49 protein-coding genes (1 of these 49 running past the window's edge) are annotated in these 57503 nt (G+C 72.5%); 32 read left to right on the top strand and 17 right to left on the bottom strand.

Annotated features, from left to right (window positions below):
* From ACIO3P_RS28820 to ACIO3P_RS28780, 9 genes are all read left to right on the top strand, one after another.
* Positions 1-184, top strand: partial view of a riboflavin synthase gene (locus tag ACIO3P_RS28820; protein WP_329828399.1) — the 3' end only. 437 nt of this gene lie to the left of the window's left edge; only the last 184 of its 621 coding nucleotides appear in the window; the start codon falls outside the window, past its left edge; it ends in the stop codon at positions 182-184.
* Between the two features lie 65 nt (positions 185-249).
* The gene (locus ACIO3P_RS28815) at positions 250-831 is read left to right on the top strand and encodes a nicotinamide riboside transporter PnuC (RefSeq protein WP_401793392.1); all 582 of its coding nucleotides are present in this window, start codon (positions 250-252) and stop codon (positions 829-831) included.
* Positions 828-2171 carry a bifunctional 3,4-dihydroxy-2-butanone-4-phosphate synthase/GTP cyclohydrolase II gene (locus ACIO3P_RS28810; RefSeq protein ID WP_401793254.1) on the top strand — a complete coding sequence of 448 codons (1344 nt, stop codon included), beginning with the start codon at positions 828-830 and terminating at the stop codon, positions 2169-2171. The genes ACIO3P_RS28815 and ACIO3P_RS28810 overlap by 4 nt, the downstream gene beginning before the upstream one ends.
* 66 nt (positions 2172-2237) lie before the next feature.
* Positions 2238-2750 (top strand): 6,7-dimethyl-8-ribityllumazine synthase, encoded by a 513-nt coding sequence (ribH, locus tag ACIO3P_RS28805; protein WP_329828396.1) that lies wholly within the window; start codon positions 2238-2240, stop codon positions 2748-2750.
* A gap of 8 nt (positions 2751-2758) precedes the next feature.
* Positions 2759-3031 carry a phosphoribosyl-ATP diphosphatase gene (locus ACIO3P_RS28800; protein ID WP_329828395.1) on the top strand — a complete coding sequence of 91 codons (273 nt, stop codon included), beginning with the start codon at positions 2759-2761 and terminating at the stop codon, positions 3029-3031.
* Between the two features lie 88 nt (positions 3032-3119).
* On the top strand, positions 3120-3968 hold the full coding sequence (gene hisG, locus ACIO3P_RS28795) for an ATP phosphoribosyltransferase (RefSeq protein ID WP_329828394.1): 849 nt from the start codon (positions 3120-3122) through the stop codon (positions 3966-3968).
* A 94-nt stretch (positions 3969-4062) separates the two neighbouring features.
* Positions 4063-4521: a PH domain-containing protein gene (locus ACIO3P_RS28790; protein ID WP_329828393.1), complete on the top strand. Its 459-nt coding sequence runs from the start codon at positions 4063-4065 to the stop codon at positions 4519-4521.
* 257 nt (positions 4522-4778) lie between these two features.
* On the top strand, positions 4779-6197 hold the full coding sequence (locus ACIO3P_RS28785) for a hemolysin family protein (RefSeq protein WP_329828392.1): 1419 nt from the start codon (positions 4779-4781) through the stop codon (positions 6195-6197).
* Positions 6194-7297 carry a hemolysin family protein gene (locus ACIO3P_RS28780; RefSeq protein ID WP_329828391.1) on the top strand — a complete coding sequence of 368 codons (1104 nt, stop codon included), beginning with the start codon at positions 6194-6196 and terminating at the stop codon, positions 7295-7297. Before ACIO3P_RS28785 ends, ACIO3P_RS28780 begins: the two co-directional genes overlap by 4 nt.
* Positions 7298-7336: 39 nt before the next feature.
* On the opposite strand, the gene ACIO3P_RS28775 is transcribed toward ACIO3P_RS28780, so the two are convergent.
* The gene (locus ACIO3P_RS28775) at positions 7337-9271 is read right to left on the bottom strand and encodes an AAA family ATPase (RefSeq protein WP_329828390.1); all 1935 of its coding nucleotides are present in this window, start codon (positions 9269-9271) and stop codon (positions 7337-7339) included.
* 361 nt (positions 9272-9632) lie between these two features.
* Positions 9633-10262 carry a hypothetical protein gene (locus tag ACIO3P_RS28770; protein WP_401854441.1) on the bottom strand — a complete coding sequence of 210 codons (630 nt, stop codon included), beginning with the start codon at positions 10260-10262 and terminating at the stop codon, positions 9633-9635.
* Between the two features lie 263 nt (positions 10263-10525).
* Here ACIO3P_RS28770 and ACIO3P_RS28765 point away from each other — a divergent pair, with 263 nt between their 5' ends.
* A complete protein-coding gene (locus ACIO3P_RS28765; protein ID WP_329828388.1) occupies positions 10526-11884 on the top strand; it encodes a peptidase C39 family protein in 1359 nt (452 codons plus the stop codon).
* A 19-nt stretch (positions 11885-11903) separates the two neighbouring features.
* Here the strand turns inward: ACIO3P_RS28765 and ACIO3P_RS28760 are convergent, their stop codons facing one another.
* On the bottom strand, positions 11904-12893 hold the full coding sequence (locus ACIO3P_RS28760) for an alpha/beta hydrolase (protein WP_329828387.1): 990 nt from the start codon (positions 12891-12893) through the stop codon (positions 11904-11906).
* A 276-nt stretch (positions 12894-13169) separates the two neighbouring features.
* Between ACIO3P_RS28760 and ACIO3P_RS28755 the strand changes: the two genes are divergently transcribed.
* Both ACIO3P_RS28755 and ACIO3P_RS28750 read left to right on the top strand, forming a co-directional pair.
* The gene (locus ACIO3P_RS28755; protein WP_329828385.1) at positions 13170-13331 is read left to right on the top strand and encodes an SCO1431 family membrane protein; all 162 of its coding nucleotides are present in this window, start codon (positions 13170-13172) and stop codon (positions 13329-13331) included.
* A gap of 87 nt (positions 13332-13418) precedes the next feature.
* Positions 13419-14096 carry a TetR/AcrR family transcriptional regulator gene (locus tag ACIO3P_RS28750; RefSeq protein WP_401793275.1) on the top strand — a complete coding sequence of 226 codons (678 nt, stop codon included), beginning with the start codon at positions 13419-13421 and terminating at the stop codon, positions 14094-14096.
* A 138-nt stretch (positions 14097-14234) separates the two neighbouring features.
* Here the strand turns inward: ACIO3P_RS28750 and ACIO3P_RS28745 are convergent, their stop codons facing one another.
* Complete coding sequence (locus tag ACIO3P_RS28745) at positions 14235-15494, bottom strand: glycoside hydrolase family 18 protein (RefSeq protein WP_329828383.1); 1260 nt, start codon at positions 15492-15494, stop codon at positions 14235-14237.
* A 436-nt stretch (positions 15495-15930) separates the two neighbouring features.
* Here ACIO3P_RS28745 and ACIO3P_RS28740 point away from each other — a divergent pair, with 436 nt between their 5' ends.
* The gene (locus ACIO3P_RS28740) at positions 15931-17103 is read left to right on the top strand and encodes an acyl-CoA dehydrogenase family protein (RefSeq protein WP_401793281.1); all 1173 of its coding nucleotides are present in this window, start codon (positions 15931-15933) and stop codon (positions 17101-17103) included.
* A gap of 7 nt (positions 17104-17110) precedes the next feature.
* Here ACIO3P_RS28740 and ACIO3P_RS28735 read toward each other — a convergent pair whose 3' ends face one another.
* A complete protein-coding gene (locus ACIO3P_RS28735) occupies positions 17111-17509 on the bottom strand; it encodes a hypothetical protein (RefSeq protein WP_329828380.1) in 399 nt (132 codons plus the stop codon).
* A gap of 227 nt (positions 17510-17736) precedes the next feature.
* Between ACIO3P_RS28735 and ACIO3P_RS28730 the strand changes: the two genes are divergently transcribed.
* From ACIO3P_RS28730 to fxsA, 4 genes are all read left to right on the top strand, one after another.
* Positions 17737-18177: an Lrp/AsnC family transcriptional regulator gene (locus ACIO3P_RS28730; protein WP_329828379.1), complete on the top strand. Its 441-nt coding sequence runs from the start codon at positions 17737-17739 to the stop codon at positions 18175-18177.
* A gap of 401 nt (positions 18178-18578) precedes the next feature.
* Positions 18579-20198 carry an amidohydrolase gene (locus ACIO3P_RS28725; protein WP_401854445.1) on the top strand — a complete coding sequence of 540 codons (1620 nt, stop codon included), beginning with the start codon at positions 18579-18581 and terminating at the stop codon, positions 20196-20198.
* 576 nt (positions 20199-20774) lie between these two features.
* Positions 20775-21563, top strand: a complete 789-nt coding sequence (locus tag ACIO3P_RS28720; protein ID WP_329828377.1) for a polyprenol monophosphomannose synthase — start codon at positions 20775-20777, stop codon at positions 21561-21563.
* 82 nt (positions 21564-21645) lie between these two features.
* The gene (fxsA, locus tag ACIO3P_RS28715; RefSeq protein WP_329828375.1) at positions 21646-22227 is read left to right on the top strand and encodes an FxsA family membrane protein; all 582 of its coding nucleotides are present in this window, start codon (positions 21646-21648) and stop codon (positions 22225-22227) included.
* 106 nt (positions 22228-22333) lie between these two features.
* Here the strand turns inward: fxsA and ACIO3P_RS28710 are convergent, their stop codons facing one another.
* The 4 genes from ACIO3P_RS28710 to ACIO3P_RS28695 all read right to left on the bottom strand — a co-directional run bounded on the left by ACIO3P_RS28710 (position 22334) and on the right by ACIO3P_RS28695 (position 25860).
* Positions 22334-22708, bottom strand: coding sequence for an RNA polymerase-binding protein RbpA (locus ACIO3P_RS28710; protein ID WP_003959706.1), 375 nt, complete (start codon positions 22706-22708; stop codon positions 22334-22336).
* Between the two features lie 263 nt (positions 22709-22971).
* The gene (locus ACIO3P_RS28705; protein ID WP_329828372.1) at positions 22972-24318 is read right to left on the bottom strand and encodes an MFS transporter; all 1347 of its coding nucleotides are present in this window, start codon (positions 24316-24318) and stop codon (positions 22972-22974) included.
* Between the two features lie 61 nt (positions 24319-24379).
* Positions 24380-25159: a glycerophosphodiester phosphodiesterase gene (locus tag ACIO3P_RS28700; protein ID WP_401854449.1), complete on the bottom strand. Its 780-nt coding sequence runs from the start codon at positions 25157-25159 to the stop codon at positions 24380-24382.
* Positions 25156-25860, bottom strand: a complete 705-nt coding sequence (locus ACIO3P_RS28695) for a YitT family protein (protein ID WP_401854452.1) — start codon at positions 25858-25860, stop codon at positions 25156-25158. Before ACIO3P_RS28695 ends, ACIO3P_RS28700 begins: the two co-directional genes overlap by 4 nt.
* Positions 25861-25924: 64 nt before the next feature.
* On the opposite strand from ACIO3P_RS28695, the gene ACIO3P_RS28690 reads away from it, so the two are divergent.
* Positions 25925-27424: a PLP-dependent aminotransferase family protein gene (locus ACIO3P_RS28690; protein WP_329828370.1), complete on the top strand. Its 1500-nt coding sequence runs from the start codon at positions 25925-25927 to the stop codon at positions 27422-27424.
* 12 nt (positions 27425-27436) lie between these two features.
* On the opposite strand, the gene ACIO3P_RS28685 is transcribed toward ACIO3P_RS28690, so the two are convergent.
* Both ACIO3P_RS28685 and ACIO3P_RS28680 read right to left on the bottom strand, forming a co-directional pair.
* The gene (locus tag ACIO3P_RS28685; protein WP_401854454.1) at positions 27437-29029 is read right to left on the bottom strand and encodes a hypothetical protein; all 1593 of its coding nucleotides are present in this window, start codon (positions 29027-29029) and stop codon (positions 27437-27439) included.
* A 38-nt stretch (positions 29030-29067) separates the two neighbouring features.
* On the bottom strand, positions 29068-29262 hold the full coding sequence (locus tag ACIO3P_RS28680) for a hypothetical protein (protein ID WP_114627688.1): 195 nt from the start codon (positions 29260-29262) through the stop codon (positions 29068-29070).
* Between the two features lie 233 nt (positions 29263-29495).
* Between ACIO3P_RS28680 and ACIO3P_RS28675 the strand changes: the two genes are divergently transcribed.
* From ACIO3P_RS28675 to ACIO3P_RS28640, 8 genes are all read left to right on the top strand, one after another.
* Positions 29496-29888 carry an ankyrin repeat domain-containing protein gene (locus ACIO3P_RS28675; protein ID WP_329828368.1) on the top strand — a complete coding sequence of 131 codons (393 nt, stop codon included), beginning with the start codon at positions 29496-29498 and terminating at the stop codon, positions 29886-29888.
* A gap of 294 nt (positions 29889-30182) precedes the next feature.
* The gene (locus ACIO3P_RS28670) at positions 30183-31601 is read left to right on the top strand and encodes a HEAT repeat domain-containing protein (RefSeq protein ID WP_329828367.1); all 1419 of its coding nucleotides are present in this window, start codon (positions 30183-30185) and stop codon (positions 31599-31601) included.
* Between the two features lie 163 nt (positions 31602-31764).
* Positions 31765-32883 (top strand): glycosyltransferase family 1 protein, encoded by a 1119-nt coding sequence (locus ACIO3P_RS28665; protein WP_329828366.1) that lies wholly within the window; start codon positions 31765-31767, stop codon positions 32881-32883.
* A complete protein-coding gene (locus ACIO3P_RS28660; RefSeq protein WP_401854457.1) occupies positions 32880-34040 on the top strand; it encodes a glycosyltransferase in 1161 nt (386 codons plus the stop codon). Before ACIO3P_RS28665 ends, ACIO3P_RS28660 begins: the two co-directional genes overlap by 4 nt.
* Positions 34037-34954 (top strand): SGNH/GDSL hydrolase family protein, encoded by a 918-nt coding sequence (locus tag ACIO3P_RS28655; protein WP_401854459.1) that lies wholly within the window; start codon positions 34037-34039, stop codon positions 34952-34954. Before ACIO3P_RS28660 ends, ACIO3P_RS28655 begins: the two co-directional genes overlap by 4 nt.
* A gap of 66 nt (positions 34955-35020) precedes the next feature.
* Complete coding sequence (locus ACIO3P_RS28650) at positions 35021-36565, top strand: hypothetical protein (RefSeq protein ID WP_329828363.1); 1545 nt, start codon at positions 35021-35023, stop codon at positions 36563-36565.
* A 267-nt stretch (positions 36566-36832) separates the two neighbouring features.
* Positions 36833-37744, top strand: a complete 912-nt coding sequence (locus ACIO3P_RS28645) for a hypothetical protein (RefSeq protein ID WP_329828362.1) — start codon at positions 36833-36835, stop codon at positions 37742-37744.
* A 47-nt stretch (positions 37745-37791) separates the two neighbouring features.
* Positions 37792-42594: a hypothetical protein gene (locus ACIO3P_RS28640; RefSeq protein WP_401854461.1), complete on the top strand. Its 4803-nt coding sequence runs from the start codon at positions 37792-37794 to the stop codon at positions 42592-42594.
* A gap of 42 nt (positions 42595-42636) precedes the next feature.
* Here the strand turns inward: ACIO3P_RS28640 and ACIO3P_RS28635 are convergent, their stop codons facing one another.
* Positions 42637-43104 (bottom strand): hypothetical protein, encoded by a 468-nt coding sequence (locus tag ACIO3P_RS28635; protein ID WP_329828360.1) that lies wholly within the window; start codon positions 43102-43104, stop codon positions 42637-42639.
* A gap of 423 nt (positions 43105-43527) precedes the next feature.
* On the opposite strand from ACIO3P_RS28635, the gene ACIO3P_RS28630 reads away from it, so the two are divergent.
* Genes ACIO3P_RS28630 through ACIO3P_RS28615 form a run of 4 tightly spaced genes read left to right on the top strand, consistent with a single transcriptional unit; the run spans position 43528 to position 47869 of the window.
* Positions 43528-46437, top strand: a complete 2910-nt coding sequence (locus tag ACIO3P_RS28630) for a nitrate- and nitrite sensing domain-containing protein (protein ID WP_401854519.1) — start codon at positions 43528-43530, stop codon at positions 46435-46437.
* On the top strand, positions 46434-46874 hold the full coding sequence (locus ACIO3P_RS28625; protein WP_329828359.1) for a roadblock/LC7 domain-containing protein: 441 nt from the start codon (positions 46434-46436) through the stop codon (positions 46872-46874). Before ACIO3P_RS28630 ends, ACIO3P_RS28625 begins: the two co-directional genes overlap by 4 nt.
* 10 nt (positions 46875-46884) lie before the next feature.
* Positions 46885-47280 carry a DUF742 domain-containing protein gene (locus ACIO3P_RS28620; protein ID WP_329828358.1) on the top strand — a complete coding sequence of 132 codons (396 nt, stop codon included), beginning with the start codon at positions 46885-46887 and terminating at the stop codon, positions 47278-47280.
* Positions 47261-47869 (top strand): ATP/GTP-binding protein, encoded by a 609-nt coding sequence (locus ACIO3P_RS28615; RefSeq protein ID WP_329828357.1) that lies wholly within the window; start codon positions 47261-47263, stop codon positions 47867-47869. The genes ACIO3P_RS28620 and ACIO3P_RS28615 overlap by 20 nt, the downstream gene beginning before the upstream one ends.
* Positions 47870-48042: 173 nt before the next feature.
* On the opposite strand, the gene ACIO3P_RS28610 is transcribed toward ACIO3P_RS28615, so the two are convergent.
* Both ACIO3P_RS28610 and ACIO3P_RS28605 read right to left on the bottom strand, forming a co-directional pair.
* Positions 48043-48870 carry a M15 family metallopeptidase gene (locus ACIO3P_RS28610; RefSeq protein ID WP_401854464.1) on the bottom strand — a complete coding sequence of 276 codons (828 nt, stop codon included), beginning with the start codon at positions 48868-48870 and terminating at the stop codon, positions 48043-48045.
* Between the two features lie 144 nt (positions 48871-49014).
* Complete coding sequence (locus ACIO3P_RS28605; RefSeq protein WP_401854466.1) at positions 49015-51450, bottom strand: TIM-barrel domain-containing protein; 2436 nt, start codon at positions 51448-51450, stop codon at positions 49015-49017.
* Between the two features lie 172 nt (positions 51451-51622).
* Between ACIO3P_RS28605 and ACIO3P_RS28600 the strand changes: the two genes are divergently transcribed.
* Together ACIO3P_RS28600 and ACIO3P_RS28595 are read left to right on the top strand one after the other, a co-directional pair.
* Positions 51623-53623 carry an acetoacetate--CoA ligase gene (locus ACIO3P_RS28600; RefSeq protein WP_401854468.1) on the top strand — a complete coding sequence of 667 codons (2001 nt, stop codon included), beginning with the start codon at positions 51623-51625 and terminating at the stop codon, positions 53621-53623.
* 89 nt (positions 53624-53712) lie between these two features.
* The gene (locus tag ACIO3P_RS28595) at positions 53713-54729 is read left to right on the top strand and encodes a hypothetical protein (RefSeq protein ID WP_401854470.1); all 1017 of its coding nucleotides are present in this window, start codon (positions 53713-53715) and stop codon (positions 54727-54729) included.
* A gap of 82 nt (positions 54730-54811) precedes the next feature.
* Here ACIO3P_RS28595 and ptsP read toward each other — a convergent pair whose 3' ends face one another.
* From ptsP to ACIO3P_RS28580, 3 genes are all read right to left on the bottom strand, one after another.
* Entirely contained in the window at positions 54812-56482 is a 1671-nt protein-coding gene (ptsP, locus tag ACIO3P_RS28590; RefSeq protein ID WP_329828352.1) for a phosphoenolpyruvate--protein phosphotransferase, read from the bottom strand.
* 90 nt (positions 56483-56572) lie between these two features.
* Positions 56573-57022, bottom strand: a complete 450-nt coding sequence (locus tag ACIO3P_RS28585) for a PTS glucose transporter subunit IIA (protein WP_329828351.1) — start codon at positions 57020-57022, stop codon at positions 56573-56575.
* Between the two features lie 246 nt (positions 57023-57268).
* Positions 57269-57503, bottom strand: a 235-nt coding sequence (locus ACIO3P_RS28580) for a hypothetical protein (protein ID WP_401978233.1), incomplete at its 5' end; no start/stop codon positions are given.

The raw sequence follows: 57503 nt of genomic DNA, 5'->3' as shown, positions 1-57503 counted from the left end.
AGTGGTCGACGCCGCGACCGACCACTTCACCATCAGCCTCATCCCCACCACCCTCGCGCTGACCACCCTCGGCATCAAGGGACCGGGCGACCCGGTCAACCTGGAGGTCGACGTCATCGCGAAGTACGTCGAGCGCCTGCTGAGCCCCGCCCAGCGCGCACAGGCCGAGGAGTCCGCGCGGTGAACACCCTGTCCTGGCTGAACGGTGAGGCGTTCACGGCCTTCGGTCAGCACCTGCTGTGGTCCGACATGATCGGCAACACCATCGGTCTGGCCGCCCTCGCCCTCGGCTGGCGGCGCTCCATCTGGAGCTGGCCCGCCCAGCTCCTCTCCGGCGTCATCCTGGTCGGCGCGTACGCCTCCGCCCACCTCAGCGGCGGCGTCGGCAAGCAGCTCCTGGTCATCGGTGTCGCGGTGTGGGGGTGGCGGCAGTGGCAGCGCGGGAAGCAGCAGGCGCAGGACGGCTCCATCGCCGTACGGTTCGCCACCTGGCGCGAGCGCGGGCTGCTCCTCGGCGGTACCGCCCTGGGCACCCTCGCCGTCGGCGGGCTCTTCGTCGCCGTACCCGAACTGTCCTGGAACCCCTGGCCCGACGCGTACATCTTCACCGGCACCCTCGCCGCGATGATCGCCCAGGCACGCGGCCTCGTCGAGTTCTGGTTCGCCTGGCTCCTCGTCGACCTCGTCGGCGTCCCGCTCGCCTTCAGCAGCGGACTCGCCTTCTCCGGCTTCGTCTACGTCATCTATCTCGCCCTCGTCCTGTGGGGCATGCGCGACTGGTGGCAGCGCTCCCGCGCCGGCGCCATGACCCTGGAAGGAGCAGCAGCATGACAGCCCGTCCGTCACCCCTGACCGCCCTCGAAGAGGCGCCGTCCGCCGACGCCCCGCGCCCCACCTGGTACTCCCGCGACAATGTCGAGGACCTCTCCCTGGACCCGGTGGCCCAGGCCATACGCGACATCGCGGCCGGCCGGCCCGTCGTGGTCGTGGACGACGAGGACCGCGAGAACGAGGGCGATCTCGTCATCGCCGCGGAGAAGGCCACGCCCGAGATCATCGCCTTCATGATGAGCGAGTGCCGCGGCATGATCTGCGCCCCCATGGAGGGGCCGGAGCTGGACCGGCTCGAACTCCCGCAGATGGTCGGCAACAACACCGAGTCGATGCGGACGGCCTTCACCGTCACCGTCGACGCGGCGGCCGTCCACGGCGTCACCACCGGGATCTCCGCCGCCGACCGCGCCACCACGCTCCAGCTCCTCGCCTCGGGCGACGCGCGGCCCGGCGACTTCGTCCGCCCCGGCCACATCTTCCCGCTGCGCGCCCGGGCCGGCGGGGTGCTCGTACGCAACGGCCACACCGAGGCCGCCGTCGACCTCGCCCGGCTCGCCGGTCTGCGCCCCGCCGGCGCGATCGTGGAGATCGCGGGCGAGGACGGGGTGATGCTGCGGCTGCCCGAGCTGATCCCGTTCGCCCGCAAGCACGGCCTGACGATCATCTCCATCGAGGACCTGATCGCGTACCGCCGCACCTCGGAGCCCTCGGTCCGCCGCGAGGCCGAGGTCAGCCTGCCCACCGCCCACGGCGACTTCACCGCGTACGGCTACCGCTCCACCGTGGACGGCGTCGAGCACGTCGCCCTCGTCCACGGGGAGCTCGGCGACGGTGAGGACGTGCTCGTACGCGTCCACTCCGAGTGCCTGACCGGCGACATCTTCAGCTCCCAGCGGTGCGACTGCGGACCCCAGCTCCAGGCGTCCATGGAGCGCGTCACCGCGGAGGGCCGCGGAGTCGTCGTCTATCTGCGCGGCCACGAGGGGCGCGGCATCGGCCTGCTCTCCAAGCTCCGCGCGTACGAACTCCAGGAGCGGGGCCGCGACACCCTGGACGCCAACCTGGAGCTGGGGCTGCCCGCCGACGCCCGTGACTACGCGGCGGGCGCGCGGATCCTCGACGACCTCGGGGTACGCAGCCTGCGGCTGATGACCAACAACCCCGACAAGACCACGGCGCTCGTCCGGCACGGCCTGCGGGTCACCGGGCGCGAGGCGATGCCCGTCCAGGCCGGCGAGCACAACCTGCGCTATCTGCGGACCAAGCGCGACCGGATGGGCCACGACCTGCCGTGGCTCGACGCCGCCGCCACCGCGACCACCTGCGGCAACCAGTAGGACCGTACGAGACCGTACGGCCCGACGACCGACGACCGACGAGAAGCACAGCATGCGAGGAGAGACGTGAGCGGCAAGGGCGCACCCGAACTGAGTGTCAAGAACTGCGGAGACCTCCGGGTCGCCGTGATCGCGGCACAGTGGCACGAGAAGATCATGGACGGCCTGGTCGACGGAGCCCTGCGGGCCCTGCGCGACCTCGGCATCGACGAACCGACCCTGCTGCGCGTGCCCGGCAGCTTCGAGCTGCCCGTCGTCGCCAAGGTGCTGGCGGGCCGCGGTTACGACGCGGTCGTCGCGCTCGGCGTCGTCATCCGGGGCGGCACCCCGCACTTCGAGTATGTGTGCCAGGGCGTCACCCAGGGCCTCACCCAGGTCTCCGTGGACACCGGAGTCCCCATCGGCTTCGGCGTACTGACCTGCGACACCGAGGAACAGGCCCTGGACCGGGCCGGTCTCGAAGGCTCCCACGAGGACAAGGGGCACGAGGCGGTCACCGCCGCCGTCGCCACGGCCACCACCCTGCGTACCGTCGCCGAACCCTGGCGCCAGGAGCCCGCGAGCAGCCGCGTAAAGTGAGCGCCACCATGTCCAAGAAGACGTTCGAGGAGCTCTTCAGCGAGCTCCAGCAGAAGGCCGCCCAGGGCGACCCCACCACCTCCCGCACCGCCGAACTGATGGAAAAGGGCGTACACGCCATCGGCAAGAAGGTCGTCGAGGAGGCGGCCGAGGTGTGGATGGCCGCCGAGTACGAGGGCAAGGAAGCCGCCGCCGAGGAGATCTCCCAGCTCCTCTACCACGTCCAGGTGATGATGGTCGCGCGCGGAATCTCCCTTGACGACGTGTACGCCCATCTCTGAGCATCACCTCAGTACCACTTCGTACCGTTCCACCCCTTTCCTCCACGCTCACCCTCCGCACGAACTCCGCACGAAGGAAGACGACCTCATGCTGCGCATCGCCGTTCCCAACAAGGGTTCTCTCTCCGGGCCTGCGTCGGCGATGCTCCATGAGGCCGGATACCAGCAGCGCAAGGAGTCCAAGGAACTCGTCCTGGTCGACCCGGACAACGAGGTCGAGTTCTTCTACCTGCGCCCCCGCGACATCGCGATCTATGTGAGCTCGGGCCGCCTCGACATCGGCATCACCGGACGCGATCTGCTGCTGGACTCGGAGGCCGACGCCGAGGAGATCCTGCCCCTCGGCTTCGCGCGCTCCACCTTCCGCTACGCCACCAAGCCCGGCACCGCCACCGGGGTCGGCGAGTTCGGCGGCATGACCGTCGCCACCTCGTACGAGGGCATCGTGGCCCGGCACCTCGCGGACCACGGCGTCGACGCCTCCGTCGTCCACCTGGACGGCGCGGTCGAGACCGCCATCGAGCTGGGCGTCGCCCAGATCATCGCGGACGTCGTGGAGACCGGCACCTCGCTGCGGAACGCGGGCCTGGAAGTGATCGGCGAGCCGATCATGACCTCGGAGGCGGTGGTCATCCGCCGTACCGGCGCCGGCACCGAGGAGCCCAAGGTGCAGCAGTTCCTGCGCCGCCTCCAGGGCGTCCTGGTCGCCCGTACGTACGTGATGATGGACTACGACTGCCGCGCCGAGCACCTGGAGCGCGCCGTCGCCCTCACGCCGGGCCTCGAATCGCCGACGGTCTCCCCGCTGCACAACGAGGGATGGGTCGCCGTCCGCGCGATGGTCCCCTCGAAGGAGGCGCAGCGGATCATGGACGACCTCTACGAGCTGGGCGCCCGCGCCATCCTCACCACGGCCATCCACGCCTGCCGGCTCTGACCGGCTCCGGCCGGCCCGGCCCCTCGCGCCCTCCGAGCATCCTCCGATCTCCCTCCGAGCACCCTCGATGTCATCCCGGGAAGACCCAGAACCCATGTCCGTGCCCGCCCCCGTACCCGCCCTGCCGGTCACGTTCCGGCCGACCGTCACCCGTACGGTGCTGCTCTCCGTCGGCACGGTCATGTTCGTGGTCATCTCGGCCATCGGCCTGATGCTGGAGCAGCTCAGCGCGGGGGAGCGGCTGAGCTTCATCGTCACCGCGCTGCTGTTCTTCGGCGTACTGGCGCTGCTCAGCCGCCCCAAGGTCGTCGCCGACGACACGGGGGTGACGGTCGTCAATCTCACCCGCACCCGCCGGCTGGAGTGGGCCGAGATCCTGCGGGTCAACCTGCGGCCCGGCGACCCCTGGGTCTTCCTCGACCTCAGCGACGGCAGCAGCCTGCCCGTCCTCGGCATCCAGCCCGGCGTGGCCAGGGATCGCGCGATCCGCGACGCCCGCGCGCTGCGCGACCTGACCGAATCCCGTTCCGCGCGGGACGACGACGGGCGCTGACACCCCTTCGTACCAGGCGCCGGCACCCCGTCGTACCGGGTGCTGACAGGCTCCGGTACGGCGACGGGCCACCAGGTCCTGTCCGCCCCGCCCCTGTCTTGATTACTCTGGTGGCGGAGGCGCCGAGTGCGCCCCGCCCCGCATCAGACGGCCGCGACGGCCCGCGGGGCAATCCTGCGACCCGAGGAGTGACTCCCTCCAGCAATGGACGGATCGTCCGGTAGTACCTGCGCCGCCCCCTTCGACGAGGCGGCGGCATGACCATCCCCCTTCTGCTGCTCGCCGCAGCGTTCCTTCTCATCCTCGCCAACGGCTTCTTCGTGGCGGCCGAGTTCGGCCTCATCACGGTGGACCGCCCCGACGCCGAGCGGGCCGCCGCGGCGGGCGACCGCCGCGCCCGTACCGTCGTCAGAGCCCTGCGCGAACTCTCCTTCCAGCTCTCCGGCACCCAGCTCGGCATCACCATCACCTCGCTGGTCGTCGGCATGCTCGCCGAGCCCGCGCTCGCCGAACTGCTCGGCGGGCCGCTCGCCGCGACCGGACTGCCCGCCGGGGCCGTCTCCGGCATCGCGGTGGTGATCGGCATGCTGCTGGCCTCCGCCGTCCAGATGGTGATCGGCGAACTCGTCCCCAAGAACTGGGCGGTCTCCCGGCCGCTCCAGGTCGCGGGGTTCGTGGCGGGGCCGCAGCACCTCTTCTCCACCGTGTTCCGGCCGGTGATCTCCCTGCTCAACACGGTCGCCAACCGGCTCGTCCGGATACTCGGCGTGGAGCCGACCGACGAACTCGCCTCGGCCCGCACCCCCGGCGAGCTCGTCTCCCTGGCCCGCCACTCCGCCCGGGCGGGCACCCTCGAACAGGACACCGCCGACCTGTTCGTACGGACCCTCTCACTCGGCCGGCTCACCGCCCAGCATGTGATGACCCCCCGCGTGAAGGTCAGCGCCCTCCAGGCGGACGCGACGGCGGCGGACGTCGTCAACCTCACGCGGGCCACCGGGCTCTCCCGCTTCCCCGTCTACCGGGAGCGCATCGACGAGATCATCGGCATGGTGCACCTCAAGGACGCGCTCGCCGTCCCCGTCGCGGAGCGGCTGCGCACCCCGGTCGGCCGGATCGCCCTTCCCGCGCTGTTCGTCCCGGAGAGCCTGCCCGTGCAGCAGCTCCTGGAGCGGCTGCGCAACGAGCAGCCGATAGCCGCGGTGGTCGACGAGTACGGCGGTACGGCCGGGGTCGTCACCCTGGAGGACATCGTCGAGGAACTGGTCGGCGAGGTGCGCGACGAGCACGACGCCGAGGGGGACGGGCGGCCGGAACTGGCCCCCGTCGACCCGGTGGACGGCCGCCCCGCCTGGGAGGCCGACGGCAGCGCCCGGGTCCTCACCCTGCGGCGCATCGGACTCGACGTCCCCGAGGGGCCCTACGAGACGCTGGCCGGTCTCGTCGCCGATCTGCTCGGACGCATCCCGGCCCCCGGCGACCGCGCGGAGCTGCCCGGCTGGCGGCTCTCCGTACGCCGGGTGGACCGCTACCGGGCGGAGCGGGTCCGGCTGATACGACTGACGGACGACGGCCCGGCCGAGCCCGTACCGGTGGTACGGGGCGTTCCGGCCGAGGTCCCGGCGCCCGGGCCCGCGCCCGCCGCCGCTCCCGCGATGGCGGAGGGCGTCCGATGAGCGTGCTGCAACTCGCCTTCGCCCTTCTCCTGGTCCTCGCCAACGGCTACTTCGTCGGCGCGGAGTTCGCCCTCGTCTCCGTACGCCGCAGCCAGATCGAACCGCACGCCGCGCGCGGCTCGGCCCGGGCCAGACAGGCGCTGTACGGGCTGGAGAACCTGCCGCAGATGATGGCCGCCGCGCAGTTCGGCATCACCGTCTGCTCCCTGACGCTCGGCGCGGTGGCCGAGCCGACGGTGGCGCACCTCCTGGAGCCCGTCTTCCACGCGGTACGGGTACCGGAGGGCCTGGTCCACCCGCTGGGGTACGTCATCGCCCTGGCGCTGGTCGTCTTCCTGCACCTCGTCATCGGCGAGATGGTCCCCAAGAACCTCGCCATGGCCGCCCCGGAGAAGACCGCGCTCTGGCTCAGCCCCGGTCTGGTCGGCTTCGCCCGGCTCTGCCGGCCGGTCACCGCCGCGCTCGGCGCCTGCGCCCGGCTCGTGCTGCGGGCCTTCCGCGTCGAGCCCAAGGACGAGGTGGAGGCCGTCTTCACCAGCGAGCAGCTCAACCGGCTCGTCGAGGACTCGGGACAGGCGGGGCTGCTGGAGCCCGAGGCGCAGGAGCGTTTGGAGGACGCGCTGGAGCTGGGCAGCCGCCCGGTCACCGACGTGCTCCTCACCCGCGCCTCACTGATCACGGTGAACCCGGCCGTCACACCGAGGGAGATCGAGGAGCTGACGGTACGCACCGGCTACTCCCGCTTCCCGGTGTGCGCGGAGGGCGGCGGCGCCTTCATGGGGTATCTGCACGTCAAGGACGTCCTCGATCTGGAGACGGCGGACCGGGCCGTGCCCCAGCACGTCTGGCGGCCGATGGCGACGCTCAGCGCGGAACTCCCGCTGGACGACGCCCTCACCGTGATGCGCCGCGCGGCCACCCATCTCGCCCAGGTCGCGGACGTGTCCGGGCGGGTGCTCGGCCTGGTGGCCCTGGAGGACGTCCTCGAAATGCTGGTGGGGGAGGTACGGGACCCCTCCCACCGGGAGGTGTCCGCCACCCGGGCGACCCTCGTCGGCGAACAGCGCACGGACCAGGCCGCCCAGGCCCTGGCCCGCTGAGGCCCTGGTCTCCGGACCGGTCTCCCGGGCCCGGCGGGATCATGTTCCCGTCGGGTCCTGGGAGCCCCGGCCCGCCGGGCCGCGCCCCGAGAGCACCTCGCCGTACGCCTGCATCAGATCGGGCAGCCTCAGCGTCGCCAGGTCATCGCGCGTAGGAGTACCGCTGTAGCCGGAGAGCCGCAGATCGCGGTAGGCGCAGCTCTTCTCGTACAGCGTCCGGACGAACCGGCCGTTGCCCAGCTCGTCGATCCACCCCTGGTCGACCACGTGCCCGCTGATCGAGCGCAGCTCGTCCACGGACTCCTCGTCCCACACATCACCGTTCTCCGCGGCCAGCACCCCGCCGATCGCGGTCAGTTCGAGCGGCCGGTAGCTCGGGAAGTCGACCCGGCTGGTGAAGCGCGAGGAGAGCCCGGGGTTGGTGGCGAGCAGCCGGTCCATGCCCTCCGGATAGCCCGCCAGGATCACCACGAGATGGTCCCGGTTGTCCTCGGCGCGCTTCAGCAGCACCTGAAGGGCCTCGTCGCCGTAGGCGTCGCCCTTGCTGTAACCGGAGTTGGAGAGGCTGTACGCCTCGTCTACGAAGAGCACCCCGCCGATCGCCGAGTCGATCAGCTCGTTCGCCTTGACGGCGGTCTGGCCCAGGAACTCGCCGACCAGATCGGCCCGTTGCGCCTCCACGAGATGGTCCCCGCCGAGCAGCCCCAGCGCGTAGAAGATCCGGCCCAGGATGCGCGCCACGGTGGTCTTGCCGGTGCCCGAGGGGCCGGAGAAGACAAAGTGACGTTTCGGCGGCTGGACGGGAAGCCCCTGACCGGCCCGCAGCCGCGCCATACGGAGCTGCGCGGAGACCGCCTTGACCTGCCGCTTCACCGGTTCGAGCCCGACCATCCGCTCCAGCTCGGCCAGCGCCTCGGCGAGCAGCGCCGGATCCGTCGGCCCCTCGGGGAAGCGCGCCGCCGGGGGCTGCGCGGGCGGGGGCGGCAGCTTCTCCCGGAGCGACTCGGGCACGGCGGGCGGACCGCTGCCGCCGAGCGGCGGCTGCGGCTCCCTGCCGACCAGGACGTCGGAGCCGAGCGGCCCCTCCGGATCGCTCTGCGCCTGCGCCTGGGGCTGGGCCTCCGTCAGGTCCGCCGCGTCCTGGCCGAGCCCGGCCAGCGCCACGGAGGCCAGCCCCATCGGGTCGTCGGGGCTCTCGTAGCTGTCGTACCCGTCGGAGTCGGTGATCGCGGCGAGCCGCGCCGCGGTGTCCATGAACGCCGGGTCGAGGCGGTGCACGGCCCGGTAGAGCGGCAGGGCGGCGGCGCTGCGCCCGGTGCCCTCGTGGGCGCGGGCCAGCCAGTACCGCAGCTCCTTGCGCTGGGGCTGCTCGCTGCGGCAGCGCATCAGCGCGGTGGCGAGCAGCGGCTCGGCCTGGCCGAACATCTCCAGCCTGACCCGGGCCATCCCGCCGAAGAGACCCGCCTCGATACCGAGCAGCGGATCGTGGACGAGCTGCTCGGTGTGGCGGCACAACTGGTCCCAGTCCTTGACCAGATAGGCGCGGCAGGCGTGCAGGAAACGCACCTGCGGGTCGGTGTCCACCGGCGGCAGCTCCGCCAACGCCCGGTCCAGCTCGGGCACATGGCGCCCGTCCAGCCAGTGCGAGGCGTGCGCCAGCCGCAGGTCGCGCCCGCTCTCCAGCACCGGCTGGACCCACCAGCCCAGCCAGTACCAGGAGTTCAGGGTGCGGCGGTGGCGGGTGCGCTGCTCGCCGAAGCGTTCGCGATGGCGGTACATGTGGATCAGGGCGGTGGTGGTCTCGACGCGCAGCGCGTGCAGCCCGAGCCAGCCGTCGGCCATCCCCGGATCGAGCCGGACGGCAGTCCTGAACTCCTCCTCCGCCTGGGGGTACGCCCCCATGGTGTAGGCGTCCACCCCGCGCACCCAGGCGAGGTCGGCCGGGGCTCCCGTGCCCTGCGTGCCGATATCCATCAGGTCCCCCACAAACCGTGCCCCCGTGATGTCCCGCCGGGCGGGCGCCCGTCGGCAGCGTACTGAACCACCATGACGCGGACGGGAATTGACCGCACTCAGAGGCATCGTACCTGCGCAGAGTGTGTGCGACTAAGGGCGCCGTGCACCGCGTCACCCGGTGACCCAGGGTGAGCGGGTGAGGGGGTGCGAGGCCCGGAAAACGGCGAAGAGGGCAGAACGAAGCCCCCGATCACGGGGGAACAACCGGGGGCTTCGCGTCTGCGGCGGCTCCGAAAAGCCGCACATTAAGAACGTAAGACCTGCCCTGCCCGCTGGTCAAGCCGAGTTGGGCACTCTGCGCGCGTCGATTTCCGACTGCTCAGTATGGTGGCCTCAAGCGGTCACGGTGGGTAATGGTTTGGTCCTGCCTCGCGGTCGCGTGAGGCATCGGGCTCATCACGTACCCCTCCTGCCCCTCTCGTACCAGAGCATCGGAAAAGGGGCGAGACGGGTCCGTCGCGAAATGGCGTGTCTCCGCCACTGTCCAACCGTCCCAGAAGGCGGACTGCGCCTCTCCGTCCCGGCGGCGTCCCCGCTCCCAGGACTCCTCGGCGCCCCGCTCCATCCAGAACAGCCCGGCGAGATACGGCCGCAGCGCCCGCCGGCCGGCCCCGACCCCCTCCACGAGCACCACAGGGGCGGCGGGCAGCGCGCGCGGCGCGGTGAAGCGGCGCAGCGTCCAGTCGTACGGCGTGTAGCGCGCGGTCGCGCCTCGCGTGAACGGCTCGATGACCTGCGCCGTCAGCCGGGGCACCCACGCGAACAGCTCCTCGTGGCTCGCCACGTCGTCCAGCCGCAGCACGGGCGCGCCGCCGAGCGCCGCCGCGAGCCGCGCCGCGAAGGTGCTCTTGCCGGATCCGGCGTGGCCGTCCACCGCGATCAGCCGCACCGGACCGCAGGAGGGCGGCAGGGCGCGCAGCCGCGCGGCCACGGCGGTGAGGTCGTCCATACGGCCCAGCCTACGAGCCGGAGGGGCCCGGACGGTGTCCGGTGCCCGGCCGCCGCAGGTCATGCCACTGGTGGAGACCAATATTGCTCGGCCGACGCGGTGCGAATCGCTGGCAGAAGCCCGCCGGGAGCCGGGATAGTGGACCACTGTCGACCCGTCACCCTCCCGCCGCCGCACGCCCCTTCGACCCCTCCGCCTCTCCCCGTCCGCGCCTTTCCGTCCGCGCCTCTCCGTCTCTCCACGCCCGTCGACCGGAGGTTCCCATGACCCGTCCCCCCTCGCGCAGAACCGTTCTCGCCGCCGCGCTCGCGGCCACCGCGGCCACCGGGGCGGGCGCCGCCCTGCCGGCCGGAGCGGCGGCAGCGGCCCCCGGCGCCCCGGCACAGCCGCTCGTGGACAACGCGTTCTGGACCTCGTACGCCGACTGGCGGGCCGGTACCGCCGACGGCGTCCGCGCCGTCTCCGGCGCCCGGCCCTCGCTGGTCATCGGCGCCCCGGCGGGATCCGCCGACTACGCCGACCCGCACACCGGGAAGAGCGCCACGTGGGAGTACGCCACCTGGACCTCACCCCTCCACCGCTCGAAGGTCCCCGCCACCGAGGTGATCGCCTCCTGGAACGCGCGGACCCCGGCGGGCACCTGGCTCCAGGTCGAACTGCGCGGGCAGTACGCCGACGGCACCGACACCCCCTGGTACGTGATGGGCCGCTGGACCTCGGGCGACGGGGACGGCGACATCCGGCGCACCTCGCTGGACGACCAGAGCGACGGCCGCAGCACCATCTGGACGGACACCTTCGCGGTGGACGACGCGTCGACCGGGACGCGCCTCGTCTCGTACCGGCTGCGCCTCACCCTCTACCGCACCCCGGGCAGCGGTCTCACCCCGGTGGTCCACCGGGTCGGCGCGATGGCCTCCGACATCCCGGACCGGTTCACCGTCCCGGCCTCCGTGCCGGGGCTCGCGCGCGAGCTGACCGTGCCGCGCTACTCGCAGAACACGCACATCGGGCAGTACCCCGAGTACGACAACGGCGGTGAAGCCTGGTGCAGCCCCACCTCCTCGCAGATGATCATCGAGTACTGGGGGCGCGTCCCCACCGCAGACGAACTGGCCTGGGTGAACCCGGACTTCGACGATCCGCAGGTGTGCCACGCGGCCCGGTTCACCTTCGACTACCAGTACGACGGCTGCGGCAACTGGCCCTTCAACGCCGCGTACGCCGCCACGTACCGGGACATGAGCTCCGCCGTCACCCGGCTCGGCTCGCTCGCCGACGTGGAGACGCTGGTGGGCGCGGGCATCCCCGTCATCACCTCGCAGTCCTTCCTCAAGGAGGAGCTGACCGGGGCGGGTTACGGCACCTCCGGCCACCTGATGACGGTCATCGGCTTCACACCCGAGGGCGACGTGATCGCCAACGACCCCGCCTCGCCGAGCAACCCGGCCGTACGCCGCGTCTACCGCCGTGCCGAGTGGGAGACGATCTGGCTCCGCACCAAGCGGTACAACGCGTCCGGCAAGGTCGCCTCCGGCACGGGCGGGGTCTGTTACGTCTACTGGCCCGCGAAGCCGTCCGCCGCGCAGTGCCGGGCCCTACGGGCGGTCGGCCTGCTCTGACGGCGCGCCGCGGACGGGGTCAGGACGCGGGCAGCGAGCGCAGCCACTCCACCAGGAGCCCGTTGACCTCGTCCGCCCGCTCCTGCTGCACCCAGTGGCCGACGCCTTCGAGGAGGTGCGAGGAGACCAGACCCGGCAGCGTGGTGGGGTAGTTCGCGAGGGCGTCCGCCAACCAGGTGGTGGACGCGTCGAGCGTGCCGCCGATGAAGAGCGACGGCTGACGGATCGGCGCCCCGTCCCACGCGGCGAGATCCTCCCAGTCCCGGTCGACATTGCGGTAGCGGTTCAGCGCCCCGGTCAGCCCGGTCCGCTCGAACTCGCCCGCGTAGAGGTCGAGATCGGCCTCCGACAGCCAGGAGGGCAGCCGCCCGGCCGGGAAGCGGTCGGAGAGCTTCCCGCCCTTGGGCACGAAGAAGAGGCTGTCCTTGTCCTCCGCCATCGTGTCGGCCGACAGCCCGGCGTAGAACCCGGCCAGCCATCCCCGTACATCCGGCTCGATCTCCGCCTCCGCACGGCCCGGCCGCTGGAAGTAGCTGACGTAGAACTCCTCGTCCCCGCCGATCATCCCGAAGGCGTCGCTCGGCCGGAATCCGTTCCTGGGGGAGTACGGGACGCTCATCAGCCCCACGGCGGTGAAGACATCGGGCCTGAGCAGCGCGGAGTTGGCGGCGATGGGGGAACCCCAGTCATGGCCGACGACCACCGCGCTCTCCTCGCCGAGGGCGCGCACCACACCGACGTTGTCGGAGACATGGGCGAGCATCCGGTACGCCGCCACATCGGCCGGCTTCGACGAGCGCCCGTAGCCGCGCACGTCGACGGCGACCGCGCGGTACCCGGCGGCGGCCAGCGCCGGAAGCTGGTGGCGCCAGGAGTACCAGGACTCGGGAAAGCCGTGGACGAGCAGGACCAGCGGCCCGGTGCCCTGTTCCGCGACATGGATCCGGCCGCCGGGAACCTCCACCAGCCGGTGCTTCACATCCGGGTGTGCCGTCGGCGTCGCTGACATCGCTGCTCCTCGATCGGTGGTGCTTCGTCACCACGATCATTCGGGCGGGGTCACCGCGCCCGCAAGATTTTTGCTGATTCGGCAAAGCCGGAGTGTGGTGTGGACCACAGGACGCGGCGAGGAACCCCGTCCTCGTACGCCCGGACGCGGCGGACCGGCGGGCCGGTGACGTACGTCTCTACCCGGAGGCCCGTTTCTCCGGCACATTGGTCGGGTCACCGCCCCGGCGGTGGCCCCGGGGGGACATCCACCGCCGTACGACTGAACGAGATGTCCATGACTGCCACCGCATCATTCGCCACCACGCTCGGCCGCGCCCGCGAGCGGGCCCGTACCGGAGGCCCCAAGGACGACGGGCCCCAGCTTCTGGAGCACCTGCTCGGCTGGACCCTGGTCGTCCTGGTCGCCGTCCTCGTCAGCCACACCGGTCTTCTCTGACCACACCGCGGGGCCTCGCGCCATCTCTGCAATACTGCGGGAAATTCCAGCGGGAACACCGTGGCAGCCGGAGACCAGGACGCGAATTTGAATCGTAGTCAACAGCGTGGACCGTCCCTGCGATCACAGGTGCGGCGCTCCGAACTCATCGCAACCGGCCGGAAGTTGTTTGCCGACACCTCGTACGACGCGCTGTCGATGGATGACATCGCCCAGCACGCGGGGGTCGCCAAGGGACTGATCTACTACTACTTCAAGAACAAGCGCGGCTACTATCTCGCCATTGTCGAGGACTCGGTCGCCGAACTCGTCTCGCTCGCCTCCGGCGGCGCCGAACTGCCGCGCACCCAGCGGGTGCAGCGCACCGTCGAGGCGTATCTGCGCTTCGCCCAGTACAACGAGTCGGCCTACCGCACCATCATCACCGGCGGCGTCGGCTTCGACACCCAGGTCCAGGCGATCCGCGACGCGGTACGGACCGGCCTGGTCGCCACGGTCGCCCAAGGCGCCTACGGCCACCAGGACATCCCGCCGATCGCACGGCTCGCCCTGCTCGGCTGGCTCAGCAGCGTCGAGTGGCTCACGCTCGAATGGCTGGAGCACCGGGACGAGCTGCAACGGGAGATCCCCCGGGATCTGCTCGTCAGGATGTTGCGCCACACGCTCAACACCATCGAGGAGTTCGCGCCGGAGTGCCCGGCGCCGCCCCAGGACCTCGACTGGATCCCGTTCACGGGCCACGGCCCGGGGCCGGACGCGCCGTAACGGGTCACGGGCCCGTGGACGGGGCGGGCCCGGAGCCGAGGCGGGCCCGCGGACGGGGACGCCGGGGGCGGGGGCCGATCGGGCGCCCCGCCCCCGGCGCGTTCCCGGGGTCTGCCACGTTCCGGTCGATGGCCCTGACTAGTTGATGGCCTTGATCAGCTCGCCGTTCGCGGTGTCGCCGCTCAGCTCCCAGAAGAAGGTGCCGCCCAGGCCCTGCTGGTCCTTGTACGCCATCTTCCCGGCGATCGTGGCCGGGGTGTCGTAGCTCCACCACTGATCGCCGCAGAAGGCGTACGCGGTGCCGCCCACCGTGCCGTTGGCCGGGCAGCGGTCCTTGAGGAGCTTGTAGTCCTCGATGCCCGCCTCGTACTTCCCCGGCGCCGCGCCCGTCGCGGTGCCGCCCGGCGCCGCCTGGGAGACGCCGGACCAGCCGCGCCCGTAGAAACCGATGCCCAGCAGCAGCTTCTCGGACGGGACACCGAGGCTCTTGAGCTTGGAGATCGCGGTGTCCGAGTCGAAGCCCTGCGTCGGGATGCCCGCGTACGAGGTCAGCGGCGAGTGCGGGGCCGTGGGGCCCTGCGCGGCGAAGGCACCGAAGAAGTCGTACGTCATCGGGTTGTACCAGTCGAGGTACTGCGCGGCGCCCGCGTAGTCCGCGGCGTCGATCTTCCCGCCGTCCGTGCCGTCGGCGGTGATCGCCGCCGTCACCAGGTCGGAGCCGAACGCGCCCCGCAGCTCCGCCGCCATGTTCCTGAAGGCGTCCCGGCCGCTGCTGTCACAGGTCAGCCCGCAGGCGTTCGGGTACTCCCAGTCGATGTCGATCCCGTCGAACACATCGGCCCAGCGCGGGTCCTCCACCAGGGCGCGGCAGGACTGCGCGAACGCCGCCGGGTTCTTCGCCGCCTCCGCGAAACCGCCGGACCAGGACCAGCCGCCGAAGGACCAGATCACCTTGAGGCCGGGGTGCATCGCCTTGAGCTTGCGCAGTTGGTTGAAGTTGCCGCGCAGCGGCTGGTCCCAGGTGTCGGCGGCGCCGTCCACGCTCTGGTCGGCGGTGTACGCCTTCTCGTAGTCCGCGTACGAGTCGCCGATGGCGCACTTGCCGCCGGTGACATTGCCGAAGGCGTAGTTGATGTGCGTGAGCTTGCCGGCCGAGCCGGACGTCTCGATGTTCTTGACGTGGTAATTACGGTCGTAGACACCCCAGTTGGTGAAGTATCCGATGACCTTGTCCCCGGCAGCCGCGGCCGGCGCGGCAGCGGGCGCGGACGGCGCGGGGGAGGTCTCGCCGGCCGCGGCGGTGCCCGCCCCCGAGAGCAGGGTCACCCCGAGAACGGCGGTGCACGCGGCGGCGGTCAGCGCCCGGAAGCGGGTGCGGGAACGGTGGAACCTGAGCATGAAGTCTCCTCGTGGGGGAGAGGAAGCAGGAAGCACTGGTGTGGGGGAAGGGCCTGCCATGGCGCCGACTGGGCAGAGATGTCAGGCGTGTTGGGATGGACCGGTGAAGCGGGCTTCACGAGGGGACGTTAGAAGGACTAGACCACTGGGGTCAATGGTTCGGACCAATCCGATCTCGCCCCGGGCCCCGTTCGCCACCCCCTTCGACCACCCCGGGCCACGCCCGGTGAGTGATCACCGACCCGTGACGCGGGCCCCCCGATCGGGCATACTCGACGCGCCACAGCTACTGATCAAACCCTGCCGCGATCCGGAAGGGCAGCATCGTTGAGGCAAGGACGAGGGTCCGGGGGGCCTCCCCGGACCCCACGCAGGCGGCGTCGCCCACACCCCGCGCGCGACCGCCGCAGCGCCCGACAGGGAGGAGAGCGCCGCCATGTCCGACCGCGCCCCGCGAACGGTGGACCGTCTGTTGCCCACCGAGGAGGCCCAGGACCTCGTCGCCCTCGTACGCGACATCAGCCGGCGGGAGATCGCCCCGAAGGCCGCCGAGGAGGAGGACGCCGGGCACTTCCCGCGCGAAGTCTTCCGTCTGCTCTCCGCCTCCGGCCTGCTCGCCCTCCCCTACGACACCGCCCTCGGCGGCGGGGGCCAGCCGTACGAGGTCTACCTCCAGGTCCTCGAAGAGCTCGCCGCCGTCCGGCTCACCGTGGGCCTCGGCGTCAGCGTCCACACCCTCTCCTGCCACGCCCTCGCCGGCTACGGAAGCAAGGACCAGCAGACCGAACTCCTCCCCGCGATGCTGGGCGGCGGCCTGCTCGGCGCGTACTGCCTCTCCGAACCCGCCTCGGGCTCCGACGCCGCCTCGCTCCGCACGAAGGCCGTACGGGACGGCGACCACTGGGTCCTCACCGGCACCAAGGCATGGATCACCCACGGCGGCGTCGCGGACTTCTACACCGTCCTCGCCCGCACCGGCGCGGACGGCCCGCGCGGCATCACCGCGTTCCTCGTGCCCGGCGACGCGCCCGGACTGAACGCGGCCCCGCCCGAGAAGAAGATGGGCATGAAGGGCTCGCCCACCGCCCAACTCCACTTCGACGGCGTACGCGTGGCCGACGACCGCCGGGTCGGCGAAGAGGGACAGGGCTTCACGATCGCCCTCTCCGCGCTCGACTCGGGACGCCTCGGCATCGCCTCCTGCGCCGTCGGCGTCGCCCAGGCCGCCCTGGACGAGGCCGTCGCATACGCCACCGGACGGCGGCAGTTCGGCAGGCCCGTCGCGGACTTCCAGGGGCTGCGCTTCCTGCTCGCCGACATGGCCACCCGCATCGAGGCCGGACGCGCGCTCTACCTCGCCGCGGCGCGGCTGCGCGACGCGGGACGGCCCTTCTCCCAACAGGCCGCCATGGCCAAGCTGTTCTGCACCGACATGGCCATGCAGGTCACCATCGACGCCGTACAGGTGCTCGGCGGCTACGGCTACACGGCCGACTTCCCGGCGGAGCGCTATCTGCGCGAGGCGAAGGTGCTCCAGATCGTCGAAGGCACCAACCAGATCCAGCGGATGGTGATCGCACGCCATCTCGCGGGCCCGGAGACCCGCTGACGGAACCTCAGGCGGCGTCCCGCTGCATCGTCGGCACCTTGAACGGGCGCGAGCCCGGGCCGCCGACGTGCGAGAAGGGCTGCGTACGCCAGTCGAGCCCCTGGGGGAGCGTCAGCAGCAGCCCGGTCTCCTGCTCCTGGGCCTCGTACGACGAGTCGGCGGGCCGCGCCTCGGAAGCGGCGCGGCCCGTACCGGCACACACCGACAGCACGAACGGGTTCCACGGGGTCGGGCACAGCGCGTGCTCCGGCAGGGTGTCCTCGTCGGCGAGCAGCGCGATCGGCTGCACGCAGTCCGGGCAGACGACCCGGAACATCTCGAAGGTGTCGTAGGAGTCGATCTCGTCACTCTCGTCGAGGTCGACGGGGACCGGCTCGGTACGTCCGGCGTGCTTCAGGCTCTGCATGGAGACATTCCCCCTCGGATGGGCCGACCAGGCTGCTGTGGTCTCGACCACAGCAAGCACTTCCCGTCGCGCGCGCCAGGTAACCGTAAGGTCTCGGCGGACCCGGCCACAGGTATGTGGTCTTCGTCACATGCCAGCCGCAGATGCGCGCGGAAGCGGCCCCTCCGCCAGGCCGCGGCACCGGCCCGACTGTGCCGGAACGCCCCCGGGGCAATAGGTTGATCCACATGGAGGAGCTGGATCGTCAGATCGTGGAATTGCTCGTCAAGGACGGCCGGATGAGCTACACCGACCTGGGCAAGGCCACGGGCCTGTCCACCTCGGCGGTACATCAGCGCGTACGCCGCCTGGAGCAGCGCGGAGTGATCCGCGGTTACGCCGCCGTGGTCGACCCCGAGACGGTCGGCCTGCCCCTCACCGCGTTCATCTCCGTCAAACCCTTCGACCCCAGCGCCCCCGACGACATCGCGGAACGGCTCTCCGGCATCCCGGAGATCGAGGCGTGCCACAGCGTGGCCGGCGACGAGAACTACATCCTCAAGGTCCGGGTCCCCACCCCGCTGGAACTCGAACACCTCCTCACCCGGATCCGCTCCCTGGCAGGCGTCTCCACCCGCACGACGGTGGTCCTCTCCACCCCCTACGAATCCCGCCCGCCTTCTTTTTGATTTTGGGGCTCGGTTCGCCTCCGGGGCGCCTTATGCCACTGTCGACGGTCGACCGTGCTCGGCCCCTCGTTCCTCGGGGCCTGCGCGCGCTCTCCCTTTCGACAGCGGCGCGCCCCTTCGGCTCACTCGCCGGCCAGGCGCGCAGTCGGGCCGAGGATTCCTGCACCGGGGAACCCTCTCGCCGGCCCCGGGGTGCGCCCGACCCTGGTGGCGAGTGAGCCAAAGGGGCGCGTCGGCGCCGTAAGGGCGAGCGCGCGCAGGTTTGTGAGGAACGAGCAAACCGAGCACGGTCAACCGTCGGCGCCGACTTAAAGCGCCCCGGAGGCGAACCGAGCCTCAAAAAAAGAGGGGCGCCCCGGAGGCGAACCGAGCCCTCCAAAAAAGCAGGCAGACTGGTGGTCATGAGTGACCACCGCACCGTGCTTCTGCGCCGTGGAGAAGTCCACAGCCCCGCCGACCCCTTCGCCACCGCGATGCTCGTCGAGCGAGGCCACGTCTCCTGGGTGGGATCCGAGGGTGCCGCCGATTCGTTCGTCGCCGGGGCCGATGAGGTGGTCGATCTGGACGGCGTGCTCGTCACGCCCGCGTTCACCGATGCCCATGTGCACACCACGGCGACCGGTCTCGCCCTCACCGGGCTGGATCTGTCCGGTGCCGCCAGTCTCGCGGAGGCGCTCGCGCTCGTGCGGGCGCACAGTGCCGCGCGCCCGGACGAGCGGATTCTGCTCGGGCACGGGTGGGACGCCGAGCGCTGGCCCGAGCGGCGGGCGCCCACGCGGGCCGAGTTGGACGACGCGGCCGGTGGCCGGCCGCTCTATCTGCCGCGGGTCGATGTGCACTCGGCCGTCGTGACCACGGCCCTGCTCGATCTGGTCCCCGGCGTCACCTCCCTGGCCGGCTACCGCCCTGAGGGGCCCCTGACGGCCTCTGCCCACCACGCCGTACGCGAGGCCGCCCACGGCGCCGTCAGTGGCCGTCAGCGCACCGAGGCGCAGCGTGCGGCCCGGGACCGGGCCGCTTCCCTCGGGATCGGCACGCTCCACGAGTGCGCGGGGCCCGAGATCTCCGACGAGGAGGACTTCACCGCGCTGCTGGCGCTCGCCCGGGACGAGGCGGGGCCGCGGATCCACGGCTACTGGGCGGAGCAGGTCGGCGACGAGAAGGGCGCCCGGCGCGTCCGGGAGCTGGGGGCGGCGGGCGCCGCGGGTGATCTGTTCGCGGACGGCTCGCTCGGCTCGCACACCGCCGCCCTGCACGAGCCGTACGCCGACGCCGCGCACACCGGTGCCGCGCACCTGGACGCCGCCGCGGTGTCCGCCCATGTCGCGGCGTGCACCGAGGCCGGGCTCCAGGCCGGGTTCCACGCCATCGGCGACGCCGCGATCAGCACTGTGGTGGCCGGGGTGCGGGCCGCTGCCGAGCGGCTCGGCCTGGCGCGGATCCGGGCGGCCAGGCACCGTGTCGAACACGCCGAGATGCTCACCCCGGAGACCGTCGCCGCCTTCGCCGAACTCGGGCTCACCGCCTCCGTCCAGCCCGCCTTCGACGCGGTCTGGGGCGGCGACGAGGGCATGTACGCGCGCCGGCTCGGCGTCGAGCGGGCGCGTACCCTCAACCCGTACGCGGCGCTGCTGCGCGCCGGGGTGCCGCTGGCACTCGGCTCCGACAGTCCGGTCACCCCGCTCGACCCGTGGGGGACCGTGCGGGCCGCCGCCTTCCATCGCACTCCCGGCCACCGGATCTCCGTACGGGCCGCGTTCACCGCCCATACCCGGGGCGGCTGGCGGGCCGTCGGCCGGGACGACGCGGGGACGCTGGTGCCGGGTGCCCCCGCCGACTACGCGCTCTGGCGGACCGAGGAGCTGGTGGTCCAGGCGCCCGACGACCGGGTGGCGCGCTGGTCCACGGATCCGCGCTCGGGGACGCCGGGCCTGCCGGATCTCACGCCGGGGCGCCCGCTGCCCGTATGTCTGCGGACCGTTGTCGCGGGGCATACCGTGTTCGTGAGCCCGAACGAGTGACGTAGGGACATTTCGTACCGCCGACCGATGCTTCCCGGCCTCTGCCGCGACCTGCGGATCTTCCGTACTGACCTGGTGTTTCTGGTCAACATCGCAGGTCAAATGGGTATTGACAGTGAGCCTCCACCGGCGGGTAGGTTCGGCCGGGTCCACCACAGGACGTCCGTCCGGCAACCTCCACGCACGTCGTCGAACGCCGCTGGGCCATGGGGCGGTGTGCCGCACCGGCGCACCACCACTGGGAGCCAGGTCCAGCGCCCGCGTCTCGGGGGCGAGGGAAGGTTTCCGCCGGCCGGCAGGTGCGACCCGGACGGGGCCCCGGCGTTCAGTAGACAACGGCTTTCGGTCGACCCGCAGCCAGCGGGTCCCAGGTCGGCCCGAAGGACGCCGGGTCCCGGTCCGCAGTGCGTGCCTCCGTGCGTTCACGCCCCGGTGCGGGGCGCCGGATCGGCGGTTCCTTCCGTCATCTGCGGACATCACCGGTCAACTCGTCCGACACCGGGCCACCGTCGTGCTCGGAGGCCCCTGTCCGCTCGCTAAGCTGGGGCGTCTGCGTACGGCGATGAAGGGGCAGCAGTGAACGACGGTGGCCAGAGGCGGTACGGCCCGCTCGGTACAGCCTTGGTGATCATCCCGACCTTCAACGAGGCCGAGAACATCACGCCGATCGTCACCCGCGTGCGCGCCGCGGTACCGGCGGCCGACATCCTCATCGCCGACGACAACAGCCCCGACGGCACCGGCAAGATCGCCGACGAGCTGGCGGCCGGGGACAGCCAGGTCAAGGTGTTGCACCGCAAGGGCAAGGAAGGGCTCGGCGCCGCCTATCTGGCCGGATTCCGCTGGGGCATGGAGCACGGCTACGGGGTCCTCGTGGAGATGGACGCCGACGGCTCCCACCAGCCCGAGGAGCTGCCCCGTCTGCTGACCGCGCTCAAGGGCGCCGATCTCGTGCTCGGTTCGCGCTGGGTGCCGGGCGGGCGCGTCGTCAACTGGCCCAGGACCCGGCAGATGATCTCCCGGGGCGGCAGCACCTACTCACGGGTCCTGCTCGGCGTCCCGTTCCGCGATGTCACCGGCGGCTACCGGGCCTTCCGCAAGGAGACCCTGGAGGAGATCGGTCTGGACGACGTCTCCTCCCAGGGCTACTGCTTCCAGGTCGATCTGGCCCGCCGCGCTGCCGAGGCGGGCTGCCATGTGGTCGAGGTGCCCATCACCTTCGTCGAGCGTGAGCTGGGCGATTCCAAGATGAGCAAGGACATCCTGGTCGAGGCGCTCTGGCGGGTCACCGCCTGGGGCGTCGAGTCCCGGGCGAACCGGCTGCTGGGCCGCAAACCCGCCGGGCCGTCCGGCCCCGCGGCCTGATCGTCCCGCCGTCCGGGTCCTCATGATCGTCAGGGCCCGCCCCCGTACGCCGTAACGGTCCGCGCCCAGGCACACTGGAAGCATGACGACCGCGCAATCGCCCCGGCCCGTTCCCAAGCGCTCACGCGCCCGCACCCTCGTCCCCCTCGCCGTAGCCGTCTGGCTGGTGCTGGAGATCTGGCTGCTGACCGTGGTGGCGGAGGCCGCCGGCGGCTTCGTCGTCCTGCTGCTGCTCGTGGGCGCGGTCGTGCTCGGCGCCGTGGTGGTGAAGAGCGCCGGGCGCCGCGCGTTCCGGAACCTCACGGAGACCCTGCAGCGGCAGCAGAACCCCGGCGCCGCCCCGTCCGAGGAGGCCACCGGCTCCACCGGCAACGGCTTCCTCATGCTCGGCGGCCTGCTGATCATGCTCCCCGGGCTGATCACCGACGTACTGGGCCTGCTGCTGCTCCTGCCGCCCGTACGGACGACGCTCGGCCGGTACGCGGAACGGTCGCTGGAGCGCCGGATGCGCGCGGCGGCCCCGGGCACCCTCGGCGACGCCTTCCAGCAGGCCCGGATGCGTCAGCCCGACGGCAAGGTCGTGCAGGGCGAGGTCATCAAGGAGGACGGTACGCCGGGCCCGCGCCCCGAGGACGAGGGCCCGCGCCCGCCGCTCACCCCCTGACCGTACGGACCTGACGAAACACGCCGCGGGCCGCGTCACACAGTTCGTGTGACGCGGCCCGCGGCGTGTGCTGTTGTGCGCTTGTCGTGTGCGGCGCGTTACGGGGTCAGGCGGACTTCCGGCTGTCCCGAGGGTGCACAGCGATGTTCATGGCGCCGGAGCGCAGGACCGCCAGCCTCTCGGCCAGCACTTCCTCCAACTCCTCGCGTGTGCGCCGCTCCATGAGCATGTCCCAGTGCGTGCGCGCAGGCTTGCCCTTCTTCTCTTCGGGGCCATCCCCGTCCACCAGGAGTGCCTGGGCGCCACACGCCTTGCACTCCCACTCCGGCGGAATTTCCGCCTCTACCGAGAACGGCATCTCAAATCGATGGCCGTTCTGGCATGCGTACTCCACCGCCTGGCGCGGGGCCAGATCGATGCCGCGGTCCGTCTCGTAGCTGGTCACCACGAGTCGCGTGCCGCGGAGAGCTCGCTCACTCATGAATCGTGCCTCCCGGGCTTGTCGCCCACAGGACAGGTGTCGCTGTCGTCGTCATCCGGTCAACGTTCGGTCGGCGGTAAAGATTCCCGTTGCGGGCGTGCCTCGTCCGTCGTGCCGCTGCTTATCAAGGGTTGCGTACCCACCGGCGCCCGGTTTGTCACATCTAACAGGAGATGTCACCCAGCGATTTCATTGGTCGAGTACGCAGTAACGGTCCGCCTGGCAGGCCAAACGCGTACACTACCGCCCTTTCACTTCAACGTCTAAATCCGGTCCGGTACGGGGTTCCCCGCGGCGGCGATCGCCGCCTTGACCGGCACCCGCGCCAGCAGCACGGATCCGATCACGAAGAAGACCACCAGCGAGATGATCGCATCCCGGTAGCTCCCCGTGAGCTGGAACGCGAGGCCGAACACCAGCGGCCCCAGCCAGCTCAGCCCCCGGTCGCTCATCTCGTACGCGGAGAAGTACTCGGCCTCCTTGCCGCTCGGCACCAGATGCGAGAAGAGCGAGCGGGACAGCGCCTGGCTGCCGCCCAGGACCAGACCGATCGCCGCGGCCATCAGATAGAACGCGACCGGCACCCCGGCGGGCAGGAAGTACCCCGCCGCGAGGATCAGCGTCCAGACGGCCAGCGAGCCCAGGATGACGCGTTTGGCCCCGTACACCCGGGCCATCCGGCCCATCCCCAGCGCGCCGGCCACCGCCAGGATCTGGACCAGCAGCACGGCGGTGATCAGGGTCGTCTGATCCAGGCCCAGTTCCTCCGAGCCGTAGATCGACGCCTGGGAGATCACCGTCTGGATGCCGTCGTTGTAGATCAAATAGGCGAGCAGGAAGGCGAGCGTCATCGGATGGCGGCGCATGTCCCGCAGCGTGGCCATGAGCTGCCGCCAGCCGGTGCCCACCGCGCCCTCGCCGGGCCGCTCCACCGCGCGGTCGCGCAGCCGCCGCAGCGGTACGAGTGTGAAGGCGCCCCACCAGAGCCCCGCCGAGGCCAGGCAGATCCGTACCGCCGTCGACTCGGAGACGCCGAAGCTGTCATGCCCGGTGTAGAGCACCAGGTTGAGGACGAGGACCAGCGCGCCCGAGGTGTAGCCGAAGGCCCAGCCCCGCGAGGAGACCGCGTCGCGCTCGTCCGGATCCGCGATCTGCGGCAGATACGCGTTGTAGAGCACCATCGAGACCGCCAGCGCCGCGTTCGCCACGACCAGCAGCAGCGCGCCCAGCAGATAGCGGTCCCCGTCGAGGAAGAACATGCAGGTCGTGGCCGTCGCCCCGACGTACGCCGCCGCCGCGAGCAGCGGCTTCTTGCGCCCCGTACGGTCCGCCACCGCGCCCACCAGCGGCATCACCAGCACCGCCACCACGATCGAGACGGAGACCGCGTACGCGAAGACCGAGCCCGCGCGCACCGGAACGCCCAGCGGATGGACGAAACCCTCGGCGTCGGCCGCGTTCTTCGCCACCGACGTCAGATAGGGGCCGAGGAAGACGGTGAGCACGCTCGTCGAATAGACCGAGCACGCGAAATCGTAGAAGTACCAGCCGTGCTGCTCACGCCTGAGGGAACTCGCCCCGTCGGCCCGTTCCACCGTGTCAGCGGTCACCCGCGCTGCCTCGCTCTCCCCGTGCGGACGCCGCACCCGGCCGCCGGTGCCCACACGAGCACTACTGCCAGGCTCCCCGTGCGGTCAACACCGAGCGCAGCGTTTCCAGTTGATCAGTCATGATGCCATCCACGCCGAGATCGACAAGCGCTTCCATCCGCGCGGGATCGTTGACCGTCCAGACATGGACCTGAAGGCCCCGGGCGTGCGCCGTCCGTACGAAGCGCTCGTCCACCACCCGGACGCCGTACTGCGTCTCGGGGACCTGTGCGCACACGGCGCCGCCACGCACCGGGACGGGGATCCCGTACGAGCGCAGCCGCAGGCCCGCCACGCCCCGTACCCCGTACGAGGTGGCGAGACGGGGGCCCGCGAGGCCGGCCGCGCGCGCCACCCTGGCCTCGGAGAACGAGCCGACGCACACCCGGTCCCAGCTCCCGGTCGCGCGGATCAGCTCGACCAGCGGGACCAGGGCGGGCGCCGCCTTGATGTCCACGTTCCAGCGGGCCTCGGGGAACTCCTCCAGCAGCTCGGCGAAGAGCGGCAGCGGCTCACGGCCCGCCACCCTGGCCCGGCGCACCTCGTGCCACGGCAGCTCCCCGATGCTGCCCCGGGCATCGGTCACCCGGTCCAGCGTCGGATCGTGGAAGGCGACGAGCCGGCCGTCCGAGGTGGCGTGCACATCGGTCTCGAAGTAGCGGTAGCCGAGCCCGGCCGCCCGGCGGAACGCGGCGGCCGTGTTCTCCAGGCCGTCCGCGGCGCCGCCGCGATGGGCGAAGGGGATGGGTCCCGCCCGGCCCGCGCCGGCCCGGACCAGATAGGGGTGGAGTTCGCGCGTCACCGCCGCAGTATGGCGCCTTCCGGTGACCCTGTGGCGACCACCGTGCTGCCGTTGTCCGCCGCGGGGATGGCGAAGACCCGCAGGAAGAGCTGGGCGAGGGGCCCGATGGCCAGCGCGTACGCCACCGTACCGATGCCCACCGAGCCGCCGAGGACGAACCCGGTGGCGACGACGGCCACCTCGATCGCCGTACGGACCAGCCGCACCGAGCGGCCCGTCAGCCGGTGCAGCCCGGTCATCAGACCGTCCCGCGGCCCCGGGCCGAACCGGGCCGCGATGTAGAGCCCGGTGGCCGCCCCGTTGAGCACGATCCCGGCGACCAGCAGCGCGATCCTGGCGGGCAGCCCGTGCGCCTCGGGGACCAGGGCGAGCGTCGCGTCGATCGCCAGCCCCACGGCGAAGACGTTGGAGACCGTGCCCAGCCCCGGCCGCTGCCTGATCGGTATCCAGAGCAGCAGCACGGCCGCCCCCACGATGATCGCGACGACCCCCATGGAGAGCCCGGTCAGCTCGGCGAGCCCCTGGTGCAGCACGCCCCACGGCTCCAGCCCCAGGCCCCCGCGCACCAGCAGGGCCGCACTCGCGCCGTACAGCGCGAGACCCACGTAGAGCTGGCAGAGCCGGCGGGTCAGATGGGGGGTCCGGAGACCGGAGGTGATGGACACGATGCCGTCCTTTGATGCAATGGTGGACTGATGCATGTCACTCTGTGGCGGGTAAGCAGAGGACAACCAGGTCCAATTCCGGGAAGGTGGACTGATTTCCATGGTGCAGTGGACCTCGGCGGTCGGAGCGCCACAACTCGCCCGGCAGCTCCAATCCCAGCAGCCCCGGCCCGCCGGACCCGGCAGCCGCCGCCCGCCCGCCTACCGGGCGCTCGCCGACGGCATCCGGCTGCTCGTCCTCGAAGGCCGCGTCGCCGTCGCCGCCCGCCTCCCCGCCGAACGCGAGCTGGCACTCGCCCTCTCCGTGAGCCGTACGACCGTGGCCGCCGCCTACGAGGCGCTGCGCGCCGAGGGCTTCCTGGAGTCCCGCAGGGGCGCGGGAAGCTGGACGGCCGTACCGACGGGGCACCCGCTGCCCGCGCGCGGCCTCGAACCCCTGCCGCCCGAGTCGCTCGGCTCCGTCATCGACCTCGGCACGGCCGCGCTGCCGGCCCCCGAGCCCTGGCTCACCCGGGGCGTCCGGGGCGCGCTGGAGGAACTGGCGCCGTACGCCCACACCCACGGCGACTACCCGGCGGGACTCCCGGCCCTGCGCCAGATGCTCGCCGACCGCTACACGGCGCTGGGCGTCCCGACCATGCCCGAACAGATCATGGTCACCACCGGCGCCATGGGCGCGATCGACGCGATCTGTCATCTCTTCGCGGGCCGCGGCGAACGGATCGCCGTGGAGTCGCCCAGCTACGCCAACATCCTCCAGCTCATGCGCGAGGCGGGCGCCCGGCTGGTGCCCGTCGCCATGGCCGAGGGGCTGACCGGCTGGGACCTCGGCCGCTGGCGCCAGGTGCTGCGGGACGCGGCGCCCCGGCTCGCCTACGTGGTCGCCGACTTCCACAACCCGACGGGCGCGCTGGCCGACGAGGACCAGCGGCGCGGGCTCGTCGACGCGGCACGCTCGGCGGGCACCGTCCTGGTCGTCGACGAGACCATGTCCGAGCTGCGCCTCGACCCGGAGGTGGCCATGCCACGCCGGGTCTGCGCCTTCGACCCTGCGGGCAGCACGGTCCTCACGGTCGGCTCCGCCAGCAAGGCATTCTGGGCGGGGATGCGGATCGGCTGGGTGCGCGCCGCCCCCGACGTCATCCGCTCCCTGGTCTCGGCGCGCGCCTACGCCGACCTGGGCACCCCGGTGCTGGAACAGCTCGCCGTCAACTGGCTGATGCGGACCGGCGGCTGGGAGGAGGCCGTCGCGCTGCGCCGCGCCCAGGCGCGCGACAACCGGGACGCGCTGGTGGCGGCGGTGCGCGAGCAACTGCCCGGCTGGCAGTTCGACGTACCGCACGGCGGGCTGACCCTGTGGGTGCGCACCGGCGGGCTCTCCGGCTCCCGGCTGGCCGAGATGGGCGAGCGGGTCGGGGTACGGGTGCCCTCGGGGCCCCGCTTCGGGGTCGACGGGGCGTTCGAGGGGTACGTACGGCTGCCGTTCACCGTCGGCGGCCCGGTCGCCGTGGAGGCCGCGGCCCGGCTGGCGGCGGCGGCGCGCCTGGTGGAGACGGGCGCGGCCACGGGCACCGACGCGCCGCGCACCTTCGTCGCCTGACGGCGGGCGCGGTCAGCCCTCGGCGGCCACGGGGGCGGGGACCTGCCCGGCGGTGCGCTCCGGCTCCTGCCCGGGGACCCGCTCGTACGCCTGCTGGGTGTCCTGCCGGGGCGGCAGCAGATCCAGCACGGCGCGGCGGTGCGCCTCGCCCGTCGCCTCGTCGTACGGGTCGGGCGTGGCCGGGACCTGGAGCCTGAGCACCGGGGCCGTGCCGAGCCGTACGTACCCCCGGCCGGGCGGGACGTCCGGTGTGGGCGTGGTGTGCGGCGGTACCCCGAGCACCGCCTCCACCTGCGCGGGCGCGGCGGGCCCGAGGACGACCCGGGCGCGGGTGTGCGTCCTCACGTCCTGGCTCAGCATGTCCAGGGCGTCGAGGTGTTCGGCGACGACGACCGTGACCCGGGCGGCCCGGCCGTGCCGCAGCGGTACCTGGAGGAGGTCCTGCGGATCGGTCCTTCCCGCGGCCGCCGCGAGATGGCCGAAGACGCCCGGCCGGTCGCACAGGATCCACAGCGGACGACGGGTGTCCTCCGGGGCGGGGTGCCCGGACTGGCGGGCGCGGTTGGCCTCGATCAGCCGCCGTTCGGTCTCGCGCGCCACCCATTCGAGGCCGGCGAGCGCCCCGGCGAGCCCGCACTCCACGGCGAGCACGCCCCTGCGCCCGGCCAGAGCGGCGAACTCGCCGGTCCCGCTGCCGTCCACGACCAGGATGTCGCTGTACGGCAGGGCCTGGAGCGCGAGCGAGCGCAGCAGCCCGGTGGCGCCGCTGCCCGGACGGCCCGCGACCAGCAGATGCGGTTCGGTGGAGCGCGCCCCGGTCCGCCAGACCACCGGCGGCGCGTCCCGGTGGCCGGTGTCCGTCGCCACGGGCACGGTGCGCGGCACCGCGCCGTCGTCGGTGAAGCCGAGGACGCTCTCGCCCGGCGCCGTGACGAAACGCTGGGCGGCGATGTCGGTGGGGAGCGGGGGCAGGACCGTCATCAGCAGCCGGTTGCCCTCCTCGTCCCAGTCGAAGAGATATTCGCGCCCGCGCCCGGACTTGGCGTGCAGAAGCTGCTCGATCCGGGCGCGCTCGGCGGGCTCGCCGTCGGGGAAGTACGGCGGGTAGGCCACCTGGAGCCGGATGAGCCGTCCGTCGCCGTCGAAGGCGTGGTCGGCGAACGCGGTGCTCCACGCGCCGCCGTGGGCGAAGAGCGGGCTCGGGTCCTCGGGCACGGCGAAGTGCGGTACGAGCGCCTCGTAGAGCGACTGGAGGCGCCGTACCTCCGCTTCGTCGGGCCCGGTCGGCACGGGCGGGCGGTCCCGTCCCTTCCATCCGGCCACGCCCATCACCGTGATCAGGGTCAGCGGCGGCCCGTACGGGACGAGGGCGAGCAGCAGGAGGCAGGCGGCGGTCAGGAACAGCGCGGGACCGCGCCGCTCCTTGGGCATGCCCGCCCATCTCCGGCGCCCCGAGGCGGCCATCATCCGCAGTCCGCGGACGATCGTGATCAGCGGATGGAGCACGTCGGTGGCGCCGTCCGCGGCCGTGCGGGCCATCTCCCGCCCGCGTGCGATCCGGTCGCCGCCGCTGGGCAGCAGGTGGGTGAGGGGGAGCCGGGCCACGTCTGTCTCCTGTGGGGTGCGGAAGGGATGGGCGGGCGTCAGAACTTGATCCCGCCCAGGAGGCCGGCGAGGCTGGCGCCGCCGGCCGTGATGCTCGGGGCGATGGCGGTCCCCGCGAGGTAGAAGCCGAAGAGCGCGCAGACGATCGCGTGCGACGCCTTGAGTCCGTCCTTCCGGAAGAAGAGGAAGACGATGATTCCGAGCAGCACGACGCCGGACATGGACAGAATCATGAGCATTCTCCTGGTTTGTGGGGACAGTCACCATGAGTTCTTCCAGGATCACGAAAAGTATCTATGCGATAAAAGGTGCAAATGAGTGAAATGTGAAGTATTTCACTGCACTGGCTCATGTCGGGCAACCACCCCGCCGCCGGACTGTCCGGACTCTCCGCTTCCTCTTACGGCTCCGGGCAGTAACCTGTCGGTTCATTCCGCACAGACATCCCGGAAGGCGGCCCCCACCGATGAGTGAAACCCCCGACCCCCAGGTCATCGAACTGGCCACGAAGGTCTTCGATCTGGCCCGGACGGGCGAGGCAGAGACGCTCGCCGCCTACGTCGACGCCGGGGTGCCCGCCAACCTCACCAACGACCGGGGCGACTCCCTCCTCATGCTCGCCGCCTACCACGGACACCTGGCGGCCGTCGAGGCCCTCCTCGCCCGTGGCGCCGAGGCAGGCCGGGTCAACGACCGCGGTCAGACCCCGCTCGCGGGCGCCGTCTTCAAGGGCGAGGACGAGATCATCCGCGCCCTGCTGGCCGGGGGAGCGGATCCGGCCGACGGCAACCCCTCCGCGGTGGATACCGCGCGCATGTTCGGGAAGGTGGATCTTCTGGAGCTGTTCGGGGCCCGGTGACCGTCGTGACGGACAGCGTCGTAAATGTGGTCGCGGTGGCGAAATGGCTGGGTCATCATGACGACGGGCCCACGGAGGGCCACCGACGAGAGGCAGGACAGATGGTCTGCGTTAGGCAGAAGACGACAACGGACGGCCGATCATGTTGCCGCACTGTCTAGAGCCGCGACCGGCAATGTCTGCCCCCGACGAGGCGGAGCTTGCTGGAAGAGGCATACGGACGTGGTCAGGTCCGAGAGGGCTTCGGCACCACACCCCCCGGTTGCGTCGACAGCTTGATGTGAGGCTTTCCCCATGTTCGATCCAGTCATAGCGCCGAGCGGCACGCTGCTCGGCCTGTTGCAGAGGGGCCGCGGCGACGGCACACTGCACGCGCTCGCCGCGCCCCGCGCGGAGGCGCTCGCCGCCCTCAACCACTGCGTGCTGAACGACCCGCGCCACGACTGGCAGGTCGAGAACCGCTCGCTGTACTACGCCCGTCTCTATCTGGACATCCACGGCGGTCTCGACGCCATCGACGACCACCTCTTCCGCGCCGACGACCACGTCGACACCGACGAGTCACGGACCGGGCTCTCGCTCGCCGTCCTCGGCCACCTCGCCTCCTACGGCCGGCACGACGCGCTCGACCTGCTCCGGCGCTACACCGCGACCGGCACCAACTGGGCCTGGGCGCTCGACGAACTGGCGCTGCGCGACGACGACACGGGCCTGCGCGCCCTCGCCGACCCCGTCCTCGCCCGGTTCCCCGTCACCCCCGACGGCGACGCCGAACTGGCGTCCACCGTGCGCGACGCCTTCGAGCCCCGGCCCTGGCGACTCTGGGCCGACGACCCGCGCCCCACGGTCGGCGCCCGCATCCGAGCCGCCGGCGAACAGGGCTCCTTCGACCGCTGGCAGCGCCAGATGCGGCCGAGCGGACCCCGCCCCGGCTGGAGCGTCCAGGCCGTCTTCGACTGGGCCCAGCAGGGGCTGGAACGCGGCACGGAACTCCACCTGCCCGCGGCCCGCTGTCTCACCGCCGTCGCGGGACCCGGCGACCGCCCCCTGATCGTCGAAGCGGCCCGCAACGGCCCCGGCGGGGCGCGCTGCGCCGCGCTCCACTACCTGGCCGAGGCCCGCGACCCGGCCGTGCTCGACCTGATCGAGGCGGCGGCGGGCGACCCGCACCGCGCCGTCGCCGACGCCGCGGTCGCCGCCTTCGAGCGGATGTGCGGCGACGAGGCCGTCGACCGGGCCCGGGGCTGGATCCACCGGCCCGACCCCCTCGGCGCGTCCGCCGCCGGCGTCCTCGCCTGCCGCGGCGGTACGAAGGACACCCCGCTGGTCCTCGGCGCCCTGCGCGAGACCGTACGCGCCGAAGGCCCCGACTCGCCCCGGCTGTGGACCCTCGTCGACGGCACCGGCCGCCTCGGCATCGTCTGCGCCGCGCCCGTACTGCGCCATGTCTACCGCGAGACCGCGTCCTCCCAGCTCCGGGGCCGCGCGGCACGGGCCCTCGCCGCCACCGACCCCTCGTACGCCACCGGATTCGCCGTCGAATGCCTGTGGGACTGCGAGGAGACCACGCGGGAGATCGCCGCGCTGCACGCCGAGACGGGCGACGTACGGGTGGCCGACCGGCTGCGGCGACTGGCCGCCGACCCGGCCGAGGAGGCCGAGGTCCAGACCGCCGTACGCAACCGGATGGGCCCGGACGCGGCGGCCCGGTGAACGCGCCGTAACACCTGGACGTGGTGTGAGGGCGCCCACACACCACGTCCGGCGCGTCTCCGGCAGGTGCGGGGAACACCCCGCTTCCAATGCTCACAGGACGTTCCCCACGCGGAAAGATCCACGTTGGCAGGGACACGCTCGGTACGACGACAACACGGATATGCGTGTCGTCATCGTCACCGAATCCTTCCCGCCCGACGTCAACGGCGTGGCCCACTGCGCCCTCCAGACCGCCCGGCACCTCGCCGCGCGCGGTCACGATCCCCTCGTCATCGCTCCGTCCGTCGCCGGCGACGACGAGACCGACACACCGTGCCCCGTGGTACGGGTGCCCTCCCTGCCGCTGCCCGGCTATCCGCAGGTCCGCGTGGCCCTGCCCAGCCGCCGGATCGCCGCCGCCATCACCGCCCACCGCGCCGACCTCGTCCACCTCGCGAGCCCCTTCGTCCTCGGCGTACGCGGCATGACGGCCGCCGCCCGCCTCGGCGTCCCCGCCGTCGCCGTCTACCAGACCGACCTGGCCGGCTACGCCCGTACCTACGTGGGCGCCGGCGAGGCCGCCGCCTGGCGCCGGCTCAAGGCCGTGCACACCGCGGCCGACCGCACCCTCGCACCGTCCAGCGCCGCCGTCGCCGACCTCGCCGAACACGGCATACCGCGGGTCAGCCTCTGGCCGCGGGGCGTGGACACCGTACGGTTCCGGCCCGAACTGCGCGACGAGGCGCTACGGCGCCGGCTCGCCCCCGACGGCGAACTGATCGTCGGCTACGTCGGCCGGCTCGCCGCCGAGAAGCACGTCGAACTCCTCGCGGGCGTCTGCGCACTGCCCGGCGTCCGCGTCGTGATCGTCGGCGACGGACCCAGCGAGACCTCCCTGCGCACCGCCCTGCCCGGCGCGGTCTTCCTCGGCCGCACCACCGGCGAGGCACTGGCCAGGACCTTCGCCTCCTTCGACCTCTTCGCGCACACCGGCCCCTACGAGACCTTCTGCCAGACCGTCCAGGAGGCCATGGCCAGCGGCGTCCCGGTGATCGCCCCCGCCGCGGGCGGACCGCTCGACCTCGTGGACCACGGCCGTACGGGCCTCCTCGTCACCCCGCACGACACGGACGCCGTCACCGGGGCCGTCCGCGAACTCGCCCACGCGCCCGCCCTCCGCGCCGCCTACGGGCGGGCCGGCCGCGCCGCGGTCGAGGACCGGACCTGGGCCGCCGTCGGGGACCAGCTCCTCGGCCACTACGCCGAGGTGCTCGGCGCGCGTACGGCGGTGGTCGCGTGAACGCCCTGCGGATCGTACGGCTCGCCAACTTCGTCACCCCGTCCTCCGGCGGACTGCGCACCGCCCTGCACGCGCTGGGCAGCGGCTACCGCGCGGCCGGACACCGACCGGTACTGATCGTGCCCGGGGAACGCGCCTCCGACGAGGACACCGAACAGGGCCGGGTGATCACCCTGCCAGGACCCGAACTGCCCGGCACCGGCGGCTACCGCGTCCTGGCGGCGCGGCGCCGGCTGCGCGAGGTCCTCGAAGAGATCGCGCCCGACCGGCTCGAAGTCTCCGACCGGACCACCCTGCGCTGGACCGGCGAATGGGCCAGGCGCCACCGGATCCCGTCCGTGATGGTCTCCCACGAGACCGCCGACGGGGTGCTGCGCACCTGGGGCGTGCCCGGAGCCGCGGCCGGCCGCGCCGCCGACCGGCTCAACACGCGCAGCGCGTGGGCGTACTCACGGATCGTCTGCACCACCGAGTGGGCGGAGCGCGAATTCCTGCGGATCGGCGCCCGCAACGTGGTGCGCGCCCCCCTCGGCGTGGACCTGGACCGCTGCCGGCCACAGCGCCGCGACCCGGCCCTGCGCGCCAAGTACGCCCGGGGCTCCGATGTCCTCCTCGTCCTCGGATCCCGGCTGTCCGTCGAGAAGCGCCCCGGCGCCGCACTCGACACCCTGGCGGAGCTGCGGCGCCGAGGCGTACGGGCCTCACTGGTCGTCGCGGGCCAGGGACCGCTGCGCGCCGGCCTGACCCGCAGGGCCAGGGCGCAGGGGCTGCCCGCGGTCTTCCTCGGCCATGTCGGCGACCGCGCAGCGATGGCCGGCCTCCAGGCGTCCGCCGACATCTGCCTGGCACCCGGCCCCGCCGAGACCTTCGGCCTCTCCGCCCTGGAGGCGCTCGCGTGCGGCACCCCGGTCGTCGCGAGCGCGTCGTCCGCGCTGCCCGAGGTGATCGGCGACGCGGGCCGGGCGGCGGCCGACGACGCCCTGTCCTTCGCGGACGCCGTCGAGGACCTGCTGGCCCGCCCGGAGGACGCCCGCCGCGCGGCGGCCCGCGCGCGGGCGGAACTCTTCGGCTGGGACACGGCGGTGGCGGCTTTCCTGGCGGCGCACGACGCCCAGGCCGTGCCCACGGCATCGGCCGTGGACGGGACACCACGATGACGCCGCGGCCGAGACCCACCCCCCTGGCGGCGGTGCCGTCCCCGCGCCGCGGCGACACCCCCGTCCCGGCGGTCGCGCCCCCGCGGTTCGCCGCGCTCGGGGACTCCCTCACCGCCGGGATCGGCGACCCCGTGGACGGAGGCGGCTGGCGCGGATGGGCCGCGCTGCTCGGCGGGGAGGACAGGACACGGTTCCGGAACTTCGCCGTCAGCGGCGCCCTCACCCGCGACGTCGAGGAACGGCAGACCCCCGACGCCCTCGCCTTCGCGCCCGACATCGCCTCCGTCGTCGTCGGCGTCAACGACACGCTCCGCTGCGCCTTCGACATCCAGGACCTCGCCCCGCGCCTCGACCGCGTCTGCGCCGCCCTCGCCGCGCGCGGCACCGTCCTGCTCACCGCCTGTCTGCCCGACCCCGGCGCCATGCTCGGGCTGCCCGCCCCGCTCGCCCGGCCGCTCGCCAGGCGGCAGCGGGCCCTCAACGCCGTCGTCCACGTCCTCGCGACCCGGTACGACACCGTCCACCTGCACCTGGCCGACACCGCCTGGGTCGCCGACCGGTCGCTGTGGAGCGCCGACCGGCTGCACCCGGGGGAGCGCGGGCACCGCCTGATCGCGGCGCGCTTCCACGGAGCGCTCGCCGCACGGGGGTTCGCCCTCGGCCCGCCGCCCGCCCCCGATCCCGACCGGCCGCCACCCACCCGCGCGGAGTCACTGCGCTGGCTCGCCACCTCCGGCACCGGCTGGGTGGCCCGCCGCTGCCGCGACCTGCTGCCGGAACTGCTGCGACTGGCGGGCGGCGAGATCACACACTGGGCCCGCGGCAGCAGCGCCCGCCTCGACCTGAGGGCCGATCACGCCCTCTCCGGGGCGCTCGCCGCGCTCGCCGCCGCTCCGGCGGGCAACGGGAAGTGAACAGACAGCACAGGGGCGCTCTGCGTCGTTTCGACCGTTGTCAGTGCGAGGACATAATCTGTGCTCGTGACTTCGCCTGCCCCGACGGATTTCGTTCCGCCCCAGCTCAGCGCGGGGCCGCGGCCCGCCCAGGGCCCGGCCGCCGACGAAGGGCTCGCGCGGCGCCTGCGCGCGCTCGCCTGCACCGCGCCGCTGCACGACCTGGACACCCGTAAGGCCAATCTGGCGGGCGAGTACTCGGTGTACGCGATGGCGGAGGTCGCCCTCTCCGCCATCGACCTGGTCACGCTCAACATGGACTTCGACACCGGCGCCGACCACGAACAGATAGTGGCCAGACTCCTGCCCCGCATCGCCGCCCAGGCCCCCCGCCGCCCGGTCGCGGAGCACGAACGCGTCGCCCGCTGGGTCCTGGAGAACCTGATCAACGTGGGCAGCGTGGACCGCGGCTTCCGCGCCGTCTACGGCACGTTCGGCACGGACGGCGTCTACACCCGCAGGGACTACGACTTCAAGCTGATCGAAGAGGTCCCGGGACCCGGCGGCAGCGTCTTCCTCCGTACGACCGACGAAGCGGTCAACGTCCTGGTCGGCGCCCTCGACACGGACGTCACCAGCGCCCAGATCGCCGCCGAGGTCAAGCTGGAGGTCCTGATCAGCCGGGGCAGGCTGGCCGACGCCCAACTCGCCGCGGAACAGGCCAGGTACCGGACCGTCCAGTACGCGGAGACGCTGCGCAGGACCCTGGAGGCGACCCGGCGCAACGTACGGGCCGTCGACTGGCTCCACGCCGTCCCCGACATGATCGACGAGGCGCTCGACCATGTCGCCGACCGGTACCGCCACGAGAACGCGATCCTGACGAACATCCGCAAGGCGCGCGACGAGGCGGAGACCGGCAACGACCCCAGGACGGCCGAACACAAACGACGCGCGGCCGAACTCGTCGACATCGTCAAGGACTGCATCCGCCGGCACACCCAACTCCAGTCCCGCCTGCTGGAGGCGGGCCCCCTCTTCCGCGCGGAACAGGACCGCCAGGCATTCGCCCGGCCCACCGCCCACACCGGACTCGACCTGTACGGACAACTCGTCGCCCCCCTGCTGCCGCTCCCGGTGGAGCAGGCGGCCCGGGTCACGGCAGCCTTCTTCGCCCGCGGCACGGGACTGCGCACCCCGGCGTCCGTCCGGGTCGGCGACCTGATCGACCTGCTGCTGACCCCACCGGTGGAGCGCGAACACCTGGGCGCGGAGATGCCGGAACCGGACCTGATCGCGACCCCGGACGACAGCCGCTTCAGCGAGGAGCAGCTCGCGAGCGCGAAGGAACTGCTCGCCCTGGAACCCGACGCGCCACGCAGACTCTCCGGCCTCCTCGCCGAAGCCCGCCTGCGCGACCCCGAACTGCCCTACCTCGTCGCCCTCCTGGCCATCCACGCGGCCAGCCCCCCGGTGGGCACCGCCTACCGCCAGGGCGAGGAACGCCTGCTCTTCGCGGTGGACGACGGCACCCCGCTCGACGACTGGGAGTTCGGCGGCGCGGACCTGATAGTGGGCACGGCGCTGCTCGACGCGGCAGGCATGACGGCGGACCGCACGGAGGCGGCATGACCAGAGCCGCGCACCGCCCCCACCCCCCAAGTACCGCGGAGTGCCGGGGCGCCCACCGGCGGGAGGGGACCGGGGGCGGAGGAGGTGCGTGTCCGGACACTAAAGCGTGATTTGTGGCGCGTAGCCGCCCGTCTCTCCTTAACCAGAGCCGTACCGCGCCGTACATCATGCCGTCCGGACATGTACCTCCGGAGGCCCCGGGCCCCGCACCCAGCCACGTACCCCAGCCGGACGGCGCACCCGCCCGCACAGAACAGGAGCCGCCCCGTGAGCGACTACACCGCCGAGCCTTCCGCCACGTGGCCCGACCCCACCGACCCGGACCCGGCCGAGTCCCCCACCCCGAGCGCCGGCGGAGCGCTCACCCCCGCCGACGCGGCCGACGCCGCCCGCCTCGTCTCCTTCGGGCTCCAGCCCAAACTGCTGCCGGCCCGCGACGCCGAGTACACCGAACTGCTCCGCCGCTACCGCGAGGACCCCGCCTTCGCCCGCGTCGCCGACGCCGTCGCCACCGGCTTCGGCCTCGTCGTCCTCGAAGTCTCCCCGCGCGCCGGCATGGCCGTCACCGCCGCCGAGGACTCCGTCTTCGCGGTCCGCATGGGCGACTACGCGCGCCGCGCCTCCACCGACTCCGCCGACCGCTTCCTGCACGGCCTCGCCCATCTCGCCGTGGCGGCCCTGGCCTTCCCCCGCCCCGAGGATCTCGCGGACGACGGATACATCGGCCGGATCACGGTCAACGGCGTCGACGCGTTCGTACGGCAGGCATGCCACCGCCTGGAGGAGCGCGCCGAGCGGGACGGGGAGAACACCGACCCGTCGACCGACGCCCCCGGCCTGGAAGCCGCCTGGCGGACCTACGCCCGGCGCAGCGCCACGGGCGCCACCAAGGACGCCCGCCGCCTGGCCGGGTCCACGACCGGCATCATCGGCAAGGCCGTCGCGTTCCTCACCGAATCCGGGTTCCTCCAGCGCACCGGCGACGACGCCGGAGGCGCCTACCGCACCACCGCCCGCTACCAGCTCCAGGTACGTGACATGGCGGGCCACGCGGCCCTCACCGAACTGCTGGAGCTGGGCGTCGTGCCCGTCTCCGACGGCTCCGCCACCCTGCTGCCCCCGCCCGACGGCGACGACCTGGAACTGGCGGCCGACGCGGGCCTCCCCTTCCACGCCTGACCGCCACGCCCAACTGCCCCGCCACCCCCACCAGACGAGAGTCCGCCATGTACGAGCTGTCCCGGGTCCGCCTCTACTCCATCGGCCCCGCCGGTGCGCGCTACGCCGACACCGTGCTCGACCTGCGCGGTGTGGGCGCCCCCGTACCCCACCCCGCGCCCACCCAGGCGGAGTTCTTCGAGGACGAACCGGTCGGCCCCCCGCGCCGCCCCGCCCCCGCGGGCGTCCTCTTCCTGGAGAACGGCGGCGGCAAGTCCGTCCTGCTCAAGCTGATCTTCTCGGTGATGCTGCCCGGACACCGCAACACCCTCGGCGGCGCCAGCTCCGGCGTGCTGCGCAAGTTCCTGCTCGCCGACGACTGCGGCCATGTCGCCCTGGAGTGGCAGCACACCCTCACCGGAGAACTCGTCGTCGTCGGCAAGGCCAGCGAGTGGCGCGGCCGACAGGTCTCCAACGACCCGCGGAAGTTCGCCGAGGGCTGGTACTCCTTCCGGCCGGGCCCCGGACTCAGCCTCGACTCGCTGCCGGTCGCCGAGTCCACCGCCGTCCGGCCGCCCGTCGAGGGGGTCTCCGGCGCGCGGGGCAGGCGCCGCACGATGAAGGGCTTCCGCGACGCCATCACCGAGGCGGGCAAGTTCTATCCGCATCTCGACGTCCACTGGGAGGAGATCCACGACCGCTGGAACGAACACCTCGGCGATCTGGGCCTCGACCCCGAACTCTTCCGCTACCAGCGCGAGATGAACGCCGACGAGGGCGAGGCCGCCGGTCTCTTCGCCGTCAAGAAGGACTCCGACTTCACCGACCTCCTGCTGCGCGCCGTCACCGACACCCGGGACACCGACGGCCTCGCCGACCTCGTCGGAGGCTTCGGCAACAAGCTGGGCCGCCGCGCCGAACTCACCGCGGAGCGCGACTTCACCGCCGGTTCCGTCGATCTCCTCGGCCGGATCGTGGAGGCGACCGAGACCCGCTCCCGCGCCCGCGACGTCCACGCGGGCGCCGAGCGCAGGGCCCGTACGCTCGTCACCCGGCTCACCGCGCGCGCCGGTGAGGAGCGCGGCCGGGCCGCCGACCTCGCCCAGCAGGTCACCGCGGCCGCCCACACCGTGACCGAGGCCGAGCGGGCGCGTGGCCACAGTGCGCTGATCGCCGCCGAACTCGCCTACCGGCACGCCTCCCTGGCCCTCACCGCCGCGGAGAAGCGCGCCGCGGCCCAGCGCCGTGAGCTGACCGACGCCCGTACGCTCCACTCCGCCTGGCAGGCCGCCGAGAACGTGCTGCGCCACCGCGCGGCGGCCGACCGCTCCGCGCGCGTGGCCGTCGCGATCCGGGAGGCCGAGCGCGACGCCGCGCCCGCGCTGGCCGCCCGTGCCACCGCCGCAGCCGATCTCGTACGGGCCCTGCACGCCGCCGCGGAGGAGGGCGAGCGCCTCGCGAACGAGGAGGAGGAGCGCTCCGCCACCCTCCAGGAGACCGGCGAGGCCGCCCACCGCGACGCGACCGCCGCCGCCACCGACGCCCAGCGTGCCCGCAGCGAGGTGGGCCATCTGCGCCAGCGCCTCGCCGAGGTCGAGCAGGAGACCGCCGAGGCGGTACGGGCCGGCTGGCTCGACGACACCGCGCCCGACGCCGACCCGGCCCGCGCCGCGCTCGCCGCCAGCGAGTCCGAGAAGACCGCCGTCGCCCTCTGGGACACGGCCCGCGACTCCGCGCGTACGGCGGCGGAACAGGCACGGGAGGCGGCGTCCGCCGAATCCCGTGCCGAACTGGCCGCCGCACGCGCCGCCGACGCCGCGCGGGCCGCGGAGCGGTCCTACGACACCGAGCGCCGCGCCGCCGAGTCGATCGCCGGGGACGAACGCCTCGCTGAACTGCTCAGCCTGCCCACCACGGCCGCGGCCCTGACCACGGGACGGGCCGGCGTCCCCGGGCAGCGCACCGGCACGGACCGGTCGACCCCGCCGCCCGCCGAAGGCACGCCGCCCGCCGAAGGCCCGCTGAGCCCCGAGGAGCTGGACCGGTACGCCGACGAACTGCGCGACCTGCTCGACCAGGGCGTCACCTCCGCCGAGCGGCACCTCTTCGAGCTGCGGACCGCCGCCGCCGACGACGCGCGGATCCTCGGCGCCCTCGGTGACGGCGGACTGCTGCCGCCGGGCCCCGACGTACTGGCCACCGTCGAATTCCTCGGCGAACACGGCATCCCCGCCCTGCCCGGCTGGCGCTATCTCGCCCAGGCCGTCGACCCCGCCGACCACTCCGCCGTCCTGGCCGCCCGGCCCGAACTGGTCGACGGCGTCGTGATCACCGACCCCGACTCGCACGCCCGCGCCCGGGAAGCGCTCGCCGGTGCCGCGCTGCTGCCGCGCTCCACGGTCGCCGTCGGTACCGCCGCCGCGCTGCTGGCCCCGGTGCCCGCGCCCGGCGCGGACGACGCCGCCGACAGGCGCGTCTTCCTCGTACCGCCGAACCCGGCCATGCACGACGAACACGCCGCCGACGAGGAGCGGCAGACGCTGCGCGCCCGCGCCGCCGCCCGCGACGAGGAGATCCGTACCCTCGCCGCCCGGCTGACCGGCGACCGTTCGCTGGCCGCCCGGCTCGGCTCCTGGCGCGCCGACTGCCCTCCCGGCATGCTCACCGAGCTGTCCGCGGCGGCGGCCACGGCCCGGGAGAGCGCGGAGACCGCCGAGGCCACGCTCACCGAGGCGCGTACGGTACGGGCCGAGGCGGACGAGGTCGCCGCCGACACCGCCCGGGTCCGCGACGAGCGCCAGGAGACCGCCCAGCGCGCCCGCCGGGCCGCCGATGTGCTCTCCGGACTGGCGTTCCGGCTCCGTGAACGCTCCGGCTGGCAGGCCAGGCTCCGGGAACTGGCCGACGACGCCGCCGAGTACGAGGCCCGCGCGGCCGTCTGCCTGGAGCGGGCCCGCGCCGCCGACGAGGACCGCAGGGCCGCCCAGCGCGCCGGCGACGACGCCCGCCGTACCGCGCGCGCCCTGCGCGCCGAGCGCGCCGAGATCGCCGGCGCCCCGGAGACGATCCCCGAGGCGGCGCCGGACGCCCCGCGCGCCGCACTGCCCGCCCTGCGCGAGGCGTACCGGGCGGCCTCCCAGTTGTACGAGAAGGTCGGCGTCGGCGCCGATCTCCGCGCCGAACAGGCCCGCGCGGAGAGCGACGAGAGCGCCGCGCTCGCCGAACTGGACCGGCTCACCAACAAGGTCCGCACCCGCGCCGCCCAACTCCTCGAATCCACCGACGGAGCCGACGGCCCGTCCCGGCAGGCCGCCGCGGCCCGCGCCGAGTCCCTGGTCCAGATGCTGGAGTCACGCGCCTCGGCCGCCAGCGAGCAACTGGGCCGATTCCGCGGCGAGGCCGAACGCCTGGCCCCCGCCGACGGCGACACCCACACCGAACTCCCCGAGGACCAGGTCCCCGCCGACGCCGAGCAGGCCCAGGCCCTACTCCGTACGGCCACCACCGAACTGGCCGTACGGACCGACGCGCTGGAGACCGCGCGGGCCGCGCACGGCGAGCTGCTGTACACGCACCGCGCGGCCGAGGAGGCCGCGGGCGGCTTCGACGAGACGGCGGCACTCCTGCGCGACCTGCTGCGCGGCGCCGTCGCCGAGGAGACCGGCCCCGAGGAGGCGCCGCGCCCGCCGGAGCCGTACCCGGGCACGCTGGAGGAGGCCCGCCACTCGGCGTCGGAGGCCCGCCGCTCGCTGCGCGGCTGCGCGACCGAGCTCTCCGCGGCGGAGGCGGCCGTACGGGAGACGTGCGACGTGCTCGTACGGCACGCCAACTCCACCCGGTACGAGCAGGTACGCACCCCCGCCAGGCAGCAGATCCGTGAGCTGCCCGCGTCCGCGCTGCCCGAGCACGCGGCGGCGTGGGCGCAGGCGTTCGCTCCCCGGCTGCGGGTGCTGACCGACGAGCTGGCGCAGTTGGAGCGCAACCGCGACTCCATCGTCGACCGGCTGCGCGGACTGGTGGAGTCCGCGCTGACGACGCTCCGTTCCGCCCAGCGGCTCTCCCGGCTGCCCGAGGGGCTGGGGGAGTGGTCGGGCCAGGAGTTCCTGCGGATCCGCTTCGAGGAGCCGGACCGCGCGACGCTCACCGAGCGGCTGGGCGAGGTCATCGACGAGGCGACCCGCGCCGCCCTCAAGAAGAACTCCGACCTGCGCAGGGACGGCATGTCCCTGCTGCTGCGCGGGGTGCAGGCCGCGCTCGAACCCAAGGGCATCGCCGTCGAGATCCTCAAGCCCGACGCCGTACTGCGCGCCGAGCGCGTCCCCGTCGGTCAGATGGGCGACGTCTTCTCCGGCGGTCAGCTCCTGACCGCCGCGATCGCCCTGTACTGCACGATGGCCGCGCTGCGCAGCAACGACCGCGGGCGCGACAAGCACCGGCACGCGGGCACGCTCTTCCTCGACAACCCGATCGGCCGCGCCAACGCCACGTACCTGCTGGAGCTCCAGCGCGCGGTCTCGGACGCGCTGGGCGTGCAGCTCCTGTACACCACGGGTCTCTTCGACACGACGGCGCTCGCCGAGTTCCCGCTGGTCATCAGGTTGCGCAACGACGCGGATCTGCGTGCCGGGCTGAAGTACATCAGTGTGGAGGAGCATCTGCGCCCCGGGCTGCCGCAGCAGGACCCGGACGGCGAGCCCGTGCACGGCGAGATCACCGCGACCCGCATGTTCAAACGCACCCCGGACACCGCAGCCCTGGCCTCCGCAGCCCCGGACCCCGCCTCCGCCCCGATCCCGGCCCCGGCGGGGAGCTCGGACCCGGCGCCCCGTCCCGTGACGGACCCGGCACCGCACCCTGTGACGGAGCCGTAACGGGGCGCGCCCCCTGACGGAGCCGTAACGGCCCGCGGGCGGTCAGGCCGCCTTGAGGCCGCCCGGCGTCTGTTCCTCGCTCCGGGTGCCGGCGCCCGGAGCCGGTATCCGTACCCCGTCGCGCGCCGCGCTCCGGTCCGCCCGCCGCGCCCTGCGCCGCTCACGGCGCAACTGGCGCGCCGTGCTGCTGGGCACGGACACGACTCCGTAACGCTGGTTCCACACCTGGCGCGTCACCCAGACGTCCAGCACACCCCAGGTCGCCACCACCGTCGAGGCCACACTGCTCAGCACCATCGGGAAGGCCAGCCAGGACCCCGCGAGCGTGCTGAGGAACGCGGTCATGGCTTGAATCAGTGTCACGGCGGTGATGATGACCGCGCGGACCGCCGCCGTCCTGACCGGATCCGGCAGGCGGTACGACCGCGCGGGCTCCTCGACCCACAACCCGCGGGACACCCGCTCGAACTCGCCTGCCGACACCGCACCCCGCCGCTCATCCGTCTGCATGGACCCCACTCCCCAACCCGCTGTCCGTCTCCAGGGTGACTGCCCGGCTCGTCACGCTTCACGCCGTCCCGGAATCGAACCGGACCCGAAATGTGATGCGCGAACCGCCCGCGGTACTCCCCGCTTCCCCCTGAACCCCGTACATAAGGACGAATGTCCACCCACAAAGATTCCCGACCGGATCGTCAAGCGAACGTTTTCGGCCATCTGTCTTGACTGGTACCTGTCTTCCGGTGCGGCTTCCCTACACCAGGAGCGGAAGCCATCTCGCCGAATACCGGGACAACTCATGATCAAGGCGTCAGGGGACGGCTGAAAAACATACGGACGTGTCTTCGAGATGCCGGTGTGACAGTAGTAGGCTCGCGCCGTTTGCTGACGAAGTATCTCCCGCAACAGGCGGGGATCGACCAGGGGGAGGCCATGCGCTTTCGCGGGAAATCCATCCGCCGGAAGATCGTGGCGCTGCTGCTCGTGCCGCTCATCGGGCTCACCGTCCTCTGGGGTCTCGCGACCACACTGGCCGGCACCGAGGCCAAGCAGCTCATCGATGTCAGTTACGCGATCGAGGAAATCGGCCACCCGGTGGAGGACGGCATCCGGGTCCTCCAGAGTGAGCGACGCCAGACACTGATCTTTCTTTCGGACCCCGAGGCCGCCGACTCGCTGACCGAGCTGCGCAGCCGCCGCGGTGACACGGACCGCGCCCTGACCAAGATCAGGCGCAACTCCGAGTCCGGCGTGCGGGACCGGATGGACACGATCACGTCCGACCGGCTCGGCAGACTCCTCGACGATCTCAACGGCCTCGATCTGATGCGCCGTTCCGTGGAGGAGAGCACCGTCACCCGTGAGGGTGCCCTGGACTTCTACAACAAGCTCATCGACCCCAGCCACAACGTCCTCGCCTCGCTCTACAGCAACGAGGACGTGGACGGCGACAACTGGGGCCGTGCGCTGATCGGCCTGGACCGCGCCAAGGAGATGCTCTCCCGCGAGGACGCGCTCGTCGCCTCCGCGCTGGTCGGCCGCGAGATGACGGCCGAGGACCTGCGCCGCACCTCGGACCTGGTCGCCAACCGCGTCCTGCTCTACGAGTCCAACCTGGCCGACCTGCCGCTCTCCGACCGCTCCACGCTGGAGCAGTACTGGCGGACCCCCGCCACCCTGGAACTGCGCGAGACCGAGGACCGTCTCATCGCCGCCGGGCCCGCCAAGAGCCCCAAGACGGTGAGCGCCAAGGGCTGGCAGCGGATGACCGCCTCCGTCCTGAGCGACCTCACCGACGAGTCCACGGAGGCCGCCACCCTCTACCGGGCCCACATCGACCCCGTACGCCAGGAAACCTTCGTCAGGACCGGACTCGCCGCGGCGCTCGGCCTTCTCACCCTCCTCATCTCCATCTTCGTCTCCACCCGCGTCGGCCGTGACCTGATCCGCGACCTCTCCCGGCTCCGCAAGGAGGCCCACGAGGTCTCCGGCGTACGCCTCCCGAGCGTCATGCGCAGGCTCGCCGCAGGCGACCCCGTCGACGTGGAGACCGAGGCGCCGCGCCTCGAATACGAGAGGGACGAGGTCGGCCAGGTCGGCCAGGCCCTCAACACCCTTCAGCGCGCCGCCGTCGAGGCCGCCGTCAAACAGGCCGACCTGCGCCGCGGCGTCTCCGAGGTGTTCGTCAACCTCGCCCGCCGCAACCAGGTCCTCCTCCACCGTCAGCTCACGCTCCTGGACACCATGGAGCGCCGTACGGAGGACACCGAGGAGCTCGCCGACCTCTTCCGCCTCGACCACCTCACCACCCGTATGCGGCGCCACGCCGAGGGTCTCGTGATCCTCTCCGGCGCCGCCCCCTCCCGCCAGTGGCGCAAGCCCGTCCAGCTCATGGACGTCGTACGCGCCGCCGTCGCCGAGGTCGAGGACTACGAGCGCATCGAGGTCCGCAGGCTCCCGCGGATCGGTGTCGGCGGCCCGGCCGTCGCCGACCTCACCCACCTCATCGCGGAACTCCTGGAGAACGCCACGGTGTTCTCGCCCCCGCACACCGCGGTACAGGTGCACGGCGAGCGGGTCGCCAACGGCTTCACCCTGGAGATCCACGACCGCGGTCTGGGCATGGCCCCCGAGGTGCTGCTCGACGCGAACCTCCGGCTCGCGGAGACCCCCGAGTTCGAACTGTCGGACACCGACCGGCTCGGACTGTTCGTCGTCAGCCGGCTCGCCCAGCGGCAGAACGTACGGGTCTCCCTCCAGCCCTCCCCGTACGGCGGTACGACGGCCATCGTCTTCCTGCCCGTCGCGCTGCTCACCGACGCCCCCGAGACGGAGGGCACCGGCTTCCGGCTCGACCGCAAGAACGCCCTGGAGCGGGGGCGCGGCCGTACCGACTCGGGCGGTGGACGGCTCACCGCCCTGGCGCAGGTCCCCACCGGACTGGGCAGCGGCCCGTCCGTGCTCGACGGCCCGGTCGAACTCGAAGCACCGGTCGGTGCTCTGGGCGCCGACAGCGGGCCGGTACTCGGCGGAGGTGACGGCATCGGCGATCTCGATGACACGGAGAGCGAGCGCGGCGGACTGTTCCGCGCGCGGGAGCACCTCCGCGATTCCACCCACGGCACCCACGGCACCCACGGCACCCACGACACCCAGGGCCGGCGCGACAGCCGAGACGCCTACGACGTGGCGGACACCCGCGACGGGCGTGACGCCCGGGGTGACCTGTACGACGTACGGGACCCCCGCATGAGCCGCGACGAACTGCGCGAACTCCGGGACGAGAACCGCCGCGAGGACACCCGCGACTTCCGCGAGCGCCGCGACGGCCGGGCCACCCCGTCCCCGCGCGGCCGGCACGCCCGCTACGACCAGGCTCCCGACACCGCAGCCGGCTCCGGGGCCGCCGACGAGCCGGTCCTGCCCCGCCGCAAGCCCCCGACCCTGGTCGCCGACCGCGGCAGGCGCGTGGACGAACCGGAGCGCGGCCCGGCGCAGGACGGGGGAGCGGGCGGGCGCACCCGGTCCGGCGTACCGTCGCAGACCTCCCGCCGCACACCGGGCGGAACACCGTCGGACGAGGCCCCGCCCATGATCGACGGACTGCCTCGCCGGGTCCGGCAGGCCAGCCTGGCCCCCCAGTTGAGGGACGTCGCGCAGGAAACGAACTCCGGCAAGGGGCCCGCCGCGGGTCAGGACAGCGAGCGGGACGCGGACGAGGTCCGCAGCCGTATGGCCTCGCTCCAACGCGGCTGGCAGCGCGGTCGTCGGCAGAACGACGCCGAGGACTCCAGCGGCCGGGGCGAGACACAAGGAACCACATCGGAGGGGGACGGTCGATGACCGCACCGAATGTCGCAGCACGCTCCACCGACCCCAATGGCGCGGGAGAGCTCAACTGGCTGCTCGACGAGTTGGTCGAGCGGGTCGCCAGCATCCGGAAAGCGGTGGTCCTTTCCGGGGACGGCCTCGCCACCGGCACGTCGAAGGACCTGACGCGCGAGGACGGTGAGCATCTCGCGGCCGTCGCCTCCGGATTCCACAGCCTCGCCAAGGGCGTGGGCCGGCACTTCGAGGCGGGCAGGGTCCGGCAGACCGTGGTCGAGCTCGACGACGCCTTCCTCTTCGTGACCGCGGCGGGCGACGGCAGTTGTCTCGCCGTGCTCTCCGACGCCGACTCGGACGTCGGCCAGGTCGCCTACGAGATGACGCTCATGGTCAAGCGGGTCGGGGTCCACCTGGGTACGGCCCCACGGACCGGCCTGCCCGCCGGAGGGTGAGTGGGCTGAGATGAGTGACTCAGGTCAGGATCCGCAGCACTGGTTCGACGGCGAAGCCGGACCGGTGGTGCGCCCGTACGCGATGACGCGTGGCCGCACCAGCAGCGCGACGCGCCACCAACTCGACCTGATCGCGCTCGTCGTATGCGAACCCGAGGCCGGTGACCCCGGCCGGGACCAGACGCTCTCCCCGGAACACGTGGAGATCGTGGATCGCTGCTACACGAGCCCCCAGTCGATCGCCGAGCTCTCGGCGGGCCTCGACCTCCCCGTAGGGGTGGTCAGGGTGCTCGTCGGAGATCTCGTCGAGGACGAAATCGTGCGTGTAACCCGTCCCGTTCCGCCGGCCGAGCTGCCGGACGTGAGCATTCTCCGCGAGGTGATCAATGGTCTTCGGGCGCTCTAGCCGCAGGCAGCGTCCGGTCGATCCGGTGGCGCTGAAGATCCTGGTCGCGGGCGGCTTCGGGGTGGGCAAGACCACCCTGGTCGGCGCCGTGAGCGAGATCAGGCCGCTCCGTACGGAAGAGGTACTGAGCGAGGCCGGCCGGCCCGTCGACGACATCGACGGCGTCGAGTCCAAGACGACCACCACGGTCGCCATGGACTTCGGCCGGATCACCCTCCGCGAGGACCTGGTGCTGTACGTCTTCGGCACCCCCGGGCAGGACCGCTTCTGGTTCCTCTGGGACGAGCTGGCCCAGGGCGCCCTGGGCGCCGTCGTGCTGGCCGACACGAGGCGGCTCGCCGACTCCTTCGCGGCCGTCGACTACTTCGAGCGGCGCGGCATCCCGTTCACGGTCGCCGTCAACTGCTTCGAGGGGGCCGACCGCTTCCCCGGGGAGACCGTACGCTCGGCGCTCGACCTCGATCCCGAGGTCCCGCTGGTGATGTGCGACGCGCGCGAACGCGAGTCCGTGAAGGAGGTGCTGGTCTCGGTGGTCGAACACGCCATGAACCGCGCGGCCCTGCAACGTGAGCACGCGCCCACCTCCTGACCCCTCCCCGCCCGGCCTCCGGTGGGACCGTACGGTGACACCGGAGGGACCGTACGGTGACCGAAACCTCACGGTCCGGAACGAGAACCGGAAACGGCTGACCGGCGTCCCCCACCAGGGGGACGGCCGGAGCCCACGGGGGTGGTCCCGGCCGTCCCGCACCGTTCTCCGGCTCAGTGGCCGAGAACCGAGCGCCACGCCACCGGGAAGTCGAAGTAGCGGTCGGGGAACGTCTCCGGCTTGTGGGTGAAGTGCCACCACTCCTCGGGCAGGTTGGTGAACCCCACCTCGGCCAGCGTCGACCTCAGGAGCTGCCGGTTGGCGCGCTGCTCGCCCCGGATCCGCGGATCGTCGGTGTGCGAGAGCGTGTCGAAACAGTCGAAGCCGGTCCCCATGTCGACGGAGTTGTCCGGGAACCGCTTCTCCTTCGGTCCGTGGCACGGAGCGAGCCGCTCACCCGGTACGTACGGACGCGTGGGCAGGGCCGGCAGCTTCACGAGCGTCAGATCCACCGTGGAGCCCCGGCTGTGCCCGGACTTCTCCGCGATGTAACCGTCCTCGAACAGCCGCGACTTGTCGACCCGCGGATAGAACTCCGCCTTCATACGCTGGTCCTGGAGGTCCTTCGCCCAGCGCACGAAGTGGTCGACGGCCCGCTGCGGCCGGTAACAGTCGTACACCTTCAGGGAGTAGCCCCGCCGCAGCAGCTCCGACTGCGCGGTGCGCAGCGCCCGAGCGGTGGAGCGGGTGACGATGCAGACCGGCTCCCGGTAGCCGTCCACCGGCCCGCCGAGGAACGTGTGCCGGGTCGGATAGCGCATCTCGTGGATGATCGTCGGCGCGACCGTGCGCAGGGCGACGAACTCCCCGGGCGCCGTCGGCCCGGAGAGCGCCGGCGCGGGCGCCGCACCGGCGGCCGGGGCCGTGGCGGTGACCGGGAGCAGTGCGGCGGCCCCTGCGGCGATGACGGCGAGGGCGCGGCGGAACGCGATTCCTGTCATGAACATATGGATCTATCAGCTTCACGGACGCGGGGAAAGAGCCATCGCATACAGTCCGTCGGCGCCCGTTCCCCGTTCCCCGGCGCCCGGTACGCCGGTACGGGGCCGCCGCGCCCCCGTACCGGTCAGCGGCCCCCGTACCGGTCAGCGGCGGCCCAGGCCCCTGACCCGTACCGGCCACCGCGGCTCCACCACGCCCCCCTCCGTCACCCGCTCCACCCGGACCACGCCGTCCACCAGCCGCGAGGTGTACCGCTCCACCTGGGGCACGGGCTCGGCCACGGGATCCACGCCGCCGTCCGTGCCGTCCGCCGGCTTCCGCCCCTCGTCCTGCGGATCCAGCACCACCAGCCCACCACCCGCGCGCCCCGCCACCGGAGCCCACGCCTCCAGCTCCAGACCGCCGTCCGCACCCCGCACCGGAATCACCGCACCCGCCCGGGCCAGCACCGGGATACGGGACGGCGGCGCGTCCAGCAGCACTTGGCCTGGCCCCTCGTACGCCTCCTCCGTCGCCGTGTCGTACCACTGCCCCGGCGGCAGCCGCACCGCCCGCCGGTCAGCGCCGCGCGTCAGCACCGGCGCCACCAGCAGCGAGTCACCCAGCAGAAACGCGTCCTCGCAGTCGCGCAGGCCCCGGTCCTCCGGCGCGCCCCACCACAGAGGCCGGACGTACGGCGCCCCCGTCAGCCGGGCGAGCTGGGCCAGCGTCACGAAGTACGGCCGCAGCCGCTCCCGCTCGTCGAGCGCCGCCCGCGCGTGCTCCAGCACCCGCGGACCGAACTCCCACGGCTCCCTGCGCCCCGCGTCGATCGCCGCGTGCGTACGGAACAGCGGCAGATACGCGCCGAGCTGGAACCAGCGCAGAAACAGCTCGGGCGACGGACTCCCGTCGAAACCGCCCACGTCAGGACCCGAGTACGGCACCCCGCACAGCCCCAGACCCAGCACCAGCGCGAGCGAAGCGCGCAGCCCGGGCCACCCCGTCGACACATCACCGGACCAGGTCCCGCCGTACCGCTGCATCCCCGCCCAGCCGGAGCGCGAGAAGAGGAACGGCCGCTCGCCGGGGCGCAGCCGCCGCAGCGCCTCGTACCCGGCCCGCGCCATCGTCAGCGCGTACACGTTGTGGGCCTCGCGGTGATCACCGCCCCGCCCCTCCAGCACATGCCGGGACGAGCGCGGCAGCGTCGGGTCGCCGAACGGCGCGAAGGACACCGGCTCGTTCATGTCGTGCCACACCCCGGCGAACCCCTGCGCCAGCCGCTCCTCGTACAGCCCGCCCCACCAGTCACGTACCGCCGGATCGGTGAAATCCGGATAGACACACTCACCGGGCCAGACGACCCCCCGCACCGGATGCCCCCGCGCGTCCCGTACGAACGCCCCGCCGCCCCGCGACTCCCCGTCGCGCGCACCGAGCGCGCGCCCGCTGTCGTACACCGCGTTCCCGGGCTCCGCCTTCACCGCGGGATCGACGATCGAGACCAGCCGTACCCCCTCCGCGCGCAACTCCGCCGCGAGCCCCGGCAGATCCGGGAACCGCTCACGGTCGACGGTGAAGACCTGATGCGCGTCGTAGTGATCGATGTCGAGGTGGACCGCCGACAGCGGCAGATCCCGCTCCCGGTACCCGGCCACGATCCGCCGCACCTCCCGCTCGCTGCCGAACCCCCACCGCGCGTGCTGCGGACCGAGCGCCCAGGACGGCGGCGCCACCGGCGCACCGCTCAGCGCCGTCCAGCCGTGCAGCACCCGCGCGGGCGTGCCCGTCACCACCCAGCAGCGCAGCGGCCCGCCGTCCATCCGCAGCTCGGCGGTGCCCGGCCGGTCGTGCCCGGAACCCGCGCCCTCCTCGCCCTCCCGGAGCGTGACCCGCCCGTCCCAGGAGTTGTCGTGGAAGGCGAGATGCGTCCCCGCGTCCGCCACCACGAGCTGCACCGGCATCGTCACGTACAGCGGATCGTCCCCGGGACCGAAGCCGCCGCCCGGATCCGTGTTCCACAGCCGGTACGTGCCGTCGCGCAGCCGCGGCCCCGACGCCCGGCCGCCCAGACCGAAGAACCGGGCGTCCGCCGCCACCTCCGTCCGCTGCACCCAGCGCGCCCCGCCCCCCGCCACCGGCTCCCACCAGCGGGGCGGCAGCTCCCGGCGGAGCGCCACACCCCCCGGCGTACGGACCTCCACCCCTCCGTGGCGTGACACCGCCACCGTCACCCACTGCGACACCACCCGCCAGCCGCCGTCCTTGTCCGGTTCGAGCCCGGCCCGCGGATCCGGCTCCGGCGGTCCACCGGCCAGCCCGTACGACGGCAGCGGACCCGCCCCGTCCCACCCCCAGAAGACCGCGCCGCCCGCCATGACGCACACCCGCAGCTCAGCCCGGGCGAACCGGACGATCCCGCCCCCCGGCGAAGGCTCCGCCCCGGCGACCGGACCCGGCACCCTGGCCCGCTCCGGGCCGCGCGGAGCCAGCTCTCTGGCATCCGCCCGCCGCCCACGCCACGCCGACCGTACGGAGCGCAGCCCCCGCACCGATCCGGCCACTTTCATCGAACGCACCAGTTCCCGACCGTCCATGCCGCTCAGCCTGCCATCCGGGCCGCCTCCAGGAGACACCGTTCAACTCCCGTTCACCCGTGGCGACCCCGGCCCGACATCGAGGACGGAACCTGGTGCCGGGGACGATCACATGGCATCGTCCGTACCACGTCACCGTGTGACCACTGCCGAGCCAGCCGGGAGCCGCCCCATGACCGCAGCCGCCAGCCCCGACACCCCCCTGTGGCAGCCGGGCCAGGACCGTATCGCCACGGCCGGGATCACCCGCTTCCAGACCTGGGCGGCGGAGCGGTACGGCGCACCGGCCGAGGGCGGCTACGCGGCGCTGCACCGCTGGTCGGTGGAGGAGCTGGAGAGCTTCTGGGCAGCCGTCGCCGACTGGTTCGACATCCGGTTCTCCACCCCGTACGAACGCGTCCTGGGCGACCGCGCCATGCCCGGCGCCCAGTGGTTCCCCGGCGCCACCCTCAACTACGCGGAGCACGCCCTGCGCACGGCGGACGACCCGGCCCGCGCCCACGAACCGGCGCTCCTGTACGTCGACGAGACGCACGAACAGACCGCGGTGAGCTGGGCGGAACTGCGCCGCCAGGTGACCGCCCTCGCGGCCCGGCTGCGGGAACTGGGCGTACGCCCCGGGGACCGCGTCAGCGGCTACCTCCCCAACATCCCGCAGGCCGTCACGGCGTTCCTCGCCACCGCGGCCGTCGGCGGGACCTGGACCTCCTGCGCGCCCGACTTCGGCGCCCGCGGCGTACTGGACCGCTTCCAGCAGGTCGAACCCGTCGTGCTCCTCACCGTCGACGGCTACCGCTACGGCGGCAAGGAGCACGACCGCACCGGGACCGTCGCGGAACTCCGCCGAGAACTGCCCACCCTGCGGGCCGTGATCCACATCCCGCTGCTGGGCACACCGGCGCCGGACGGGGCCCTCGACTGGGCGGACGTCACGGCGCCGGCCGGCGGGACACCCGACGCGGCGCCGGACCTCGCGTACGAACAGGTCCCCTTCGACCACCCCCTGTGGGTCCTGTACTCCTCCGGCACCACCGGACTGCCCAAGGCGATCGTCCAGTCCCAGGGCGGCATCCTCCTCGAACACGTCAAGCAGCTCGGCCTGCACTGCGACCTGGGCCCCGAGGACCGCTTCTTCTGGTACACCTCCACCGGCTGGATGATGTGGAACTTCCTCGTCTCCGGACTGCTCACCGGTACCACGGTCGTGCTGTACGACGGCAGCCCCGGCCACCCCTCCGTCGACGCCCAGTGGGGCGTCGCCGAGCGGACCGGCGCCACCCTCTTCGGCACCTCGGCCGCGTACGTCATGGCCTGCCGCAAGGCCGGGGTGCACCCCGGCCGCGACCACGACCTCTCCCGTATCGGCTGCGTCGCCACCACCGGATCACCGCTGCCGCCCGACGGGTTCCGCTGGCTCCACGACGAGGTCGCCGAGGACCTGTGGATCGCCTCCGTCAGTGGCGGCACCGACGTGTGCAGTTGCTTCGCCGGAGCCGTCCCCACCCTCCCCGTTCACGTGGGGGAACTCCAGGCGCCCTGTCTCGGTACCGACCTCCAGGCGTGGGACGCCCAGGGCCGGCCGGTCATCGGCGAGGTCGGCGAACTGATCGTCACCCAGCCCATGCCGTCCATGCCCGTCCGCTTCTGGAACGACCCCGACGGCAGCCGCTACCGCGACAGCTACTTCGAGATGTTCCCCGGCGCCTGGCGCCACGGCGACTGGATCACCCTCACCGACCGGGGGTCCGTCATCATCCACGGCCGGTCCGACTCCACCCTCAACCGCCAGGGCGTCCGGATGGGCTCCGCCGATATCTACGAAGCCGTCGAACGTCTCCCCGAGATCAGGGAATCGCTGGTCATCGGCGTGGAGGAGCCGGACGGCGGCTACTGGATGCCGCTCTTCGTCCATCTCGCCGAGGGCGCCGTACTCGACGACGAACTGCGCACCCGCGTCAAGCGGACGATCCGCGAACAGCTCTCGCCGCGCCATGTCCCGGACGAGATCATCGAAGCCCCCGGCATTCCGCACACACTGACGGGCAAACGCATCGAGGTCCCGGTCAAACGCCTCCTCCAGGGAACGCCACTGGACAAGGCCGTCAACGCCGGCTCCGTCGACAACCTCGAACTGCTCCGTTTCTACGAGAAACTCGCCCGCGAGCGCCCCTGACCCGGCGGCCGGACCTCGCGGCCCGACCCCGTTGTCAGACCCCCTGATTACGCTGAGTGAGCAAAGATCGTCCGTGCTCAGGGGGAATGATGACGCACACCGACCACACGCACACCGACCGTGCCGGTACGGACCGCGCCGGTACCGACCGCGGCCACACCGGCCGGGGAAACCGCACCCGCGCGGCCAGGCGGCGCATCCTGCGCCGCGAAGTCCCCAGCATCGTCGGCCTGCTGGCCGACGAGCGGGACTTCGCCGCGATGCGGAGCTATCGCAGCTTCGCCTTCGACGACCACCCGGCCTATCTGCGGCAGCTCGACGGACTGCTGAGGGCGCTGGCCTCACAGGGGGTGCACACCACCGTCGCCCTCTTCGACCCGGAGGAGTTCGCCGCATACTGCGCGGAGACGGGGCTCGACCCGGACACCCCGGCCAGCCGCAGCCGCTTCACCGCCGCCATCCCGGCGAGCGGCGCCACCGTCGCCTACACGGGCCAGCCCATCGACACCCTGGTCCCGCAACTCATCAACACCGCGATCCGCAGGGCCACCTGGGAGTACGTGACGACGCTCCTCGCCGACCTCGGCGCGTGCGCCGAGTGCGGACAGGACATCGGACGCGCGGCCTTCGACCGGGCCTCCCACATCCTGCTGCGCCTGCTGGAGGAGGCGGGTCCCGGCACGCACCATCTCGTGTGCAGCGTCCCGGCGGCCGACGAACAGCTCCTGGCCGTCCTGCACGCGGACCGCGACGAGGGCGCCCCGCCGACCTCCGGCGCCACGGCACCCGGCGCCGGCACGTTCCTCGACGGCGCGCCGGCCCTGTTCGACGCGTCCGAGGCCGCCGAGTTCGTCACCGTGCTCGCCGCGGGCGTCGCCCTGGAGAGCGCCGGGGGAGTGGTGCTCCGTACGACGGTCCCCGGCACCCCGGACCGGCTGCGCGGCTGGCGCCTGGCCGCCGGAAACCTCGTCCCCCTCACCGAGGGCGAGGTCTTCAGCGCCTACTGCACCGACGCGGACACCGGAGAGCCGCTCTCACCCGAGCCGGGGGTGGAGTACCGGGCGGGCTTCGACCTGCGCCTGGACGACACGGGCACCCACCACTGACAACGGAAGAGGGGCTTGTCCGCCGTGCACGGCGGACAAGCCCCTCAGGATCTCCGGTCACCGGGGGTCCCGGGTCACGGGATCATTCGCCGGACAGCACCGCCTGCGCGGCCTTCCGCGCCTCCTCGGCGGAGTCCGTAGCCCGCGCCGCGGCGGCGGCACGCTCGCACTGCGCCAGCGTGTGCTTGGCCAGCGCCGACCGCACATAAGGAATCGAGGCCGCGCCCATCGACAACGACGTCACACCGAGACCGGTGAGCACACAGGCGAGCAGCGGATCGGCGGCAGCCTCACCGCACACACCGCAGCTCTTGCCCTCCGCCTTCGCGCCCTCGGCCGACAGCGCCACCAGGTCGAGCAGCGCGGGCTGCCACGGGTCCTGGAGCCGCGAGACGGCCCCCACCTGACGGTCGGCGGCAAAGGTGTACTGGGCCAGGTCGTTGGTCCCCAGCGAAAGGAACTCGACCTCCTGAAGGATCGACCGCGCCCGCAGAGCGGCCGACGGAATCTCCACCATCGCACCGAACTTCGCGTTCAGCCCCGCCTCACGGCAGGCGTCCGCGAACGCCTTGGCGTCGGCGCGGTCGGCCACCATCGGCGCCATGACCTCCAGATACACCGGCAGTCCGGCCGACGCCTTCGACAGCGCGGTGAGCTGGGTACGCAGCACATCGGGGTGGTCCAGCAGGCTCCGCAGCCCCCGCACGCCCAGCGCCGGGTTCGGCTCGTCGGCGGGCGTCAGGAAGTCCAGCGGCTTGTCCGCGCCGGCGTCCAGCACCCGCACGACCACCCGGCCCTCGGGGAACGCTTCGAGGACCTTGCGGTACGCCTCGACCTGCTTCTCCTCCGACGGGGCCCGCTCGCTGTCGTCCAGGAACAGGAACTCGGTACGGAACAGACCGACGCCCTCCGCCCCCGCCTCGACCGCGGCCGGCACATCCGCGGGCCCGCCCACATTGGCGAGCAGGGGCACCTTGTGCCCGTCGGATGTCGCACCGGGCCCGGTGGACGCGGAGAGCGCGGCCTTCCGCGCGGCGGCGGCCGCCTCCAGCTCGGCCCGCTTCGCGGGTTCCGGCTCGACGAAGATCTCGCCCGTACTGCCGTCGACCGCGATCACGGTGCCCTCGGAGATCTCCCCCGCACCCGGCAGCGCGACCACGGCGGGCACGCCGAGCGCACGCGCCAGGATCGCGCTGTGACTCGTCGGCCCGCCCTCCTCGGTCACGAAGCCGAGCACCAGCGCCGGGTCGAGCAGCGCCGTGTCCGCCGGGGCGAGATCGCGCGCGATCAGTACGTACGGCTCGTCGCTGTCCGGCACACCGGGCATCGGAACCCCCAGCAGCCGGGCGACGATACGATTCCGCACATCGTCCAGGTCCGCGACCCGCCCGGCGAGGTACTCACCGGCTCCCGCGAGCAGGGCCCGGTACGAGGCGAACGCGTCGTAGACACCACGCTCGGCCGTGGACCCGACGGCGATACGCCGCTCCACATCGGCCATCAGCTCGGGGTCCTGCGCCATCAGCGCCTGAGCCTCCAGCACGGCCTGGGCCTCCCCGCCGGCCAGATTGCCCCGGGCGACCAGATCGGCGGCCACCGCCTCGACGGCCTGGTGCGCGCGCCCCTGTTCGCGCTCCGCCTCCTCCACCGGGATCTGCTTGGCCGGCGGTTCGAGCACCGCGGTCCCCATGTGCCGGACCTCGCCGATCGCCACTCCGTGGCTGACCCCGACGCCTCGCAGAGTTGACTCCATTTCACCCGTCTCCGGTTATGCGGCGACCAGCGCGCCGCGATGGATGTACGACGGACGCGCCGCGCCCGTCCCTGACATACGTCGCCGGCGTCACTGCCAGCCGAACAGCGGGTCGCCGGTCTTCACATCGCCGTCCTCGCGGACGTCACCGAGCGCGTCGGGGGTGGCCTCCAGCGCCACGACCGGGCAGATCGGTGACTTGCCGGCCTGCTCGACGGCGGCCGGGTCCCAGCGCACGACACCCTGTCCACGGCTGACCGTGTCGCCCTTGTTGACGAGCAGTTCGAAACCTTCCCCGTTGAGCTGCACCGTGTCGATACCGAGGTGCGTCAGCACTCCGTGCCCCTCGTCGTCCACGACGACAAAGGCATGAGGGTGGAGAGAGACGACCACTCCGTCCACAGGGGAGACCACCTCGCCTGGCGCCCGTTCCGGATCGATGGCGGTGCCGGGCCCCACCATCGCGCCCGAGAAGACCGGATCGGGGACAGCGGGCAATCCGATGGCACGTCCGGGCAGTGGGGCCGTGACGATGGTCATGGGGAGCCTCCCAGGGGGCGGAGAAAAAGTAAGGGGCCGCCGTCACCGTCCGTGAGGGGACGACGCGCTGTTCAGAAGGGTAAGTCATAGGAAGTGACGGTTCCGCGTAAGAGCTGCCGGTTGGCGGGCCTCGGCCCCACCGGAATCGATTTGCCTGCCCCGACCGGCGGGATGTACTGTCGTACTCCTGCCTGACACCAACACGACTTCGAGTCATGACTTCGCGTTGGGGGTCGGCAGCATCTATCAAGCCTTGATCGTCATTCGGACTCCGCTTCTGCATGCCTGCGGAACGGTGGTCAGGAAGCCGAAAAGGACCTGGTAGAGTTTGAAACACGAAATGCCGAAGGGAAGCGCCCGGAGGAAAGCCCCAGACAATGTTCTGCGGGTGAGTACGAAGGAAGCGTCCGTTCCTTGAGAACTCAACAGCGTGCCAAAAGTCAACGCCAGATATGTTGATACCCCGACCTGCCGAATCTTC

It is taken from the genome of Streptomyces sp. NPDC087310, assembly GCF_044744405.1.
Classification (GTDB): Bacteria; Actinomycetota; Actinomycetes; order Streptomycetales; family Streptomycetaceae; genus Streptomyces.
The sequence above is the reverse complement of the archived record's forward strand: the minus strand, read 5'-3'. Positions and strand labels throughout refer to the sequence as shown.

Coding starts and splice junctions, on each gene's coding strand:
- ACIO3P_RS28815 (WP_401793392.1), top strand. CDS start 250: ATGATCGGCAACACCATCGGTCTGGCCGCCCTCGCCCTCGGCTGGCGG.
- ACIO3P_RS28810 (WP_401793254.1), top strand. CDS start 828: ATGACAGCCCGTCCGTCACCCCTGACCGCCCTCGAAGAGGCGCCGTCC.
- ACIO3P_RS28800 (WP_329828395.1), top strand. CDS start 2,759: ATGTCCAAGAAGACGTTCGAGGAGCTCTTCAGCGAGCTCCAGCAGAAG.
- hisG (WP_329828394.1), top strand. CDS start 3,120: ATGCTGCGCATCGCCGTTCCCAACAAGGGTTCTCTCTCCGGGCCTGCG.
- ACIO3P_RS28790 (WP_329828393.1), top strand. CDS start 4,063: ATGTCCGTGCCCGCCCCCGTACCCGCCCTGCCGGTCACGTTCCGGCCG.
- ACIO3P_RS28785 (WP_329828392.1), top strand. CDS start 4,779: ATGACCATCCCCCTTCTGCTGCTCGCCGCAGCGTTCCTTCTCATCCTC.
- ACIO3P_RS28780 (WP_329828391.1), top strand. CDS start 6,194: ATGAGCGTGCTGCAACTCGCCTTCGCCCTTCTCCTGGTCCTCGCCAAC.
- ACIO3P_RS28775 (WP_329828390.1), bottom strand. CDS start 9,271: ATGGATATCGGCACGCAGGGCACGGGAGCCCCGGCCGACCTCGCCTGG.
- ACIO3P_RS28770 (WP_401854441.1), bottom strand. CDS start 10,262: ATGGACGACCTCACCGCCGTGGCCGCGCGGCTGCGCGCCCTGCCGCCC.
- ACIO3P_RS28765 (WP_329828388.1), top strand. CDS start 10,526: ATGACCCGTCCCCCCTCGCGCAGAACCGTTCTCGCCGCCGCGCTCGCG.
- ACIO3P_RS28760 (WP_329828387.1), bottom strand. CDS start 12,893: ATGTCAGCGACGCCGACGGCACACCCGGATGTGAAGCACCGGCTGGTG.
- ACIO3P_RS28755 (WP_329828385.1), top strand. CDS start 13,170: ATGACTGCCACCGCATCATTCGCCACCACGCTCGGCCGCGCCCGCGAG.
- ACIO3P_RS28745 (WP_329828383.1), bottom strand. CDS start 15,494: ATGCTCAGGTTCCACCGTTCCCGCACCCGCTTCCGGGCGCTGACCGCC.
- ACIO3P_RS28740 (WP_401793281.1), top strand. CDS start 15,931: ATGTCCGACCGCGCCCCGCGAACGGTGGACCGTCTGTTGCCCACCGAG.
- ACIO3P_RS28735 (WP_329828380.1), bottom strand. CDS start 17,509: ATGCAGAGCCTGAAGCACGCCGGACGTACCGAGCCGGTCCCCGTCGAC.
- ACIO3P_RS28730 (WP_329828379.1), top strand. CDS start 17,737: ATGGAGGAGCTGGATCGTCAGATCGTGGAATTGCTCGTCAAGGACGGC.
- ACIO3P_RS28725 (WP_401854445.1), top strand. CDS start 18,579: ATGAGTGACCACCGCACCGTGCTTCTGCGCCGTGGAGAAGTCCACAGC.
- fxsA (WP_329828375.1), top strand. CDS start 21,646: ATGACGACCGCGCAATCGCCCCGGCCCGTTCCCAAGCGCTCACGCGCC.
- ACIO3P_RS28710 (WP_003959706.1), bottom strand. CDS start 22,708: ATGAGTGAGCGAGCTCTCCGCGGCACGCGACTCGTGGTGACCAGCTAC.
- ACIO3P_RS28695 (WP_401854452.1), bottom strand. CDS start 25,860: ATGCATCAGTCCACCATTGCATCAAAGGACGGCATCGTGTCCATCACC.
- ACIO3P_RS28690 (WP_329828370.1), top strand. CDS start 25,925: ATGGTGCAGTGGACCTCGGCGGTCGGAGCGCCACAACTCGCCCGGCAG.
- ACIO3P_RS28680 (WP_114627688.1), bottom strand. CDS start 29,262: ATGATTCTGTCCATGTCCGGCGTCGTGCTGCTCGGAATCATCGTCTTC.
- ACIO3P_RS28675 (WP_329828368.1), top strand. CDS start 29,496: ATGAGTGAAACCCCCGACCCCCAGGTCATCGAACTGGCCACGAAGGTC.
- ACIO3P_RS28670 (WP_329828367.1), top strand. CDS start 30,183: ATGTTCGATCCAGTCATAGCGCCGAGCGGCACGCTGCTCGGCCTGTTG.
- ACIO3P_RS28665 (WP_329828366.1), top strand. CDS start 31,765: ATGCGTGTCGTCATCGTCACCGAATCCTTCCCGCCCGACGTCAACGGC.
- ACIO3P_RS28655 (WP_401854459.1), top strand. CDS start 34,037: ATGACGCCGCGGCCGAGACCCACCCCCCTGGCGGCGGTGCCGTCCCCG.
- ACIO3P_RS28640 (WP_401854461.1), top strand. CDS start 37,792: ATGTACGAGCTGTCCCGGGTCCGCCTCTACTCCATCGGCCCCGCCGGT.
- ACIO3P_RS28635 (WP_329828360.1), bottom strand. CDS start 43,104: ATGCAGACGGATGAGCGGCGGGGTGCGGTGTCGGCAGGCGAGTTCGAG.
- ACIO3P_RS28630 (WP_401854519.1), top strand. CDS start 43,528: ATGCGCTTTCGCGGGAAATCCATCCGCCGGAAGATCGTGGCGCTGCTG.
- ACIO3P_RS28625 (WP_329828359.1), top strand. CDS start 46,434: ATGACCGCACCGAATGTCGCAGCACGCTCCACCGACCCCAATGGCGCG.
- ACIO3P_RS28620 (WP_329828358.1), top strand. CDS start 46,885: ATGAGTGACTCAGGTCAGGATCCGCAGCACTGGTTCGACGGCGAAGCC.
- ACIO3P_RS28615 (WP_329828357.1), top strand. CDS start 47,261: ATGGTCTTCGGGCGCTCTAGCCGCAGGCAGCGTCCGGTCGATCCGGTG.
- ACIO3P_RS28610 (WP_401854464.1), bottom strand. CDS start 48,870: ATGACAGGAATCGCGTTCCGCCGCGCCCTCGCCGTCATCGCCGCAGGG.
- ACIO3P_RS28605 (WP_401854466.1), bottom strand. CDS start 51,450: ATGGACGGTCGGGAACTGGTGCGTTCGATGAAAGTGGCCGGATCGGTG.
- ACIO3P_RS28600 (WP_401854468.1), top strand. CDS start 51,623: ATGACCGCAGCCGCCAGCCCCGACACCCCCCTGTGGCAGCCGGGCCAG.
- ACIO3P_RS28595 (WP_401854470.1), top strand. CDS start 53,713: ATGACGCACACCGACCACACGCACACCGACCGTGCCGGTACGGACCGC.
- ptsP (WP_329828352.1), bottom strand. CDS start 56,482: ATGGAGTCAACTCTGCGAGGCGTCGGGGTCAGCCACGGAGTGGCGATC.
- ACIO3P_RS28585 (WP_329828351.1), bottom strand. CDS start 57,022: ATGACCATCGTCACGGCCCCACTGCCCGGACGTGCCATCGGATTGCCC.